The organism is Proteus sp. G2675 (assembly GCF_963886535.1).
In the GTDB taxonomy this organism is placed as follows: domain Bacteria; phylum Pseudomonadota; class Gammaproteobacteria; order Enterobacterales; family Enterobacteriaceae; genus Proteus; species Proteus mirabilis.
On sequence record NZ_CAWPCB010000035.1, the window covers coordinates 343723 to 401393 of the forward strand.

The following is a 57671-nucleotide window of genomic DNA, read 5'->3' on the forward strand; positions in this document are numbered from 1 at the left end:
TTAACAGTAGCAATTAAAGTGCGATGTGACAAAGAAATGATCATTCACTAGTAAACACAATAAGTAGAATAGAATATAGTGAAAATAATTATCATTTAGAATAACAAGTTACCAAAAGGCCATCATCTGTTGCAAAAGAGCAGATGATCTTTTTTACTCATTAACTTTATAGTTAGCAAAAAATGCTTAACTCATTAATTTAATGGATAAAAATAAGGCAATATCTAAATAGATATTGCCTTGACATTATTTATGACAAAAAAGTAATTATTTTTTAGCCGCTTGCAGATATAGCATATCAAGTGCAATGGTTGCTCCGGCAAGGGCAGTAATATCTGATTGATCATACGCTGGCGATACTTCAACTAAATCCATGCCTACAATATTTAACGGCTGTAGAGCACGCAGCATTTTCAGCGCCTTATCCGTGGTTAATCCACCCACAACCGGTGTTCCTGTACCCGGTGCAAATGCGGGATCAAGGCAATCAATATCAAAAGTCAAATAAACAGGAAGTGAACCCACAATCTCTTTAATTTGCGCGACTAAATCATCAACGCCACGATCATTAACTTGTGCAGCATCCAAGACAGTAAAGCCGTTATTAGTGTCATGCTCGGTACGAATACCAATTTGCACTGAATGCTGTGGATCAATCAAACCTTCATTAGGAGCATGATAGAACATCGTACCGTGATCAAACTTACTGCCATTAGCGTAAGTATCGGTATGAGCATCAAAATGCACCAAAGCCATTTTGCCAAAGTGTTTAGCGTGAGCACGTAATAGAGGTAATGTCACAAAGTGATCACCACCAAAGGTTAAACATCTTTTACCTGCTGCTAGCAATTTTTCCGTATGAGTTTGTAGCTTATCACTCATATCTTGCGCATCACCGAAGTTAAATACTAAATCACCACAATCAACAACTTTGAGGCGTTCACGCATATCGAAGTGCCAAGGCCAGCGATGTCCTTCCCACGCTAAGTTAGTCGAAATCTGGCGAATAGCGCCGGGCCCATGGCGAGTACCTGCACGACCTGAAGTTGCCATATCAAAAGGCACCCCAGTGATCACCCAATCAGCATCACTGCTATAAGGTTGAAAATTCAGTGGAAAACGTAAAAAACCAAATGCATTTGAGATCAAAGAATTATCAGTCTCATTACCTAACGTACAATTTTTCATGCCATTACCTCTGTTACTTATTTTAACAAGCAACATATAAATCAATATGATAGATAAAGAGTGATGTATCAACACCACTCTGCATTAGGAAGTAAGCATTACTCCTCTTCTTCCAGATAGGTATAACCGTATAAGCCACTTTCAAATTCAGTTAGGAACTGCTCTTGGAGTGCTTTATCTAACTGTGCATTTTTCACTTGAGTACGGAAGCGCTCCAACAATACCGCTGGATTAAGTTTTACATATTGAAGCATATCCGCAACGGTATCACCCTCTTCACTCAACTGATAAGTAAGATTGCCTTTCTCATCAAGATAAACATCAACGGCTGCTGTATCACCAAATAAGTTATGCATATTACCAAGGATTTCCTGATACGCCCCCACCATAAAGAAGCCAATCATTGGTGGATATTCAGGATCATAAGCTGGCATTGGCATCGTGGTTTCGACCCCATCACCATCGACATAATGATCGATAATACCATCTGAATCACAAGTGATATCTAGCAATACAGCACGACGATCGAGCGGTTTATCTAAACCTTCAATTGGCAATACAGGGAATAATTGATCAATTCCCCAAGCATCAGGCAATGACTGGAACAGTGAAAAGTTGACATAGAACTTATCTGACATACGCTCTTGCAGTTCATCAATAATCGGGCGATGGGCTCGATTACTTGGATCTAAATCATATTGAATATGACGACAGATATTCAGATATAACTCTTCCGCCCATGCACGTTCTGTCAGACTTAACATACCGTGTACATATTGAGTATGGACATCATGTAAATCTAGTTGACTATCATGCAGCCATTCACGCAATGAACGGCTATTCCCTTTGGTTTGCATCTCTTCCCATGTTTCCCAAAGGCTTGCGATAGGTCTTGGTGCATCTTCAGCCGGTGGTGTGATTGCAGTAAATTCGTTACGTTCAACACCAATAACATTGGAAATAAGCACCGTATGATGCGCAGTTAATGCTCGACCTGATTCTGTAATAACGGTTGGATGAGGTAATTCATTTTCATCACAAGCATCACCAATCGCCCAAATCACGTTATTAGCGTATTCATTAAGACCATAGTTAACGGAGCAATCAGATTGTGAGCGCGTACCTTCATAATCAACGCCCAAGCCACCACCAACATCAAAATACTGAATATTGACCCCTAATTTATGTAACTCAACATAAAAACGGGCTGATTCACGCACACCTGTCGCAATATCACGGATATTAGCCATCTGTGATCCAAGGTGAAAATGCAATAACTGCAAACTATCTAAACGACCAGCTTGGCGTAGCGTATCAATCAGTTGTAGTACTTGTGTTGCAGCTAGGCCGAATTTAGATTTTTCACCCCCACTGGCTTGCCATTTACCTGAGCCTTGAGAAGCAAGGCGAGCACGAACCCCTAAGCGGGGGATCACTTCTAAACGTTCGGCTTCTTCAAGTACCATTTTTATCTCAGACATTTTTTCAATGACCAAGAACACTTTATGACCGAGCTTTTCCCCTGTAAGGGCTAAACGAATATATTCGCGATCTTTGTAACCATTACAAACAATCACCGAACTGGTCATATTGGCATGAGCAAGCACTGCCATTAATTCAGCTTTAGAGCCAGCTTCTAATCCTAATGGCTCTCCAGCATTAATTAGCGATTCAATCACACGACGCTGTTGATTGACTTTAATTGGATAAACTAAAAAGTAATCCCCTTTGTAGCCATAAGACTCACGTGCACGATGAAAAGCGGCATTAATTGAGCGCAAACGGTGCTGTAAAATTTGTGGAAAACAAAACAGCGCAGGAAGGCGTAAATGTGAATGCTCTTCTTGTACTTGCTTAACTAATTCTGTTAAATCCAGCGTTGCTTCAGGCACATCAGGATTTGGGCAAACACTAATATTGCCGCGATTATTCGCGCAGTAGTATCCTCCCCCCCAATATGTGATGTTATAAGTCTGTTGCATCTTACGAGCGATGTTATCATTCATGACATTCTCCTTAGGGAGTATGAGTTTATACCTTGCCTGTCACTATAGTAGTCAATAATTTCATGGCTAGCTGAAATGACCGATAAATAACAGTTAGAAGTAATGACTCACTATATATTTTTGTATGATTATCCAGCCTAATGCAGGATATAGTAGTAGAAAGCGATGAAGTTAACCGACTAATAGTTAACACAATCACCTATTGGCAAGTAACAGACAACTTCGCTCTAAAGAAAAAGAGCTCAAAGAGGAAATCACTCTAGACATACTACGGGTATAGTATTGGCGAGTACTGTTTTGGTTTTTGAAAAGAATAACCAGTAGACAATGGATCATTACCCATTCACTCCACACATGGCTTAACCTTATAAGCCATTTCCCTAACAGAGAAACAGGATCAGCAATCCTGCGGTTTACACTGTGATTCAGTTTTCACAGTAACGGCGAGGTTATACCTGTAGTTGAATCAAAATGCAAAAACAAAATAGATAAATCGCTTTTTTTTATTATTTTTCTTTTTGCTCACTTGAAAAATTGTGTCACACAAAAAATGATATCAACTATTGGATGCGAGTTTATCCCTATATTTGATTAAAAAAAGCTGGAATTAAAGAGAAAACAGTCCTAAAATGGACGTCTAGATGTTAAAACATCCATCCTTAGACCATCTGTATTAAGGTAACGAGATATAATGACTACACACCTTTTTACTTCTGAATCAGTATCAGAAGGTCATCCAGACAAAATTGCGGATCAAATTTCTGATGCCGTATTGGATGCAATTTTAGAACAAGATCCAAAAGCACGTGTTGCCTGTGAAACTTACGTTAAAACAGGCATGGTGATGGTAGGCGGAGAAATTACCACCAAAGCTTGGGTTGATATCGAAGAGATCACACGTAAAACAGTACGTGAAATCGGTTATACCAGTTCAGATATGGGCTTTGATGCTAATTCCTGCGCCGTTATCAGTGCGATTGGTAAACAATCCCCAGATATCAACCAAGGTGTTGACCGCGCAGATCCCCTTGAACAAGGTGCCGGTGACCAAGGCTTAATGTTTGGTTATGCCACTAATGAAACCGACGTTCTGATGCCAGCGCCTATTACTTATGCTCACCGCTTAGTCCAGCGCCAAGCTCAAGTACGTAAAAATGGCACACTACCATGGTTACGTCCAGATGCTAAAAGTCAGATCACTTTCCAATACGACAATAACAACATTGTTGGTATTGATGCCGTGGTTTTATCAACTCAGCATGCTGAAGATATTTCACAAAAAGACTTACATGAAGCGGTAATGGAAGAGATCATTAAACCTATTCTGCCAACAGAATGGTTAAATGAACAAACCAAATATTTCATTAACCCAACAGGTCGTTTTGTTATCGGTGGCCCAATGGGCGACTGTGGATTAACAGGTCGTAAGATCATTGTTGATACTTATGGTGGTATGGCACGCCACGGCGGTGGGGCATTCTCTGGTAAAGATCCTTCCAAAGTTGACCGTTCTGCGGCTTATGCTGCACGTTATGTTGCAAAAAATATTGTTGCTGCGGGCTTAGCAGATCGCTGTGAAATTCAAGTGTCTTACGCTATCGGTGTTGCAGAGCCAACATCTATTATGGTCGAAACATTTGGCACTGAAAAAATCCCTACTTCACAACTGATCTTATTAGTACGTGAATTCTTTGATTTACGCCCTTATGGCTTAATTCAAATGCTGGATTTACTGCATCCGATCTACCAAAAAACAGCAGCATACGGTCATTTTGGTCGTGCTGAATTCCCTTGGGAAGCAACAGATAAAGCTGAGATTTTACGTGAAGCTGCGGGTTTAAAATAAATTTCCCTTGTTTCATAGCAAACTCATTAAACCACATCTTTTAGGTGTGGTTTTTTTATTCCTGAAATTTATCTGTTTGTTAACCATAAAAAAACCCCGCAATATTAACGGGGAACTCAAAGTCAGTAAGAGAACAGGGAGTGATGATGAAATAAACAAATCAATCAGGGTAGTCTATCCACTCTCCTTCATTTAATTTGATATAAGATTTCCCTTGATAATCAACCACAATGGTATTTTGATTTTCTGATACTGTCGCGGTTTGTGGTAATTCACGGGTTAAAGCATTCCAATCTATGGTGGATTGATTAAAGATATCGCCATTCACATTACGGAGAATAAAATCGGATAACGCTAAATAACTGCTTGGTTTATCGATCATCATAGGCGTATGAGGTAAACGTTGATTTTTAAGTCCAGTAAAACGAATACCGACAGGAACCGTAGTAATACTTTGGCTTGGAATATCTCGCAAACCAGACATCTGAGTTATATCACCTTGTAATGCGGCTCCATGTTCAGGAACAATCACTACCATCACTCTTCTGCCACGTTTATCAAGGGTATTAATAAAAGCATTTAAGTTATCAAGTAGTGCTGAGGCTCTTTTGCCATAATCAGCCGTTGTATTTTCGCCAACGAACCTATTACCATCATGAAGTGACACTAAATTGACAAAGGTCACCGTCCGTTTTTCATCTGATTTTTCTCGTGCTTTTAACCAACGCTCTAAGGTCTCTTTATCGTTATAGATTTTAGAGCCATCAAAAGCGGTAATTTGATGAGAGAGTCCGCTTTGATCTTGCAACGGCACATTAAGATTACCTAACTCCCTAATTTCTTGAAGATAATGACCAAACTCGCCATTATGATCGAGCACCAATTTCTTCTCAAAACCTAAAGCAGCCAGATTATCCATCAATAAGCATTGCATATCGGCAGGATCATACAAATCAGCGTGTTGTGTTTGCCCACAACTGGCTCTTAATAAACGTAATGAAGCGGGACCACTATAAGAAGCAACACTATTAAAGCGATTAAATAACACATCAAAGTTACCCCAAATAGGATGTTGCTGTAATCCGACGGCTGCCGCATCAGCGGTAGAGAGTGAACAAATATTAATAATTAAAATATCAAAGGGTTGTGCATGAGAAGAGAGCTGAGCGGGAGCCGGTGTGCTGCGTTTATTTTCGTAACGATAAAACTGAGCAAGCCATTCATCTAACACTTTGTTATTAGCTGGCTGTTTTTGTGGCGGGTAAGGTGAACTCAGTACGTTATTATTTTGCGCTCTAGTCTGCGCTGTCGATAATATTTCTGTATTTTGCGGTTGTGGCTGATCGATAGATGTGTTGGTTTGCTGAGTAAAGCTATTGGCAGAAACAGCAGAAACCATAGCGCCTGAAAAATGGGTAAAACCACTAATATTAAGCCACACTACACCCGCGATAATAAACACCGACACTCTTACCCACTGTTCAATAAAGAGATACCCTACCAGTAAAATAAATGCCACCCCGATCATCTTTAAGTTAATAAAATTAACAGCTAATTCAATGAGGTAAGAGAATGAAAAATTTTTTAACTGCCCTCCTTGTTCTAATACCGTTGAAAAACTAGGTAGCCAAGTGTCGTGGTAGAAAAGCATAACCCCTATAGGGATCGCTATCCAATTACGTAATTTATGCCAAAATGTTTTCGGTAATGGAAATAATAAAAATGCTAGAAAGAGTAAATTGCTAAATGCATCAAATTTTAAATAACCATACCAAAGCAAAACAAACTTTAGCAAAAAATAAAAATTCCAGGCGCCCAACCCATGCCAGTAATGTAAAAAACTGAACCGAGTTGTTTTAGTCTTGTTCATTTTAATTACCTACTTATTCGTATCTATATAATATCCGACATTGATATGAATATTCATATTTGCCTTTTTATACTTCTTATTTTTATAAATAACTATAAAGTTAATTCTTAATAGAATATTCCCCCATTAATTAGTAAAACTACTTATATGCAAAAAGAAAGAGTACATAAAAATAAATTACTGACAAATAAATATAAGCAATCAACTTAAAAATAATTAAGTTGATTAATAAACAAAACGCCACTTTATATTTATATAATAGACATAAATTTTATAGTTGTGTTGTTATTTTAAAAAATAAATAGCAACACAGAGTTATCTTATTTTCCCATATCCAAAACCAAACAAAATAATCACAAATAGATCAATTAAATTAACATAAACATTACAAAACAAACACCATAAGAACATAAAGCTAAAAAATAAAATGAAAACAACAATAAACAGATGATTTAACTAATTTAATGGTATTCTACTTGATAAAAATCAAATCTTTTTTGATCATCTAAAAAAGACTATCTTAGAATTTGTTATAAATAGGTAATTTACAATTATCTTATATTTCGTTTTTTTGACTAACAATGGTTTAGTTATTATTTAAATGAATTTATTGAGAATATTATCATTGTCAAAGAGGGTTATTATTCATTCCCAATGAAATTTAAATTCGTATATTTAATTTATGTATTTATACGTAATTGAAATAACTATTTTTAAGGCATATCCTTAAATAAAGAATATTAATATTTTATTTAACACTTACCCCTTTTCTGACTAAGAAAAATAAAATTACAGGTTAAGAATTTATTTTTATATGAGGGTTCAAAAATGGAAAATAAAAAATTTATTCGCTCGGAGATAAAAAGAGAAAAAGAGAGTACAAACCAAGATATAAATAAATTAAAGAAATTATTTTCAATAAACAACTATCACTATAGAGATATTAATAACGAAGAAAATCAACATAGCCTTATTTATCGTTGGCCATTACTCAACACATTTAATTCAATAACTAAATGAGAAAAACTATGCCACTAATTGTATTAAAAGGGCTCAGAGGTGGAGTAGGAACCACCTCAATAACCATTGCATTGGCTCGCCAATTTCATCACCATAAATACAATGTCATTGTTATCGATAACTGTGTGAATAATATCTTACATTTCTATTTTCCAGAAAAATCACAAGTCACCACATTAGGACAAGCACTACTCGCGCATACCCCAATAGAACAAGCGATTTGTGATTATCAAAACGGTTATCAGATTTTACCTTTTGGAGTCGTTAATTCAGAAGATAAATTGCACTTGCAAGCATCTGCCGCTGCCAATCAACATCTGCAGCATTTTTTTACCACTTTTACTCAACAATACCCAGACACTTTAATTTTTCTCGATTTACAACCAGAGCACGATACCCTTTTTAAATCATGGGTTGCGAAAGCCAATATCGTATTAACCGTTACCACACCTGAAAGTAACTGTCATATTCGGCTTAACCAACATACCTTTGCTGCCAATGAGTATATTCTGGTGAATCAATTTTGTGCCACTAGCCAAATCCATCAAGATTTTTATCAATTTTGGCAAACCAGTCAGTTTCCTTTCTGCCCAATAAAACTTCATCGCGATGAAGCATTATTAGAAGCCTGTGCTTCACGCTTACCTTTATATGATTACCGCGCTAATTGCATGTTAGTTGAAGAAATTAATCAACTTCTACAATGGTGCTTGCCTTTATTGTTAAGCAAAAAAGGATAGCCACAATGTCAACTATCGATTATCCAGAGAAAAAAGCGTCCCGCTCGATAAGGCAACAGGCTACTATGCAGTCGCATATCTTAACCCGTTATTACAAATTTTATCGTCATAATGGGGCTTCATTCAGTGCGGCTATCGTGAATGAGCTTTTCTGGGTATTAATGTGGCTCTTTTTGCGTATGGAATCCCCTTTTTGGCAGAAAATAGCACAAAAACAACAACAACTATTTCCTCATATTAATCCGCGTCGCCCTAAATTATGCGATCCGATCCGATACTTATTACAAAGTATTTGGCTTATTTGCCATTATTTGATGCTCACCTTGGTGAAAAAACCGATTCAATTTATTGTCTATATTAGACAGTATTATCAAAATCTCTTTGCTCGCTTATCTCCTGTTGCGCGAGATATGATCCATCATAAGAAAACAAACACGCCACTATGGCAATACGCTCTATTATCGCTCGTTGCTGTTTTTGCCATTTTTATTATCTTATTAAGTATTACTCAACCTTTTGATTTAAAACTACAATTCGTTTTTGTTCTCGTGATTTGGCTGATAGCTTTAGCTATCCGTGATATCCCTGGCCGACTGTCTTCTATTACCATTATTATTTTATCGCTGACTATTGCTTGCCGATATATTTGGTGGCGCTATCAATACACACTCTACTGGGTGGATAATCTGAGCCTTTTCTTTGGGATCTTACTATTACTGGCTGAAACCTATGCATGGATTGTGTTATTTCTTAGTTTTATGCAATGTATTTGGCCACTCCATCGACAACCTATTTCAATGTCTCAAGATACAACACAATGGCCTACTGTCGATATTTTTATTCCCACATATAACGAAGCGCTACAAGTTGTAAAACCAACACTTTATGCCTGTTTAAACATTGATTGGCCTAAAGATAAATTAACTATCTATTTATTAGATGATGGCTCTCGCCCTGAGTTTGCGGCTTTTGCTAAAGAAATTGGTATTCAATATATCACTCGTGAAAAACATGATTTTGCTAAAGCCGGTAATATCAACCATGCATTGAGCAAAGCCTGCGGAGAATATGTGGCTATTTTTGACTGTGACCATATTCCGACACGCTCATTCTTACAATTTACTATGGGCTGGTTCCTAAAAGACGAAAAAATGGCATTGGTACAAACACCACACCATTTTTTCTCTCCTGATCCCTTTGAACGTAATTTAGGCAATTTCCGCGAAACACCGAATGAAGGCACGCTTTTTTATGGATTAGTGCAAGATGGTAATGATACTTGGAATGCGGCTTTTTTCTGTGGCTCCTGTGCTGTATTACGTCGTTGTGCTTTGGATGAAATTGGCGGGCTGGCAGTTGAAACTGTGACCGAAGACGCACATACCTCATTACGCTTACATCGCCATGGTTGGACTTCCGCTTATATTCGTATCCCTCTTGCCGCAGGATTAGCAACAGGATCACTTTCAGCACATATTGGCCAACGCATACGTTGGGCAAAAGGAATGATACAAATATTTCGTTTAGATAATCCACTCTTTGGCAAAGGGCTGACACTGCCACAGCGCTTTTGTTACCTCAATGCCATGTTGCACTTTTTATCAGGCATACCAAGGATGATCTTCTTATTAGCACCACTAACGTTCCTTATCTTTCATGCCTATATTATTTACGCACCCGCCATCGCTATCGCTTTGTATGTCGTGCCTTATTTATTACACATTTGGTTAGCCGCGACCAAATTACAAGGTCCTTATCGCCACTCATTTTGGGGAGAAATTTATGAAACGATTTTAGCTTGGTACACCACTCGCCCCGTATTAAGCACCCTATTCTCACCTTATAAAGGTAAATTTAATGTCACAGAGAAAGGGGCAATTATGAAGAAAAGTTTTGTCGATTGGCAAATTAATCGCCCCTATATTCTGTTTCTTAATCTTAATTTGCTAGGAATTCTATTTGCTTTCTGGCGTATCGCAACAGGCGATCCCGATGAAAGGTTAGCCGTACTCATGTGCTTAGTTTGGGTATGCTATAACTTAGTATTACTAGGTGTTGCCATTGCTGTTTCTGTAGAAGCAAAGCAAGAGCGTCAGTTCCCACGGGTACGTCTAAAAGTGCCCGCAATACTATTACTCCAAGACGGTTCGCTTTATTCTTGTCAGCTCAATGACTTCTCTGATAATGGCTGTGCCATTGTATTACCAGATAATTTTACAGTTCCCTTATCTTGTCACCAAGAGATCACCGTTATTCTCAAACAAAATCAACGTGAATATGCTTTTGAAGCACGTATTTTACGGATTGATAATCGCATTATTGGCTTACAACTGCTTAATATGGATACACAAAAATCCATTGATTTTACCGCCTGTACTTTTGAACGAGCCGACACTTGGGCTAATTGGCAACACGCTCTCCCTGCCGATAATCCACTGAATAGTTTAAGAAATATCATTTATATCAGTATGCGTGGCTATAACACCTTACTTAAACGCGCCCCGTATCTTGTTTACCTCTTATTTCGTTTATTAGGGCAGTGTTTATTGTGGCTATTATCGCTACTTCCACGACGTGTCAATGTTTCACAAATATTTCATTAATCTTAACGGTAAAACTCAGCTTTTTGGGAATTTATTAATGAACAATAAGATCTATGGGTAATAATAATGAAAAAATATTTTCTACTATTCGCCTTACTTATGCTTTCCGGTTTAGCTTATAGTGATGACGAAAAAGAAGTGCCAGCGGTTATAACGGAACAACCTTTCATAACGGTTGAAGAAGAGAAAATCACTTTAACATCACCGGATCAGATAATCCCATCTCGCCAAGAAACACGACTATTTTCAACAACAGCACCTACTTATGGTGCTCTAAAATTACAAGGCGCTAGCCCTGATGGTTATCTAGAATTTGGTGTTCGTAGTGATGAATATGTTTCACAGGCAATATTAGATCTAGAGTTTACCCCCTCACCTTCATTACTGCCTATAGAATCACATCTCAATATCTATTTAAATGATGAAATCATGGGCGTGATCCCCCTGAAAAAAGAAGATCTCGGCCATAAAAACCACATTACATTACCGCTCGATCCACGGTTTATTCAAGATTTTAATCATTTAAAATTTACTTTTATCGGCCATTACCGAGAAATTTGTGAAAACCAAGCCAATACCACCTTATGGCTTGATATCAGCAAAAATAGCCAACTGCATCTCACCTATCAATCATTGAAATTGAGTAACGAATTAGCCAATTTCCCCGAGCCTTTCTTTGATAGTCGCGATTTTGGTACTTTTACCTTACCTATGGTGTTTAGCCAATCCCCTAATCTTACCCAACAAAAAGCGGCGGGAATACTCGCTTCTTGGTTTGGTACACAAGTCGATTGGCGCCAGCAACACTATCCTGTGTATTACAATCAGTTGCCCAATCAACACAGCATTGTATTTGCCACTAATAAACAGCGCCCCGACTTTCTTAATACACATGCCAATGTCAATGCTCCCACCATTGAATTAGTCTCACACCCAACGGATCCTTATGTAAAACTGCTGTTAGTAATGGGTCGCGATGACAATGACTTAATTACCGCCGTCAATGGTATTGCCCGGGGACAAGTTATTTTTAGAGGGGATACCGTCACCATTAATGATGTCAATCTATTGGCACCACGTGAGCCTTATGATGCACCTAAGTGGGTACAATTAAATAAACCAATCTACTTTAATACCTTGCAAGATTATCAAGGTCAGTTGCAATCTCGTGGACTAGAGCCTGCTCCCATCACACTCAATATGACCTTACCTCCTGATTTATTTATGTTTAATAATACAGGACTACAGATGCAATTGCGTTATCGTTATACCGCTCCGGCATTTCAAGATGATTCTCGTATGTCGATTTCAGTCAACGATCACTTTATCAAAGCCTACCCTTTAGAGAGAGATAAAAAAGAGAACTTTATTGTGGCTTATCTACCGTTAATTCAAGGTTGGATCGAAAACAAAAATCTCCTCAATATCCCCGCGGTAAAATTAGGTGAACGTAATCAGATCCGTTTCTCTTTTGACTATACAAATCCGATCCCCGGAGGCTCCGTTGATCAATGTATTACTTATCACCCAGTCCCTAACACGATAGCATTAGATGAATTATCAAGCTTTAATTTTACTGGTAACTATCGCCACTATATTGCTCTACCTGATTTGCGTGTTTATAGCCATGCTGGGTTCCCATTTAGCCGTTATGCCGATTTGTCAGAAACCCTTATTTATGTCAACCAATCCCCTTCACCTGAGCAATTAACAACGTTATTGATATCATTAGGTAATATTGGTGCACAAACTGGCTATCCCGCGTTAAATGTCTCTTTAACTGCATCATTAGAGGAATTATCAAAACAAGAAGCTGATTTATTATTAATCGGGACAATTCCCCCAGCACTCAATAATGATAAACAGATGAATGTCTTGATTGATAAAGCACGTAGCGAAATTACACTGCCATCACGTGAAATCACCATTTTTAGTCATACCAATTATCAAGATCTAGATAAGCGTCCAGATAGCAGAACATCTTTAACATCAACCGGATCACTCGGCACTATTATTGGTTTTCAATCTCCGTTCTTTTCACAGCGTAGTGTCGTGGCGCTATTAGCCGATAGTCCCCAAGGTTATCGATTATTAAATGAAGCGATAAGTGATAGTGGTAAACGTGATGCAATGCATGGCTCTGTAGTATTAGTCAGAGAGTCTGGTGTCCATAGTTTACGTGTTGGTGACACCTATTTCGTCGGTTATTTACCTTGGTGGGAAGAGGTTTGGTATGTTTTTGCTTCACACCCTATTTGGCTGGGGTTAGCTGCCATTGTCGGTATTGTGCTTATTTCTCTTCTTATTTGGCGAGCAATGAAAATAAGAAGCCAACGTCGTCTTGCGGATAAGGAGTAAGTTATGATGTGGCGCATTTGTTATCAATATCGCCAATATCTCCTTGCTCTTGGTTTGCTGGCAGGCATATTGCCTGTCACGCAAGCCGCAGATGATCCGACTGAAACTTTTTTATATGAGCAAGTTAGACTAGGCAACTCGAAAAGTAACGATGTTTTAGTTTCTCAATCACTGTATCGTTTATCACTTATAAAACCGAACGATCCTAGTGTGTTGTTAATGCGTATCCAATTTGCTGTAAAACAAAAAGAAACAGCAAAAGCACAACAACTGGTTGAGCAATTACGTATGCATGGCGAAAATACTGAACAATATCAACGTGCGATTAAGCTACTATCATTAACCCATGAAGATAACCGCCAAATCCTACAAAAAGCCTACCTTTATCAGACTGCGGGTCGTTATGATGAAGCCTTGCAATTATATGATGATATTTACCAAGGCACGCCCCCCGATGAAGGGTTAGCCCTTGAGTATCTCAATGTATTAATTGCTGCAAACCATGCCAACAAAATGGCACGTATTAAGCAGATTTATCACACTTACCCCAATAACCAACAGATAGTTAATATCTATCAGCAATATCATCTTGCCCCAGCATTATCTACTCCCTCAGCGACCTCTGCCCCCAATAACACAATATCTATTCGTGCATTAAAACAGCAGTTACGCCAGCAGCCTGATAATGCAGATATAATCGGAACATTAGGCGTGCGCTATTCGCGCGCAAATCAACGAGCACCCGCGATTTATTATCTTTCTCAAGCACTCACATTGGCTCCCAAACACAACGATAGTGATTTGTGGCGTACGCTGTTGCAATCAAATCAATATTGGCATTTACTTGCCAAGGCTGATGAAGCGTTATTAAATCAAGAGTACTCTACCGCTAAGCGCTATTTTACCCAAGTACGTCAACTCAGCCCCTATAAAAGTGAAGCTTATATTGGTTTAGGGGATATCGAGTTAGCGCAACATCAATTAGAGCAAGCTGAACGTTATTATCAACAAGCGCTACAATATCAGCCTAATGATGCGGCGACTTTGCATAGCCTGACCAAGCTCTATCGTCAACAATCGCATCAAAAAGCCGCCCAATTTATGGCTAACTTAACATCACAGCAATACAAAAATTTAGCCCAAGACTATGGGTATATCATTTCAGGTATACAACAAGACTTAGCTGCTGATGATGAACAGCAACAACACTATCTCAGTGCGATTGAGAAACGTAAGGCTATCGCTAAAGCGTATCCCGATGAAGTCTGGAATATTTATCGTCTGGCGGATGATTTGCTTATCACTCAACAACCCCAACTTGCTGAGGATTACTTTAATCAACTTAATCAACGACGACCTAATGATCCCTCTCGACGATATGCCTATGCGTTATATCTCAATAAAACAGGGCGAGCACAACAAGCACTTAACACCTTAAAGACGATCCCTTTATCGCAGCGCAGTGAAAGTATGAACGCCTTAGATAGCCAATTACGTTTTGGTCAAATTATGGCGCATGCACAATCACTAAGAGAACATAACCAACAACAGCAAGCTGTCGAATATCTTTTCACCCATATTCCTCCTGAGCAAAAAATAGAAAGCTATCTGTTATTAGCGCAATGGGCCGAAGAAGATGACCAACTCAATCAAGCATTAAATTATTATCATACAGTATTAAATTTAGCGCCTAATAATGAAACAGCACTATTAGGTGCAACAGAGATATCTTTAGCGCAACATCAAATAGATCAAGCTCGTTATTACTTAGCTCAGATAGAACAATTATCTCCTGAAAAATTTAACCACTATTCACTAAGACGTTTAGCAAACGCTGAAAAAACGGCGGGAAATATTGATAAAGCCAAACACTATTTTATCTATTTAGCTCGCCAAGTTGACAAGGAGCCAGATAGTGCTGATGGATTAATTTTACGTGATATTGGTCGTTTTTATCGTGATAGCCAACAAGTTCAATCCGCTCATCACTATTATCAACAAGCGATGCTAAAAGAGGGTATCACGCATACACTGCCAAAAAACAATATTGAATACACCACACTTATGCGTAACAACCCAAATGATAATTGGCTATCACGTAGTGTACGTGATGATGCAAGTACCCTTTATCGTCAACAAGAGTGGCGTTTTACCCTAGAGCATGATTATTGGGGATCAAATGGCAGTGAGGGATACTCTAAATTACGCGCTCATACCACCATGTTACAACTGGATCATCCTATTTATCATGGCCGTTTCTTTTGGCGTACTGATTTTGTGCACTTAAATAGTGGCACATTAGGTACAGCGCCATACGATGCTAAATTTGGTAGTTGTTATCGCACAGGTTGTTTCCCTCTAAAGCAAAAAGCCTTTGGTGTTAGTCCTGCTATCGGTTGGGAAAATGAGCAATGGCAATGGGATTTAGGTACCACGCCACTCGGTTTTAATGTGACTGATTGGGTAGGTAAAATTGCTTATAACGATAGTTTTTATCATCTCGGTTGGAGTGTAGATTTTCACCGTCGCCCGGTAAATAGCTCACTACTTGCCTTTGCAGGCCAACGTGATAGTTGGACCAATCAAGTTTGGGGGGGAGTAAGAAAAACGGGGCTTCGTTTAAGTGGCAGTTATGATCTGGGAGGCAAGGATGGGTATTGGGGAGAAATATCGTTTGATAGATTAACAGGAAAAAATGTTAAAAATAACAGCAGTGTGAAAGCCATGGGTGGTTATTACTATAAGTTAATCAATGAAAATGATCGCCGCATTTCTGTTGGCTTAAATAGCATGCTTTGGCATTACAATAAAGATCTTAGTGGCTATACCTTGGGGCAAGGGGGTTATTATAGCCCACAACAATATCTCTCATTCTCACTGCCCGTTAATTACCGTCAACGTACTGAAAATTGGTCATGGGAAGTATCTGGCTCTCTCTCTTGGTCTTATTCAAAAACCGATGATAGCAGACGTTATCCATTACAAAATCTCGTTTCAAGCGATAAATTTAATTCTGATCCCATAAAAGAAATATTTAAGCATGAGAGAAATATCATTGATAAGGGGGATTCGGGTCATGGTTTTGGTTATACAGCAAGAGCATTAATTGAACATCGAATAACACCACATTGGTTTATAGGTGCCGCTATCGATATTCAGCAAGCGAAAAACTATACGCCAAGCCATGCACTAATGTATTTACGCTATTCATTTGATGGATGGAATGGTGATTTAGATCTTCCGCCTAACCCGCTTATTCCTTACGCAGATTTTAAATAATCCCGTAACAAGATTAAACAACAAACAGACAGCTAATGCGGTCCGTTTGTTGTTTTTTATCGCGCGTGATTAAAATAGTGATGATTATTGTGGTTTGCGAATTAACCCAATAATTAGCCACCCAACAATCATAGCTGACACAAATAATACACCTTGGGTAAAACCACCCCCCGCTAATACCAAACCGGGTCCAGGGCAAATACCCGCAAGCCCCCATCCTAAACCAAATAAGATACTGCCGAAGACGAGAGGTTTATCAATCACTGTTTTAGTTGGAATGGCCAGAGGACAGGCTAATAAACTTTGTTGACGATGACGTGCAATTTGGTAACTAATAGCACTGACGATAAGACCCGCCCCCATAATAAATAACAATGACGGATCCCAATCTCCACGAATATCTAAAAATGCCAAGATCTTTTGTGGGTTGCTCATACCACCGATGATCAATCCAGCACTAAATAATAGGCCACTAATAAAAGCAATTAATTTGGTCATTATCTTAGCCTCCGATGACATGGCGTTGAATATACACAGTCACAAATGCCGTCACCATAAAGACAAGAACTGCAACAATAGAACGACGCGATAATCGTGCTAATCCGCAAATTCCATGCCCACTGGTACAGCCATTCCCCAGACGTGTACCTGCTCCCACCAGTACACCGGCAATGATCAACTGCCAAGGTGAAACGTCGATAATAGGTGTTAACGGTTTATCAAATAGATAAAATAGTGTCGGTGTAATCAACATACCGAGTAAAAATGCCCATCGCCACCCATTACCTTGTTGGTTAGTGGTTAATACTCCTCCTAAAATCCCACTAATACCTGCAATACGACCATTAAACAGTAATAAAATAGCCGCTGCTAAACCTATTAATAGCCCACCCAATGCCGAGCTCCAAGGCGTAAAGTGAACCCAATCTATATTCATAAGTTAACCTGCTATAGGACAATATAGCTGATAAAGTGTATTTAATAGCACCAATACTTTTTCATCAGCAATAGAATAAAAAATACGTTTTCCATCACGACGAGTATTCACAAGCCCTTCATTTCTTAACACAGTAAGTTGTTGAGAAAGCGTAGGCTGGCGGATCCCTAAACTTTCTTCCAATTCACTGACACTTTTTTCGCCCTGACTTAATTGGCACAATAAGAGTAGTCGATCACCATTGCCTAGCGTTTTCAGCATACTAGAGGCTTCATTAGCCGCTAATTTCATGGCTTCCAATAAATCAGGTTGAACTCGTTGTGTCATGGTAAACTCCATAATCAATATACTTTTTAATAATATGTTAATTTATATATTGTGCAAGTTTTCTTTTATTGCGTGTTTTAATAAGGCGCTATATGCTCTCTAATATGAAAACAGTAAGAGTCCCTATCGCCTTAGTGCAAAGTGTTATGCGTACACTGCGTGAAAAACTGCAACAGGCCAATAAATATCTTAATACAGATTACCCAGAACCCACTCTACAATATAACCAGAGAGGAACTATTGCAGGCAGTGCCTATTATGCAAATTGGGAGATCCGTCTTAATCCTACATTATTGATTGAAAATAAACAGAATTTTATTGAAGAAGTTATTCCTCATGAATTAGCACATCTGCTAGTTAGTCGCCATTTTGGTCGTGTGGCACCTCATGGCAAGGAGTGGAAATGGATGATGGAAACTGTGTTACAGGTTAATGCGAAACGGACCCACCATTTTGATATCAGCAATGTAACAGCAAAAACGTTTAGCTATGCTTGTCGCTGCCAAGAAATACACCAGTTAACTCTTCGCCGACACAATAAAGTACAACGAGGAGAAACCCAGTATCGTTGTCGTCATTGTCAGGCGATTTTACAATTAATTAAAGAGTAAAAAAAAGTAAGCTAGCAAACAAAAAATAAAGCCGATAACTTGTTAGTTTATCGGCTTTATTCGGTATAAATAGGGGAGAATTGATATATTAAGCAAACACACTCATAGTATGAGATGCTATTTCAAAGTAGATAATAAGCCCAGTGCCATCAATAAACGTTGCAATAAAAGGTGCAGACACCACCGCTGGATCAACACCAATACGCTTTAATACCATTGGAATAATAGAAGAGACAATAGCACTCCAAACCGTAATTGAAATTAGCGTTAATCCCACCACTATCATCACTTCCATGCCAACCCCTAAGGTCCAAGCACGAATAAATCCTGCTATTCCCATGGTTAAAGCCACCATTATCGAGGTCGTGATCTCTTTTCTTAATACTGACCATACATTACGCAAACTCACCTCACCTAATGCCATGGCACGTACTAATGTTGAGGTAATTTGTGTACCGCTATTGCCACCAGTACCAATTAATAATGGAATAAAGAAAGCTAAAGAGATAGCAGCTTCAAGTCTGTCTTCAAAAGCATGTAACACCGTACTGGTATAAGCTTCAGCAATAAACAGCATTAATAGCCAGACAACACGTTTACGCCACAAAGTGACCGGACTTGTCTCTAAATAAGGTTGTTCTAATGGCGACGTTGCCCCCTGCATTTGTGCATCTAGCGTATTTTCATCTTCAATTAAATCAGCAATATCTTGAGGTCGTAATACACCAACTAACTTACCAAAATGCATCACAGGTACACTGTCTAAACCACTTTGGCTAATTAACTGATAAACATCATGTCGGCTTTGCTCCGGTGAAACTGAGAAAAATGTTTGGCGCATAATATCCGAAACAAAAAGCCCATTATCAGCAAGTAGTAATGATTTAACCGGCAAAATACCGTTAAGATAATTATCTTTATCTACGACATACAGATAAGTCGGAATTAATTCATCTTTTAAATCATTAACCAGCTGTGCTTTTACATGTTCAACCGAATCTGCGACAGAAACAGAAATATAATTCTGGCTCATATAAGCACTAACGGTAGCATCATCTTTTAAACGATGATGTTGCTCTTGTATTGAATGATTATTGGGTGTGTTTAAGGATGCGCCTGCCATTAATGCAGCATCCATTTTATGTTGAGGAGTAAATTTCATTTTTTTGGTTCCCTATGACTGTTTGTGTTTAGCAAATCAGTTCTCAATAGGGGCGAAACCAGATGCGAGAATGCAAAAGCTATCTACACGTCTCGGTTTTAGCACTATACAACGTATCCGATGAATACTGGAAGTTACATGGAGATATACCTTCGGTCGATATATCTTGTCCTAATCTTGGGCGTCTCTCGACGTCGTCAGATCAGTAACCTGTGTTTGTATAGGAGCCTCGCCTAACGAGATACTGCACTTTTCTTGCGAATGCGGCGCGCATTATAACCACTCACATTATAATGAAAAGTCTCATCGTAGTTTTGTTTAAGTTCTATTGATAAATCTTAAATCGCTTATTTTTTACATCATTAATTAAATACTCACCTCAAATAGAGATGAATAAAATAGTTTTAAATAAATTGGTTATTAATTGATTATTTTAATGCTAATTTTTGTACTTTTATTTCTTCAGCTTGTGAGAAGATCTCATTGACTGTTTTACCATCTAACGATTGACACATTTTTCGCGTGATCATATCAGCATTTTTATTGCGCCCAGCAATGACTAAATCATTAAAATTAATATCATTTAGCATGGCTAATTCTATTGCTTCATCAAAGCGTTGCTGCTCTTCAAGCGGTAATGAATTGCGCATTTCTACAATCGATATTCGTAATGACTCAACATTAGAGCCATCTAGGGTTTGATTTTTTTCGCAACCAGAAAGTATGACAGTAAATAAACAAATAAATAACAATTTTCTCATATATCCCCCCTTTCCCTATCATAAATTAAATAATAGCAGAATGTGTATCAGTAAACTGCTAATTAAGTAAAATAAATATTTAATTCATTATAGCTTTACGTGTTATATATTATATTGAATAAATAAACTCTCTTTTTAAAAATAATAACAAAAAACCCCGCTAATAAATTAGCGGGGTAAAATAGAAGGATAGATAAAGAATAGATAATAAAATGAATGATTAGGCTAGTTCAACATCACCTGTTAATCGACAACTACAAGCTAAAACATAACCTTGTGCTATCTCATCAGCAGTTAAAGTACTGGTGCTGGTGACCTCATAATCACCTTTCACAATGCGTGTTTTACAGCTACCACACACTCCAGCACGACAAGCAGCCAAAACAGGAACACTGTTTTCTTCCATCGCTGTTAATAATGTCATCCCCACCGGTACGTTAATTTGCTTTAACGGATGACGAATAGTCATAGTAAGTTGTTGTGCTTCATCAACACACATTGGCTCATCACCAAAACGTTCCATAAAAATATTCTCTGCACAAACACCAAGATTTTTGGCAAAACGCGCAGTATCTTCCATATAACTATTAGGCCCACAACACATAACAGTACGACTGGCAATATCAGGCACTAAAGCGGCTAGTTTTTCTTGAGAAATACGTCCACTAAAAATTCCCTTATCATCCGGCAACTTAGGCATCATAATAAAATTGAGATTATAGGGATAAGCATTAGCTAACTCTAACCACTCTTTTTCAAAAATAAATTGGCTCTGTTCGCGAATATTAAAGATGACCGTGATATCCGCTTTAGGTTGATTATTTAACAACCAACGCGTCATCGACATAATAGGGGTCACACCGCACCCCGCAGCGAGCATTAAATAACGCGTTCCTTCTCTATCTGCACAGGTGAACTCTCCTTGTGCATCTGATAACCAGAGATAATCACCCGGCTTAACTTGAGATGTTAACCACGTTGACCCCACCCCATTGTCGATACGACGAACCGTTAAAGAGACAAAAGGACTTAATCCCGGAGAAGACGAGAGCGTATAAGCTCGCATTGTTTCATCGCTATTATTAATACTGACTAGTGCAAATTGGCCGGGTTTATAACGATAAAAATCATGGTTAATTAAATTCAGTGTCCACACTTCCGGGGTTTCCTGATGGATAGAGTGAACTTGCATACGATTAGGACAAAGAGCTGTTGGCATCGTCATGGATATTGCTTCCTTACCGAAGCCTTTAGGCTTCGGCAATGATGATGAATAAATAAATTAAGCAGAAAGAATTTCTTGAAGATCTTGTTCTGGCGTGGTGATCGCACGCATACCAAATTTTTCATTAAGTATTGCGAGCAAATTATCGGTTAAAAATGCAGGCGCAGTCGGCCCAGTATAAATATTTTTTACCCCTAATGAGAGTAGGGTTAATAAAATAACAATCGCTTTTTGTTCAAACCACGACAAAATCAAGGACAGGGGTAAATCATTTACACCACAACCTAATTTTTCTGCAAGATTAACCGCTAGCATAATCGCAGAGTAGGCATCGTTACACTGACCCACATCAAGTAAGCGCGGTAAGCCCTCTAATGTGCCAAAATCAAGTTTATTAAAGCGATATTTACCACAAGCTAATGTCATAATTAAGCAATCTTGGGGAATGGCACGAGCAAGATCGGTATAGTAGCTACGTTCACCACGACTACCATCACATCCCCCAACTAAGAAGACATGACGAAGTTTTTTCTGTGAAACTAAATCAATCACTGTATCAGCCGCATTTAAGAGTGTTTGACGACCAAATCCAACAGTAATTAAGTGTTCAATTTCACTGTACGGAAATCCCTCTAAAGAGAGCGCTTGCTCAATCATTTCAGAGAAATCATCACCTTTAATGTGTTTCACACCCGGCCAACCAACAATACTACGCGTCCAAATACGATCGCCATAGTTCCCCACATTAGGATCAATAATACAGTTAGATGTCATTAACACAGGGCCAGGAAATTTGGCAAATTCACTTTGTTGATTCTGCCAACCACTTCCGTAGTTACCGACTAAGTGTTTATATTTTTTCAGCTCTGGATAACCATGGGCGGGTAACATTTCACCGTGCGTATAAACATTAATGCCTTTACCTTCGGTCTGTTCAAGTAGCATCTGTAAATCTTTCAGATCATGGCCTGAAATTAAAATAGCTTTACCTGCTACTGGGCGTACATTAACGGAAACAGGGGTTGGATCACCATAAGCTTGAGTTTCACCTTTATCCAATAACGCCATAATACGAAAGTTCATTTGACCAATGCCCATTGCATTGTCTAGCAACTCATTCATATCCGCAGGATCGGTACCTAACCATGCCATGTAACGATGATATTCAGCATAAATTTCATCATCGTACTGGCCTAAAACATGAGCATGCTCCATATAAGCAGCAGCACCTTTTAAGCCATACAAGCAAAGCATACGTAAACCATGCAGATCATCCCCCACTTGCGCTTTATCATTATTTAATGCAAAGCGTTGGGCTTGTTTCTGTAGACTGGCTAAGTCGTTACCTTCTAATTGAATTTCGGCTTTAGGATGAGCGACTTGGATGGCTGCATTTTTGGCTAACGTACGTGATTTTAAGCTTTCACGTAAATAAATAGCCTCTTTGGCATATCCAACAATACGTTCAGAATCAAAATTAACATTGGTTAACGTCGAGAAGAAAGCCCGTGGCGCAAAGCTGTCTATATCGTGATCAATAATATCAACACTACGCGCAGCTAATGCCCATGCTGACAGCCCTTCTAATACTGCCACCAATAAGTCTTGTAGATCAGAGGTTTCTGCTGTTTTACCGCACATACCTTGTGCATAGGCACAACCATTACCAACAGGTGTTCTCATTGTTTGTTCACATTGCACACAATACATATCGAATTCCTTCTATAAGATGACGCTTTATTTTTATAAGTTGCATTAAATATGCAACATAAGAATACGCCATTTTTATAGTAGGAAAAGTGTCAGATGAAATAATCTGCGCCATGTTTGATCTAACGCAATTTATTGCTGTGCTTAAGAGCTTGCTTTTTTTTCTGTTGATTTGGCTTCACACCTCGTAAGAGGGTGAGTAAACAAAGTAAAGGGCTTTTCTTATAAGGGAAATTGAGAAGAAATGTTGCAGTGTCGCACGGGATGATTTTGTTATATCTCAGCTAAAAAAGAGTGAGGTGAATCGATTAAATTAATTAGTTCTCATTGTATACATAATATCTATTTATTATTTTTGATAGTTAATATTACCTATTGCATCAATAGCTAATAAAATTACTACAATTGATATATTTTAATAGTACGAGTATTACGAAATGAAACTATAGAATTTGACGATACTCCCCCTACACTGGAGATTAAAAATGATTAAATTAAATAATGTTCCATCCGAATTTCGTCCCTTAGAAAGCTACAAAATGTTAATCGGCGGCGAATGGGTATCCAGTACATCGCAACAAACGACCAAAACCTATAGTCCCGCAACCGGTGAGTTATTAAGTGAATATCCATCAGGTACAGCTGAAGACGTTGATCTTGCTGTAAAAGCGGCTCGTAAAGCTTTTGATCATTGGCGTAAAACCTCTCCTGCTCAACGCCAAGCGCTATTATTAAAAATTGCTGACCGTTTAGAACAAGAGCAAGAACGTTTTGCTTGGATTGAGTCTCTTGATAACGGTAAACCACTCAATGAATCGAAAAACATCGATTTACCCGCCTCTATTGACCATTTTCGATATTTTGCAGGCGTGATACGCTCTCATACCGATGAAAGTGCTGTCTTAGACGAAAATACCCTGAGTCTTGTTATTCGTGAGCCCATTGGTGTCGTTGGACAAATTATTCCATGGAATTTTCCATTATTAATGGCTGCTTGGAAATTAGCCCCTGCCATCGCCGCTGGAGATACCGTTGTTATTAATCCAGCCACACTCACCTCACTTTCATTATTAGAGCTAGGTCGTATTTTAAATGAAATATTACCAGCCGGTGTTATAAATATTGTTACTGGTCGTGGATCTGTTGCTGGACAAGCTATTCTAGAACACCAAGACATTGATAAACTAGCATTTACCGGTTCAACCAATGTAGGTTATACCGTTGCAGCTGCGGCGGCGAAAAAAATGGTACCAGCCACTTTAGAATTGGGGGGTAAGTCAGCCAATATCGTCTTCCCTGATGCGAATATGAAAAAAGCCGTTAAATATTCCGCACTAGCGATATTGATGAACCAAGGACAGGCCTGTGAATCTGGCTCCCGTTTATTCTTACATAGAGATATTCATGACGCATTCTTAAAAGAGTTAAAAGCAGAATTTGAGCGTATCCGTGTTGGTGATCCACTTGATCCTAATACACAAATGGGTACTCAAGTCAGCCAAGCGCAAATGGATACCATTTTAGGGTATGTTGAGCTGGCCAAAAAAGAAGGTGCAACCATACTCACAGGAGGTGAGCGTATTACGGGTGAAGGGTTTGATGATGGCTTTTTTGTTCGCCCAACCATTATTATCAATGCCACAAACCAAATGCGTGTCGCACGTGAAGAAATTTTTGGCCCTGTATTATGTGTGATCCCATTTGATAATGAAGAAGATGTTATTGAAATGGCTAATGACTCTGAATATGGCCTTGGTGGTGGTGTCTGGACTCAAGATATTAACCGCGCACTACGAGTTGCAAAAGCCGTTAGAACTGGCCGTATGTGGGTAAATACTTATCATGAACTTCCTGCTCATGCACCATTTGGCGGTTATAAAAAATCAGGCTTAGGTCGTGAAACGCATAAAATGATGTTAGATGCCTACAGCCAAGTGAAAAACATCTTCATTAGTACCAAAGAATAATTAACCTCTAGTTAAGCATATTCTTATAAATATAATTATCTATACTCATCTCTTAGCCTTCTCCCCAGAAGGCTTTTTATTTGCTGTAAGCAACAAAAAACCGTATGCGCTTTTCCTAATATCTAATATTAACTGCTCACATACGGTTATTCGTTTAGATGGTCATTTAGCCTTAGATAAACAAACGCGTTTATTCCGCTTCTGCTTCTTTTTTGCTTACAGAATTCACTTGTTCATTTAGATCAATATCAACCGCATTAACATCTTTTATATAGTCTTTTGTTAGACGATAAACGATGGGGCTAAGCAGTGCTAATGCAATTAAGTTAGGAATAGCCATCATCGCATTTAATGTATCAGCAAGTAACCAAACAAATTCTAAGGATTGAGTCGCTCCAATTGGCAAGGCAATTAACCATGCAATACGAAAAGGCATAATGGCTTTCGGTCCAAATAGATATTGCACACATTTCTCACCGTAATAGCTCCAACCTAAAATAGTGGTAAAAGCAAAAACAGCCAATGCGATCGCAACAATATAGTTACCTCCAGGGATAGCCATAGAGAACGAACTTGCAGTAAGTGTTGCCCCACTTTGCCCTGTCAGCCACTGTCCGGTGATCACAATCGTTAATCCGGTGACAGAACAGACAATAATGGTATCAATGAAAGTCCCCAACATGGCAATTAAGCCTTGACGGATCGGGTTTTGTGTTTTGGCTGTCGCATGAGCAATGGGTGCACTACCTAATCCTGCTTCATTGGAGAATACACCTCGTGCAACACCAAAACGTATTGCCGCCCAAACAGCCGCACCAGCAAACCCACCTTGCGCAGCAACCGGTGTGAAAGCAGATTTTACAATCAACATAAATGCATCAGGAATAGCAGTAATATTCAGTGCGAGTACGACAATCCCTGCCCCAAAATACCCTACTGTCATAATGGGCACTAATTTACCGGCAACATCAGCAATACGCTTAATTCCACCAATTAATACAGCACCGACTAAAATAACTAATGCAATTGCTGTCACTGTGGTAGAAATACCAAAATTACTTTGCAAAACATCCGCCACTGAGTTTGCCTGTACCGTATTACCTATACCGAAGCCAGCAAAACTACCAAAAATAGCAAATAGCGTTCCTAACCAAAGCCATTTTTTACCTAAACCGTTTTTAATATAATACATCGGTCCGCCAACGTAGTTGCCGTATTTATCAACCTCACGAAAACGTACCGCTAACACAGCTTCTGAATATTTAGTCGCCATACCGACTAAAGCAGTCATCCACATCCAAAATAGCGCTCCCGGTCCACCTAATACAACCGCTGTAGCGACTCCAGCAATATTGCCCGTACCGATAGTGGCAGAAAGCGCCGTCATTAATGCATTAAAAGGTGAGATTTGCCCCTCACCTCTTTTATCATTTTTCTCAAATAAAAGTTTAAATCCTGTACCTAATTTTCTAATTGGCAGAAAAGAGAGTCTAAACTGCATAAATAGACCGATGCCTAGAATACCGACTAACATCGGTACTCCCCACACCACGCCATTAATAGCGCTTAATATATTTGTGATGAAATCCATACGTTACCCTTTTTATCCAAATGTTATGTAAATATATATTTTTTGTTATCAGATACACTAAAGATGAAAAAAAGGAAATATGCTAGAAAAAAAACCGACTAATTATGAAATTGATTACATTATGTGAGAAATATCACTTGATGATTAAATTACGCTATTATTAGATACATTGTTATTTATATATAAAACATAAATTATGTATCAGCGAAACACGAGCAAAAAATCGCAAAATCAACAACGCTTTAATTGGTTTAGAAAAGCGAAAGAAACTAACCTTGCCCCGGTGAAAACGCTTATTCTTTCCGCCATTATCGGTACGTTAGCCGGATTAATTGGGGTACTATTTGAAAAAGCCGTTGGCTGGGTCATTCATTTAAGACAAGATAAATTAGCCGAGGCATTAACCAACCCTTATCTTTTGGCTATTGGCACGTTACTTGTTTCCTCTCTTTTAGCCATGAGTGGCTACTACTTAGTGAAGAAGTTTTCACCGGAATCTGGTGGTTCAGGTATACCGGAAATTGAAGGAGCAATGATAGATATTCGGCCAGTTCGTTGGTGGCGGGTATTGCCAGTAAAATTTATAGCCAGTATCGGTACTTTAGGCTCAGGTATGGTACTTGGTCGTGAAGGCCCCACCGTGCAACTAGGGGCTAATATTGGTCAACTCGTTAATGATGTCTCTCGCGTTAAAGATAAAGGAACACGCCAAACACTATTAGCCACAGGTGCTGCTGCCGGTTTAACGGCTGCCTTTAATGCTCCCTTGGCAGGCATTCTATTTATTATTGAAGAGATGAGACCACAATTTAAATATAATTTAATCTCTATTAAATCCGTCTTCATTGGCGTGATCATGTCTTGTATTGTATTTCGCCTAATTAATGGTGAAGGAGGCGTCATACAGATAGGTAAATTTTCTTCAGCGCCGATGAATACACTGTGGCTCTATTTAGTGTTAGGAATGTTATTTGGTGTTGTTGGGGTTATTTTTAGTAAATTACTGTTTTATGTTCAAACACAATTCCAACATTTTTATCAAGATAAAACCTCACGTTTTGTTTTAGCCGGTGGCGTGATTGGTGGTGCATGTGGTTTACTTGCATTGATTATTCCTGAAATAACCGGAGGCGGTTTTAGTATTATTCCTGCATTAAGTGCCGGAGGATATTCGTTAACTGCACTGCTAATATTTTTTGTGTTACGTACCATCACCACCATTATCAGCTTCTCCTCCGGTGCACCAGGAGGAATTTTTGCCCCCACATTAGCCTTAGGCACACTCTTTGGTAGCGCTTTTGGATTAATGGCAACCTATCTTTTCCCTGATTATCAAATTCAAATTGGCACTTTTGCTATTGCTGGAATGGGTGCTTTATTTGCCGCAACGGTGAGAGCACCACTAACTGGGATTGTGTTAGTTCTAGAAATGACCGATAACTATCAACTTATTTTGCCGATGATAATTACCTGTCTTGGCGCAACCATGCTGGCGCAATTATTAGGCGGGCGACCTATTTATACGGTTCTACTCGAAAGAATACTACAACGCTCAGAAGCCAAAGAAAAAACAGAGGCTACCAAAGAGCCCCTATAGTTTTCAAATACTAAAATACCCTCGCTGTGATCTAACGAGGGTATTTTTCTCACCATCTATTTATTATTTTTTACGCGCAATTAATGTCGCAAAATTAAGTTGAATACGATTACCATTAGCATCAGTTTTATGTAGATGCCCTGAATTTTCATTATATTTAATAATATCCCAGCCTTGGTAATAATCTGCTAACTCACCTTGGCGCAAGAAGGTTTTGAAAGGAACTTCAGCAGACCCACTATTTGCTGTTTCAACAGGGCAAACAATGACATTAATCCCCTCTGGATTTGTACACTCCTGCATATTTTTAATAATATCTGCGATACGTTGACGCTGGCAAAACATCAAAACCACAGTAGAAATAATAATATCGTATTTCTCATTTAATGCTGCTTCATTTATATCATATAAGCCGCTTTTGATCGCTAAACCGGTTTTAGCTTTGACGGCTTCAATTGCATCAATATGAGCGGCATTAATATCTAATGCGGTCACATCATAACCTTGTAATGCTAAATAGAAGCTATTACGACCACGTCCTGCGCCTAAATCAAGCACTTTACATGGGGTAGTCAATGTTGCCATATAACGCACTTCTGAATGAGGTAATGACAAATCATTTTCTTTAAAAAATTTATCTTCGGGAGTGCATAAAAAAGAGAGCTGGCAAAGTACATCATCACTCGCTTTATCGATTTTATGCCATTGCTGAGGTTGAATAAGCGGAGGCTGATTTTCGCTATCACACTCTAAGAACACTTGTTCTCCATCATCCTTAAATAGCACAAATGTCATACTCCCTTGTAATATCCGCATTTGCGCATAAGTGCCTTCTTTTGTGTTATGACGCTCTAATAATGCTAAAGGGATCGCTGTTAAGTGCCATTCAGGTAGCGTTTTATACGTAACAAGTTCCATAATTCAACCTCTCTTAAGATGCATTTTAAATACATCTTATTGCAATCACTCTCTTAGGTAAAGGGTGATTTTTGACATACATTATTTTAAATATTTATTGATTAATAAATCAGTAACATCAGACGAATTAATAGATTCACCACAAAGGACTTTCATCATAATTTCTTTGCCTAACGAAGCTAAAGACAACAGCATATCTGGACGTAATCGACTTATTTTTTCTCTATTCTCATCTTTATTAATGATAGTGATTAATTTCGCTTGAAGGTCTGGACACTCTTGAATAGTTAATAAAATAAAGGTATTTTCCGCATCACTTTCAGATAACGTCGCCACCCAACTCGCTTGGCGAATATTTGCCGTTTGTAATGTTTTTACATTGGTTGGATCACCTTCAATAATATTGGCTTCTTTATCATACATGGCTTGCTTTTTATCCGAACAAATCGCAATAACCGGTTTACCTTGCTCTCTAAGCCCTTTCTCTAATTGTGCTGCCAACATTGAAGAGCCAATAATAATAAAATGATCATGCATTTTAGCGATCCTTTTCTTCACTATATCGCGAGTACCACGAGCCAAAAATCCCATCACATAAACAATAGAAGTCGTAAAAACAGTGATCCCCAAAATAACCACTGTTAGGGTAAACATTCTCGCATTACTTGAGATAGGAACGATATCGCCAAAACCAAGTGTTGTCATACAGACAATGGAAAAGTAGAAAGCATCCATTAACGTTGTGATATGTGGTTTAAATTCATCACCAATATAGAGGCTGCCTAACATAGAGAAACACAGTAGCGAAATCGTACAGATAAAAGCAACAAAACCGGCACTGGTTAAGCTATGATGAGGAAAAGCACGCCGGCTGATAACCAATACAATGGCTAATACTAATGAAGTATAGGCTTGAGTACCAGCTTGGTGATAAACCGCGACATCTAAAAAAACGATCGTCACTAATAATATTAATGAAACGCACCACGCAATCCGCGCCCCCATATACATAAAGAAAGAGAGCAAAATAAGTGCACTCGCTAACATCACTTTAGGAATATCAAGTAATTTCAATATACCTAACGATTTTAGCCAGTCAGCAAAACCGTGTATTTCCCAATCAAGATAAACACCACGAGAAAGTAATATCGAGTAAATAATAAAAAGACTATTCAAGATCAATAAGAAAGACATCGTCTTTCTGCTAAAAGACGATGTCTCCATAAAATTAACGACTGCCGATAACTTCATTTTTATCTAATTTCTATTAATTTTGTATTGGTATATTTTCTAACCCTTTAAATTTAAAAGGTTTCGCTGGCTTAAACTGAGAGCTTGCATCTCCTGAATAAATCGTTGACTGCTCTTGGCCTAACGCTAACATCATCACTTTTCCTGTTTCTTTTGAAAAATCAATTTGTTTCAAATCAACCCAAAAAGTATTTGGTGATAATGCAGATTCAAAAAAGTAGAGCTGATTTTTATGATCAGCGACAGTTCTCCAACGAGTCGATGATATTTCTGGAGATTCTACGGTACTTAATCCATAAGGCACCGAAACATTGCGGATCACCCCGAATACACTGGCAAGTGATTTTTTGCTCGATTGCGATTTAGGAATAGCATTAATATAAAAAGAGGCTCTTGCAAAACGATCCGATGCTCTATTAGTACCCGGTAACATTACCGTACCACCAATCTGCTGCCAATAGCTATTTAATGCTAACTGTTCAGAAAATATAGGGGAGTTAGTCATCACTTGATATTTTCGGCTATGGTGGATCACCTGTTTACCATCAATATATTCAATAATTGCGCTATCACCAGAACTGTCAGACAATGATAAATGTAACGTTGCGACTCTATCCTGTCCGGGTACTTTGTCTGTTAAGACAATAAAAGGCTCATCTTTTAAAGCAGTTACCGCCTCTTCAACAGTAGCAAAATTATCTAATACATATTGTGCCCATGCAGAAATAGCCATTGCAGGCTTATCTTTGGAATAACTTGGGTAATCTGATTCAGCAAGCCATAATAAATTAGCCACTAATCCTTTTTCATTAATACCATCAGTAGTAGAAATATCATAACCTGATGCAATCACACTACCATATTTTGATTGCCATTGAACTGAATTATCACCAGCCTCACCAGAACGTTGCATTCCTTGAGGGAATATCCATAAATTAGTACCAATTTCGTATTTCCAGTCCATAGAACGAGCGGTAATTATTTGGTTATTTTCACCTAAATAAACAACTCGGGTACAAGCTTGCGCCGTAGTTATACTACTTAAAAAGGTACCTGAAATAATTAATGTACTTAATAAAGTATGTCGTAATTTTTTTAGCATAATTTTTCACCTTTAAATTATTAGATAAGCTTAATCTTATTTTCCTCATTTTGACCACTTTCTTATCACTTATAAAAAATAAACTCTCTAATAATTAATAACGATTTATCTATCTTACAGAAATTTTCTTAAGTAAGTATAAGACAAGTTACGTATCTTAAGTAAAAAAAACTGATGCTAAAAGCATCAGTTTTTAATCTATTAGGTGATATCGCAAATTATTGCTTACCAATATTCGCTACGTTTAATTTTTTTTCACACCTTCAACAGAGATGATTAATTCTGCTTCTTGCGATTTTGGTCCTAAATCTGATTTAAAGTTAAACTCTTTCAGATTAACTTTACCTGTTGCTTCAAAACCAGCGCGATACCCTTTCCACGGATCAGTACCTTCACCAATTAATTTTGCATTTAGTGAAATTGGTTTTGTAACGCCATTAAGTGTTAAATCACCCGTCACCGTATAATTTTCACCATCACGAGTCACTTTGGTTGAGACAAACTTAGCTTCAGGATATTTACTGACGTTAAAGAAATCAGCACTACGTAAGTGTTTGTCACGTTCAGCGTGATTAGTATCTAAACTACCCGTTTTAATCACAACATCGACTTTATCTTTTGAAGGATCTTCTTTATCGTAAGTGAAGCTTCCATCAAAATCTTTAAATGTGCCGTATAACCAGCTATAACCTAAGTGTTGGATACGAAATTGCACAAAAGCATGTTGCCCTTGTTTATCAATTTGATAATCAGCCGCTAATGCTGAACTAGCATTAAATAATAATGCACCTGCAGTTAAACTCAATAACGCCTTCTTAAACATTGTTCTCTCCATAATATTGTTATTAACAGGGTAATATAAATTTAATTATTGTGTTTTTATGCCAAGCATACGTTTCAATGTAATATCTTTATCTATAAAGTGATGTTTTAATGCACCCGCGGCATGTAATAGCGATAACACAACAACCGCCCAGGCTAAATAAAGATGTACATCACCGGCTAAATCAGCTTGTTCCCCTTCCCCTGTGAAAACAGCAGGTACTGAGAACCAATCGAATACAGATATTGGCTGACCATCAGCAGTAGAAATTAAATAGCCACTTATAATGATGGCAAATAAAATTAGATATAACAGCATATGAGCCACATGGGCACTAATGCGAGTAAGTCGGCTATAGCTGGATAATGCTGTTGGTGGAGGAGAAATCCAACGCCAAATTGCTCGGAAAAGAAGAACAATAAATAGAATTATCCCTATACTTTTATGTATTTCAGGGGCTGAATGATACCAGCTATCGTAATAGCCTAAATTTACCATCCACAATCCTAGGGCAAACATGCCATAGACGGTTAATGCTGTCCCCCAATGTAAAAGAAGCGACAAGTGCCCATAGCGAGTAGATGTATTCCGCCACTGCATAATGATCCTCAATCGATATTTTATTAACAAGCCGTTAACTATATTAGTAGATTAAATATAAAATGTTAGTCTAAAATTCAACAAATTATTTGTTTATCTTTTTCAATAATAATCAATGAGTCATTATCGCTTATTAGTTGCCTCATTGATTAATTTATCAATATAATTATTGATTATAATATATACAAAAAACAGTATATAGGCGATTTATGTAACAGTAAAGTCGAAGGTGTAACAAAAAATTAACTTAATATTGTTACTGTATTAATATTGTTACGATAAAAGAAAAGTAGCGAATGAAGTGAGAATAAATAGGCGAGTCAGTTAATTTTAATATCGAAAAAATTTACAAAGCTATATATGATTTACTTAACATCGCCTAAACTCAAGAATTAGAAAAAATGAGTCCAACCACAAAAATTAACAGCGGTAGTGTAAAAAAAACAGATAGCCAGCGCATTTCATGAATAATACCCCAAATAATTCCAATAAAGCTAATAATAAAAATAACTGAAATAAGTTCAGAATAGTGTTCATGAAAATAACACATCAAGAAATAAAACCAAACATCCTCACTATCCATACAACAATCTAAGCCTTCAAAATAATTTAAAATAAAGATAGCAATAAATTACTATTATTATCTAATAAGGCAAGTAACCTATTATAAATATTAGCCATTGCGCACAAAAACACTAATCTATTTTAAATTAGTAATAAACACCAACAAAACAACTTAAAATATGGCAATAAATTAAATTTAAAATGAATTAAAAAACACAATCACAAATAAAAAATAGCCCACCATAAGACTTAAAATAATATAATGGGTTTTACTTTAGACTTGAAATAATTATTTCACCCAAAGTTAAACTCAAAAAAATAGTTTCACATTATGATAATAAACCATCTTACTTTTAACACGAATAGAGATTTTAACATTGAATAATTACCTTTAGGTTATTTATTTAATTAAAATTAACTCATGATTTCATTTTAATAGTTATTAACTAAAAACATTCAATTTGACTTGAAAAAACACTACAATTGTAGCCGTATTTTTATTGAGGGCACTATGTCTACTGCAACAAATCTGAATGAACTACAGGAACAAGTTCGCTCCCGCTATAATGGATTAAGTAAAAGGCTACAGCAGGTTGCACATTATCTTTTGGATAATAAAAACAGTGTAGCATTTGATACAATCGCGATCCTTGCAGATAAAGCAAATGTTCCTCCATCAACATTAATCCGTTTTGCCAATGCATTTCATTTCAAAGGATTTAATGAAATGAAACTTTTATTTCAACGTCATTTAATGGGTGAAATGGACAATGAAAAATTAACCTATAAGCAGCAATACAAAAAGGAACCACCAAACTTAAATGAGCCAGATTATATTCTGCAAGAGTTTGCACAAGCCAATAGCCACGCTTTGCAACAGTTAGCTCATCAAACCCATAAGGATATGTTAAATAAAACTATACAACTACTTGAGTATGCAGAAACTATCTATATAGGTGGTTTTCACCATTCTTTTAGTGCTGCGAGCTATTTTTTTCACGCGCTTTCTCATATCCCTTGTGAAACCGTCTTTGTTAATTGCCTAGGGGGAATGTATAAAGAACAACTTAGGAATATTACACATAGAGATGTGCTGTTTGGCATCCATTTCCACCCTTATTCAGAAGAAATGCAAAAAATGTGTGAGATTGCAGCTTATAAAGAGGCTAAACAAATTATTGTAACAGATAGCCCCATAAGCCCATTAGCAAGTCTAAGTGATGTTTGTTTAACTGTAAAAGAAGCACAAATAAAAATGTTTCGTTCTCAAACCTCAACATTATGTTTACTACAAGCACTTTCAGTTGCATTCGCTTTTAGAAAAAAGAGCCATTAACATATTATTTAAAACTGCATCTTATATAAGGTGCGGTTTTATTAAAAATAGAATAAATAATAATTAATAAAAATAAATTAAATAGCATGCTATATTAAACAAAATTAATTTTAAGAGTGATTTCATTTATTCTAGATTGTGATGAGAAAAAGAATCATTTAGCATTTATTGGCAACTCTGTTATCCATTACAGGACGAATAACATGCTATTAAAAAAAATATTTTTAGTGTCTTTTTTATTCCCTACTCTCTCTTACGCTAATACCTTACCAACATCAAATATAGATAATTCACTAACTCCCAACCATGATAATCTTGCCCGTTTTTCACTCGGTGACAATAGTCAAGCATCCGGTAGCGGTGCCACAGCTATAGGTATCAATAGCCAAGCCACCAATACTCGTGCGGTTGCTATTGGTTATGGTGCATTAGCCAATGAGGAAAATACGGTTTCATTTGGCAATAATGAAGAGAAACAAACAGCACGACTCACCAATGTCAGTGAAGGTAAAAATAATACTGATGCAGTCAATCTGGCACAAACAAAAGCACTACTTAGTAAAAATAAAAGGTTAACTGATAGCCAAATAAATGTTTTTAGAAATCAAACTAATAATAACTTAAACACCATCAAAAAAACCATCCATGAGTTTGATGATTATTATCGAAGACGCCAAGCATCAATTACCGATGCAATTGAAGCACTGGATAAAAAAGTTATTTCATTAGAAAAAAAAGTCTATGCAGGTATTGCTTCCTCAATTGCCATGAGCAATATTCCTTATCTTACTCATCATACTTTTAGTGGTGGCCTCGGTATTAGTAATTATCGTACTGGCATAGCACTTGCTGGAGGTATCCAATATCAGCCAAATAATGATATAGCATTTCGATTTAACTCATCAATTAATAGTGAACAAGAGCTTATTTTTGGCGGCGGATTAGCTTATGGCTGGTGATCTTATTAATTAACCTCACCTCTTAATAAGAAAGTTTTTTATTATTTAAGCAGTAGTATCCTTATTGCTGCTTAACAATATTTTTCTAAATAAAATAAATGCATAACACTTATTAAAAAGATAAGCTTATCTTCTGTTTTTATTCCCTTTTGTGATAGTGACATTTTTCCTATAATGACATAATTCTCCATAACTGAAAGAGACACAACATGAGTTATCCATTACGAAAAATGACCCTCGCTGATATCAAAGCAGTGACTTCATTACTACAAGAAAACTCACAGTCACAGCAAGGTGGATTATATGGTGATTATCCACACGATAAAGTTGAAGCTATGTACCAAAGTAGTACCAATGCCATAGTCGCAACTGACCAAGAACAGATTATAGCAGTTGTTTTCAGCTTTCCGGTCAGTTCTTTTTCTCTTCCACCTATTGCTCAAGAAATTAACCGACGTTTTCCTAGCCTTACATACCATAATTGGTTTTACGGTCCTGTATGTATTGATAAATCATACCGCGGAAAATCGCTATTAACCGAGCTTTACCAATATATTGGTGCGTTACAAGGTGGTCGCCCGATTGCATTTATTAATAGTGAAAACATCCGCTCGCTAAAAGCACATCAAAAATTAGGTATGAATATTGTTGAAAATTTTCAATTTCAAGGAAAAGCATGGTGGGTAATTAGTGGATAATGAAAACAAATGAAAGAAAAAGTACGCATATGTATTCTTCAATGAGTTACGATATCGAACAGTGATAATGAGTATTATTTATAACAAAAATCAATTTATATATAAAACCAATTAAAAATCAATAGGTTACTAATATTTTATAAATTAACTCATAATTATTAACAATATTTGAACCCGACTTTTCTCTATCAAATTGCTTACAATTTGACACCATTCTGTGATCTCTCCTTCAATTCTAGATCTTTCGTTAACTTACTTTTTGATCTTACATAAAAGTATAAATAAGATAAATACCACCAATTCGAAAGCAAACGTAAAATAGGAGGAAGCAATGACTGTTTCCCGTAGAACTTTTATCAAAGGTCTTGCCGCCAGTGGGGCAGCAATCTCTGTTTCTACACCTGCTCTTGCTACTTCAGGTGACTTTACAGCAAGCAAACGCACTCGACCAGAAAATGCACCTAACTTATTAATTGTTTTTCCTGATGAAATGCGAGCCCATGCTCTACAGTTTATGGGGGAAGATCCATCGATTACACCAAATCTTAATAAATTTGCCAAACAAGCCAAAGTAATGACACAAATGGCATCAAATTACCCTCTATGCTCCCCTTTTCGAGGCATGTTTATGACAGGTCAGTACCCTGTGCGTAATGGTATCACAGGTAATGCCCATGATTACGGTGGAAAAGTAGGTATTGACTTGTCTCCTTACGCAAAATGCTGGTCTGACGTACTTAAATCCTTAGATTATAGCACTGGGTATATTGGCAAATGGCACCTTGATGCTCCCTATGAGCCTTTTATTGAAAGTTACAATAATCCAATGGAAGGTCGTTATTGGAATGAATGGGCTGCTCCAGATAGGCGTCATGGTTTTGATTTTTGGTATTCTTATGGTACTTATGACTTACACTTGAAACCGATGTATTGGGCAAACGATACACCTCGTGATAAACCGATTTATATCGATCAATGGGGGCCTGAACATGAAGCCGATATGGCAATCAAGTTCCTCAAAAATGAAAATAATCAATTTAGAGATAATTCAAAACCATTTGCATTAGTGGTTTCAATGAACCCACCTCACTCTCCTTATGATCAAGTACCGAAAAAATACCTCGATGCTTATCAAGGTAAGACATCAAAAGAGTTAAATACACGCCCTAATGTACAGTGGGACAGTGAATATCAAGAAGGTTATGGGCCTCAATATTTCAAAGAATATATGGCAATGGTCAACGGTGTTGATGAGCAATTTGGTCGCATTGTCGATGAATTAGAAAAACAGGGCCTTGCAGATAATACTCTCGTCGTTTTCTTCTCTGATCATGGCAGTTGCTTAGGATCAAATGGACAAGCAACAAAAAATAATCCGTATGAAGAATCGATGCGTGTCCCTATGATGTTTCGCTTACCGGGTAAAATCAAACCAGGTTTTGATGATGCATTAATGTCAGCACCTGATATTTACCCAACTATTTTAGGGTTACTTGGTTTATCAGAATGGATCCCTGATTCAGTAGAAGGCACAGATCTTGCAGATAGAGTCATCACAGGCAAAGGCGACACAGCAAACTCTCAGCTTTATCTTTTTATTCCTTATGGTGAACCTTCATTCGGTAAACGAGGTGTAAGAACAAAAACTCATACTTTGGTGATAGATAGGCAAGATGGGCAACCATTAAAATATACTTTATATGACAATGTGAACGATCCATATCAAATGAAAAATATTGCCAAAGATAATATGCCTTTAATTGATAAATTAATTAAAGAAGAATTAACCCCTTGGTTAGAAAAAACAGGAGATTCTTGGAGAGCGACTGAGTTTATTACAGCGACAACGAATAAATTAAATAAAAAAATATCAATATGTGAAGAAAAATAATAAAAACATCTGCGCCATAACCTTATGGCGCTATATATAAACCTAATTCGCTAATATAAAAATCCTTTTAATAAAATAAAAGGAAGACGTCCTACATCTAAAAATAGATATAAATAAAAGCGAATAAAGAATTGGATATAGACCATGAACAAACTTCGTATTGTGCTTTTCTTACCTCTTTTTGGCTTAGCTTTAACTTCTTTTCATTCTCACGCAGCAACAGTTAATGCGATGTTCTCGTGGGAATCTGCTGATTATGATACATCGAATAACTATTCTGGTTATCGTGTTGATTTTAATATTAATCCAGACAAATCGAACTGGTATTTTGACGTCGGTTTTCGTCAGCGTGAACATGACAATAAAAATCGTTATCAGCGTTATGATTTACAAGGTAGTTATCGTTTTAAATTAAATAATGGTTGGATACAACCAGGATTAAAAATACGTCAAGATTTAACTAACTATGATAATGGTAGCCGTTTAACTATCGACTTTTATGAATCAAAAACAAATTATCAATTTCCTATTAATAAAGACTGGGTTTTAACCGGTAGTGTTTTGTTTGGATTACAAAAAAAAGAGGACAAACGAAGTAATGGCGTCACTAATACGGATTATTTAGGTTGGGAAATTGAACCCGGTATTCGCTACTTTATCACCCCGAATCTCAATACAACAGTGGCTTATTTTGATGGTGGAAAACAAGCAATAAGACATGAAGAGTATGATACAAAAGAAACAAATCACAACCAGCAATTACGTATGTATGTAAACTGGACGACACCTATCGGTGTTATTATTTCTCCCTCAATGCGTAAGTCTATTTTTGGAAAAATAGAAGACAGAACAAATAAAGGTGAATATATCGATAAAGATATGACTCGTTATACCTTACAAATGGCTTACCAAATATCTCCTCAATGGCGTGTTATGACAGAATATTATAATGAGCGTGTTGAGAATAAAAATAACGGCAGCAAGTCAACTCAAGATTATTTTAAAGTATCAGTAAGAGCAACTTTCTAATAATTAAAACCATATAATAGTCATAAGGTTATATCTCATGAAAAATAAAAATTTGTTATTTTTAAGTGCTGCTGTCCTTTCAGCTATATATGGCTCAGCCGTAGCGTCTGATTGCGATAGTACTTTAAACATTTGTGAAACCGTAAACATTAATAATGGCGATACAGCGCAAATAAATAAAGATGTTAATGTATCACAAGGTGACGGTGTAGTATTTAATGGCTCATCAACAGAATATAAAGCTCAAGCAATTACAAAAAATATTACTGTTACTGGTAATGGAGCAAATGCAATTAAAATAAATCAGGGAGCTACTTTTAGTAGTAATATTAATTTAAATGGCGCTAACGTTACTAGTGAAAATGGTACAGCAATATTAGTTGAAGGTAACTTTCCTAAACGAGGAACAGGTGTTTATATCCGAGATGGTGCTATTATCAGAGGAAAAACCGCAGCGATTGATTTTAGCACTTTAAAAACAGGCTTTAGAAGTGATGTTAATGGCGAGATCCACGGTGATATTTTAGGGAATAATCATGTGGATACCAAAATCAATTTTGCTTATCAGGGAGGAGCACAAAATGCATTATTTGACGGCTATAAAATTACCGGTGTTCCTTTAATTGAAAACCATGGCAATTTAACTATCCAAGGTAAAGATAAAACCATTCAATGGGAAGGTAACTTCATGAATAAGGAAAATAGCCAGCTTATTTTCCGCCTTGATGATAATACCAATACTGATGAAACTATCTTACATGTTACCGGCGATGTCACCTTTAAAAAAGGTAGCCAAGCAAAACTTGATTTTAAAGGCACCAGTGTTGATAACATCATTAATAAAGATATTGTATTAATTGCTTCAGACTCGGCAATTAAAGATGAAGCGGGCATTACAGTGACTGATGCAAATGCCATAGCGCCAGATATTTCACCTTTATTAGAAAAAACAGATTCATGGTTAGAAACGACACCACCAAATATTAGCGGTGGTGTCAGTGGTAATCAATTAATTGCGCGTTATGGTATTAGCTACGAAGGGGGGGATAATTTTATTAGCGCTGCTGAACGTGGCAATGTCACAGAGAATGGATTAGCAGCAGCTAAATTTATTATTCCAACAGTATTAAATGAATTTAATAATACACGTAGCCAGATTTCAGATGAAGCATTAAGTTTATTAGTCGCCGCTGGTAATAATGATAATAATATTGCTGCACTATCAAATGATCTGGCGCCCATTGCTGACGGTAGTGATATTCAAGCAGGATTAATCATGGTTGAAGATATGCGCAACAATATTGCTCATCGCTACTTACGCTATGATAATCAGCTCCCCATTGAAGAAAGAGAAATAGGTTGGAATAGCTGGGCAAATATTCTGTACGGTTATGGTACGCAAAGTCAACAAGGTGGAATTAACGGCTACAATACTTATCGCACTGGTATTCAAATCGGTACTGATTATGAAATAAATCAAGATGCGCTAATTGGCGTTTCTTTAGCATATAACTACGCTAAAGCCGATGCTAAACAACGTAATGCAAGCAAAGAAATTAGCCATTTTGAATTTATGCCTTATGCCGGTTGGTATAGTGATACATTATTCTTAAACGGTAATTTAAATATTGGTTATTACACTGTCGATAGTGAGAGGGATATCGGTGGTAATACGGGATGGCAAGGAAATACCAAAGCAAAAGGTGACTACTCTGGTGTGCAATTAGGCTATCAGATTAACGCTGGCACCTATTTGGATTTTGATTTTATCCATATTAAACCGATGCTAACTTACCAATATCAATGGCTCAATATTGATTCTTGGGAAGAAACAGGCTCTACATTATCTATGCGTACTTATGGCCAACGCTACGCAGTTAATCAATTAGGTGGCTCTGTTGCTTTATGGAATGACTACCAAACCTCTTATGGCAAATTAACCCCTTCTCTTAACCTTCGTTATATCAAAGATATTGCAGGTAATAACGATATTAATCAACGCCACAGCCTTACCTATTTTAATACTGGAGGAAGCACCTTCGATATTAAAGGAAATACCGTTGGTGGTGACATCATTAGTGCTGAATTAGGTGCAAACCTTGATATTACCCAATCGTTAAATTTAGGTACAACAATGGGATATCAGCGTTATGACAAATTCAATGAAGGGCGTATCGGCTTTACTGTTAGCCAGCGTTTCTAAGGAGAAAATATAATGCCGATATTTCGTTTTACTGCGCTTGCAATGACATTGGGGTTATTATCAACCCCCTATCATGTTATTGCTGCCACCAGCAATCCTGCATTTGATCCCAATCATCTTATGCAATCAGAAATCTATCATTTTGCACAAAGTGATCCATTAGCTGATTTTTCATCAGATAAAAATTCAACACTAACTTTATCTGATAAACGTAGCATTATGGGAAACCAATCCCTTTTATGGCAATGGAAAGGTGGCAGTAGTTTTACTTTACATAAAAAGCTTATAGTTCCCACAGATAAAGAAGCCTCTAAAGCATGGGGACGCGCTTCTACACCTGTTTTATCATTTTGGCTTTACAACGAAAAACCTATTGATGGTTATCTCACTGTTGATTTAGGGGAAAAGCTCAATGCCACCAGCGAAGCCCAAGCTGGCTTTAAAGTAAAACTAAATTTCACTGGCTGGCGTGCTATTGGTATCTCTTTAAATAACGATCTTGAAAATCGTGAGATGACTTTAAATGCAACAAATACATCATCCGATGGTACTCAAGATAGTATTGGTCGCTCTTTAGGTGCAAATGTCGACAGCATTCGTTTTAAAGCCCCTTCTAATATCAATCAGGGTGAAATCTATATCGACCGTATTATGTTTTCTATTGATGACGCCCGTTACCAATGGTCTGATTATCAAATAAAAACACGATTATCAGAGCCGGAAATTGAATTTCACACTGTACAACCTCAATTACCTGTAACACCAGAAAATTTAGCTGCGATAGATCTTATTCGCCAACGTCTTATCAATGAATTTGTTGGTGGTGAAAAAGAGACGAATCTTGCTTTAGAAGAGAATATCAGCAAGCTAAAAACGGATTTTGAGGCACTGAATATTCGCCCTCTTTCGGATGGAGGAATGCAAGGTCGACATCTTATCACCGATAAACAAACTATCATCTATCAGCCAGAACAGCTTAATTCTCAAGACAAGCAACTTTTTGATAATTACGTCATTCTTGGTAACTACACCACATTAATGTTTAATATTAGCCGTGCTTATGTGCTCGAAAAAGATCCAACACAAAAAGAACAGCTAAAACAGATGTACCTCTTGATGACCAAGCATCTATTAGATCAAGGATTTGTCAAAGGTAGTGCCCTAGTAACCACTCACCACTGGGGATATAGTTCACGTTGGTGGTATATCTCTACATTATTAATGGCTGATGCACTAAAAGAAGCTAATCTACAGACAGATGTCTATGATTCTCTACTTTGGTATTCACGAGAATTTAAAAGTAGTTTTGATATGAAAGTTGGCGCAAATAGCTCTGATTTAGACTATTTTAATACCTTATCTCGTCAACATTTAGCGCTATTATTACTTGAACCCGATGATCAAAAACGTATTAACTTAGTCAATTCTTTTAGTCATTATATCACTGGTGCCTTAACTCAAGTACCACCGGGGAGTAAAGACGGTTTGCGTCCTGATGGTACGGCATGGCGACATGAAGGTAATTATCCCGGCTACTCTTTCCCAGCATTTAAAAATGCCTCACAGCTGATTTATTTATTACGAGAAACACCTTTTGCTGTAGGTGAAAGTGGCTGGAATAACCTAAAAAAGGCAATGATTTCAGCATGGATCTATAGTAATCCTGAAGTTGGCTTACCTTTAGCGGGAAGACACCCCTTTAACTCACCTTCCCTACAATCTATAGCACAAGGTTACTATTGGCTCGCGATGTCTGCCCAACCAGCGCCAGATAAACAGTTAGCATCTATTTATTTAGCAATTAGTGGTAAATCGCGAAATGAATCTCCCACTATTTTTGGTGAAGAGATAACGCCAGCGTCCCTTCCTCAAGGGTTCTATGCCTTTAACGGTGGTGCCTTTGGTATTCACCGTTGGCAAGACAAAATGGTGACATTAAAAGCCTATAATACCAATGTATGGTCATCTGAAATTTACAATAAAGATAACCGTTATGGCCGTTATCAAAGTCATGGTGTTGCTCAAATCGTTCGCAATGGATCTCAACTTTCACAAGGCTATCAGCAAGAAGGCTGGGATTGGAATAGAATGCCTGGCGCCACAACCATTCATCTTCCGCTTAAAGAACTTGATAGCCCTAACCCACACACCTTGATGCAACGAGGTGAGCGAGGATTTAGCGGCACATCAGCCCTTGAAGGAAAATATGGCATGATGGCGTTTGATCTTCTTTATCCCGCTAATCTTGCGCGTTTTGATGCTAACTTTACCGCTAAAAAAACCGTCTTAGCGGCGGATAACCATTTAATTTTTGTCGGTAGCAATATTAATAGCAGCGATAAAGATCACCCTGTGGAAACAACGTTATTCCAACATGCTATTACGCCTGAGTTAAACACTATTTGGATTAATGGCCAAAAAATAGAAGGTTTTCCTTATCAAACTACGCTAAAACAAGGAGATTGGATAATCGATAGTAATGGTAACGGTTATTTAATTACTCAAGCAGAAAAAGTGAATGTCAGCCGCCAACACCAGACTTCGGCTGAAAATAAAAATCGTCAACCCACGCAAGGAAATTTTAGCTCCGCATGGATCGACCACGGTATTCAACCCAAAGATCATAGTTATGAGTACATGGTTTTCTTAGATGCAACACCGGAAAAAATGGCGCAATTAGCCGAGAAATTCCGTGCTAACAATGGGTTATACCAAGTTATTCGTAAAGATAACGATGTACATATTATTTACGATAAACTCAGTCAAATAACAGGTTATGCATTTTATCAACCAGCAGTCATTGACGATAAATGGATCAAAAAAGTCGATAAGCCGTCCATCGTTATGACACATCAGGAAGGAAATATACTGACGGTGAGTGCTGTAACACCTGATTTAAATATGACTCGCCAAAAAGCGGCAACCCCCGTCACCATTAATGTGACAGTGAAAGGGAAATGGCAACCCACAGCTCAAGACAGTGAGGTAAAATATAACGTTTCTGGGGATAATACCGAACTTATTTTCACCAGTTACTTTGGCATTCCACAAGAAATTAAACTCTCTCCTCTCTCTTGATTAAACCTTTAAAGGAGCGCATTCGCGTTCCTTTTTTATTTTGCAGGAAATCTGATTATGCTAATAAAAAATTCTTTAGCTTATGCGATTACACTAAGTTTCTGCTTATCCTTACCCGCACAAGCATTACCTTCTCTTTCTCATGAACCTTTTGGCGATCTTTATCTTTTTGAAGATGAAATGCCAAATACCTTGAGCACCTCAAATGACCATCAGCTATCACTAAGTAAAGAGCATGCTAAAGATGGCGTACAGTCACTCAAATGGCAGTATCAACCCCAATCAACATTAACACTTAATAATGAAGTTAATTATCAAGATGATAAAAATACAGCAACACCACTCACTTTTATGATGTGGATTTACAATGAAAAACCACAGTCAACGCCCCTTACATTACAATTTAAACAAAATAATCAAGTAGCATTAAGTTTTAAAACGGAACTGAATTTCACAGGTTGGCGAGGTATTGCAGTTCCTTTTCGTGATATGAAAGGCTCAGCAACAGGCAAATTAGATAAATTAGTCATTACTGCACCAGATCAAGCAGGTACGCTTTTTTTTGATCAAATAATTATGAGCGTACCTTTAGATAATCGTTGGCCTATTCCTGACTATCAAATTCCATATGTTAATAATGCAGTAAATACAATGGTGAGTAAAAATTGGAGTGCATTATTGATGTACGATCAAATGTTCACAGCGCATTATCCTACATTAAATTTTGCGACTGAGTTTCGCGATGATCAGCCTGAAGTGGCATCTATTTATCAACGTTTTGAATACTATCAAGGTGTCAGTCGTGATAAAAAAATCACCGCTGAAATGATCGACAAAAATTTAGCATTATGGAAAAAATTAGCCTTAGAACAACATGCTGATGGCTCAATAACCGCAAAAGCCCTTGATCATCCTAATCGCCAGAATTTTATCAAAGTCGAGGGGGTCTTTAGTGAAGAAACCCAAAAAGCATTACTTGATGCCAACATGCTAAGAGATGTAGGCAAAACGCTTCTTCAAACAGCGATTTACTTGCGTAGTCACTCCTTATCAGCAATCGATAGAAAAAAATTAGAAACGCTCTATTTATTAGGCACTCGTTACGTTCTTGAACAAGGTTTCACACGGGGGAGTGGTTACCAAATTATTACTCACGTAGGTTATCAAACAAGAGAGCTTTTTGATGCATGGTTTATTGGTCGCCATATTCTAGCAAAACATAATCTGTTAGCACCGACACAACAAGCCATGATGTGGTATAACGCAACAGGGCGCATATTTGAAAAAGATAATGAAATCGTTGATGCAAATGTCGATATTCTCAATACCCAATTACAGTGGATGATAAAAAGTTTATTGATGTTGCCAGATTATCAACAGCGCCAACAAGCCTTAGCACAATTGCAAAGTTGGCTAAACAAAACCATTCTTAGTTCTAAAGGTGTCGCCGGTGGCTTTAAATCTGATGGCTCTATTTTTCACCATTCACAACATTATCCAGCTTATGCCAAAGATGCATTTGGTGGCTTAGCGCCTAGTGTTTATGCCTTAAGTTATTCCCCTTTTCGTCTTTCATCACCAGCACATGCACGCTTAAAAGATGTATTATTAAAAATGCGTATCTATACCAAAGAAACACAAATTCCTCTGGTATTAAGTGGCAGACATCCTACGGGGTTACATAAAATAAGTATTGATCCCTTCAAATGGATGGCTCTTGCAGGTACGCCCGATGGTAAACAAGAGCTAGATACTACATTAGCAGCCGCTTATGCAAAATTAGCAAACAAAGATAGCTTTGAAGGTATTAAAGCAGAAAATGAACCGGTAGGTGCATGGGCAATGAATTATGCTTCAATGGCAATCCAGCGTAGAGCATCAATAACAGCGCCACAGCAAAGCTGGCTTGCTATCGCTCGTGGTTTTAGTCGTTATTTAGTGGGTAATGAAAGTTATGAGAATAACAACCGTTATGGTCGTTACTTGCAATATGGGCAACTTGAAATTATTCCTGCGGATTTAACTAAATCTGGTTTTAGTCATGCAGGTTGGGATTGGAATCGATATCCAGGAACGACTACGATCCACCTTCCTTATGATGAACTAGAAGCAAAACTAAGCCAATTGCCAAGTGCAGGCATAGAAGAAATGTTGCTTTCAACACAACGTTATTCTGGTGCCAATACACTAAATAATAACAGTATGTTTGCCATGAAATTACATGGTCACAGTAAATATCAACAACAAAGTCTAAGAGCGAATAAATCCTATTTCTTATTTGATAATAGAGTGATCGCATTAGGCTCTGGTATTGAAAATAATGATAAACAACATACAACAGAAACGACACTGTTCCAGTTTGCTGTTCCTAAGTTACAATCAATTATAATTAATGGTAAAAAAGTGAACCAACTTGGTACTCAATTAACCTTAAATAATGCCGATACATTAATTGATCCGGCGGGTAACTTGTATAAATTAGCTAAAGGGCAAACGGTAGAATTTAGTTATCAAAAACAATACTCTGTTGATGACAGAAATTCACAGCAAACAGAACAATTGTTTGCAACAGCCGTTATCTCTCACGGTAAAGCCCCTAAAAATGCAAATTATGAATATGCAATAGCCATAGAAGCACAAGATAATAAAGCGCCTGAATACACCGTATTGCAGCATAATAATCAACTTCATGCAGTAAAAGATAAAATCACGCAAGAAGAGGGATATGCTTTTTTTAATGCCACCGAAGTCAATTCATCTCAAGCTTTATTATTATCAAGTGATTCCCCCACTATGGTAATGGTAAAAAAACAAAAACAACAATTAACGCTAAGTATTGTTAATCCTGATTTAAATTTATATCAGGGTATTGAAGCTGACCAAATTGATAATAAGGGTAACCAGGTTGAAGTGAGTGTTTATTCTCGCCAATGGCTTACAGCCGATCCTCAACCAATAAGTAGTACAGTTACTGTAAAAGGGATTTGGAAATTAGCCACACCACAATTAGGTGTTAATATTAGATATCAAAATAGTAATACGCTAATTACAACAACGACTATACAAGCAATACCAATAACAGTTTATTTAATTAAGTAAAAGTCGTAACTTTTAAATTAAAGAGTCTCGATATAAAACATCGAGACTCTTTTTATTTATAAATCAATTTAGCGAATCAATTATTTTATTTAAATAATAAGAAATCATATCTTCATTTATTATTGATAATAAATCTGTTGTCTCATTTTAATAATTTGTTATGCTCTGCGCCGGGTGCTTGGATCAATCTGGTTCAAGCATTATGCCAATACCAGAAAGAGAAAAGCCCCGGAAAATATACAGTATATTAACCGAGGCGGACTCAAACATAGACAATTTGATTCTGCCTCCATTCTTATCGGAGCGCAAGAGGAAATGAAAAAATATTCTTTAATCGGGCTAATAATGGTCGCCATGATAACACCGAGCAATCTATTATTAGAGCAGAAGCCTGTTGTTTATTCCCCGCTAATAAGGAGTATTTAATGGTTCAGGTTAATACTTCACTAATTGAGTATTAATCTTGTGGGGGAGTTATCCCCCACAATTTCCTAATTCGATTGTTGTGTTTTAATCTAAGCACCCTAATTTATAAGAAGAGGTAACAAATTAATGTTACCTCTTCTTTTATTTATAACTCAACTTAGCGAATCAATTATTTTATTTAAATAATAAGAAATCATATCTTCATTTATTATTGATAATAAATCTGTTGTCTCATTTTAATAATTTGTTATGCTCTGCGCCGGGTGCTTGGATCAATCTGGTTCAAGCATTATGCCAATACCAGAAAGAGAAAAGCCCCGGAAAATATACAGTATATTAACCGAGGCGGACTCAAAACCAAACAGTTTGATTCTGCCTCCATTTTTATCGGAGCGCAAGAGGAAATGAAAAAGTCGACTTTTATTTTAGCCAATATATTAGTTAGAAACAAATTAAAAGGAATAGGTATTAAATTACCAATTATTAATATAAAGAGCTAATTATTTAACGTCATTTTTAATACTTCACTACCCGCTAATAAGTATGCTCCAGCGCCATAATCCATATTATGCTCAAATTTTACCTCTCGCGGATTAAATGCCGGAAGTTGTACCCAACCAATCATGCCATTATCATGAATACAGGATTGTAATGCTGACCACGCTCTATGTAATGCGGGAAAATATTCTTCTTTATTTAATTCACCCTGATTTATTCCCCATGCAAGTCCATAACAAAAAAGCGCGGTAGCTGAACTTTCAGGTGCAGGGAAATTATCAGGATCTAATAAACTGGTGCGCCAAAAACCATCTTCATGTTGGTAATCTAGGATAGAACGCGCTAATTGTTTAAACAGTGTTATATAACGATCGCGCTCATGATAATCATCAGGCATATATTGAAGAATGCGAGGAATAGAAGCCAAAACCCAACCAATACCGCGACTCCAAAATACTTTTTCACCATTAGCTTCACGCATTTCATTTCCCTGACCATCAGGAATATAGCGGTGATCGCGGAAAATAAGTCCAGTTTCAGCATCACGTAAATGTTCAATAGCATCCCAATAAGCGGTATGCATATAATCCAAATAACGTCGTTCGCTAATAATTTCAGCCAAAGCAGCAAAACCAGGAGGTGCCATAAAAAGTGCATCGCACCACCACCAGTCTTCACGCCCTGGTTTTGGATCATTTAGCATGATATCAAACGCTTTAATCGTCGGTTCAAGAATTTCAGATTGTTCAAACAAAGGACTTATCGCCAAATAAGCTTGAGCGCAAACATGATCATCCGCAAAACGTGCATTAGGACCTGTTCTAAATCCAGTATGTAAGGTGTAATTTAACACACCATTAAGGTACTCTTTATCTTGTGTCGCTTGCCATGCCGCACTTACACAGGTCCATAAAACACCGCGTTCCCAATCTGTATCTTTAATAAAACGAGTTTTACCACTACGGCGACGAACACTACGAACTTGATGAGCCGATTGATAACGATAAACCCGTTTCATATTTTGTAACACGAGATCTCTTTGTAAAGCCTCTGTATTAGCGTGTTCCATCCTAGTTCTCCATAAGATTATCGAGCTAACCAACCACCATCAACCGCAATGGTATATCCATTGATATAATCACTAGCTTTAGAGGCTAAAAATATGGCAGGACCTGCGACATCTTCAGGTGTTCCCCAACGCCCCGCAGGAATACGCTCTAAAATAGCAGCATTACGCGCTTCATCAGCACGAAGTGCAGCGGTGTTATCGGTTGCCATATAGCCAGGAGCAATTGCATTTACATTAATATTATATTGTGATAATTCCGTCGCTAATGCTCGTGTTAATCCCATTACCGCGGATTTACTTGCCGTATAAGAAGGAACTCGGATACCTCCTTGATAAGAAAGCATTGACGCGATGTTGATTATCTTGCCACCTTCGCCTTGTTTGACAAACTGGCGAGCCACTTTTTGCGATAAGAAAAACAGTGTCTTTTGGTTAATATTAATCACATCATCCCAATCTTTTTCACTAAATTGCAAAAGATCTTCACGGCGAATAATACCGGCATTATTCACTAAAATATCAATACGTCCCATCACCTTAACAGCCTCATCCACTAAAGCATCTAATCCATCTTGTTGGATTAAATTTTGCGTGATGTAATGAAAACGACGGCCTAACGCTTCGACTTTTTGACGCGTTTCAGGAGCATCTTGAATACCCACGCCAACAATATCCGCACCGGCTTGTGCTAAACCTATTGCCATTCCTTGCCCTAAGCCTGTATTACACCCAGTAACAATGGCAACTTTGCCTGTTAAATCAAATAAATTCATGATTAAAACCTCTAGAAGTGTGGCAATAATTGCCACACTTTTTTTTGTAGGAATAAAGAATAAAATGTAATTAATTATCTGTTATTTCAGATCTTTCATAGCAACATGATCCATATCGTGGAATACCTGGTTTTCACCCACCATTCCCCAAATAAAGGTATAAGATGCGCTTCCTACGCCAGAATGAATTGACCAACTAGGACTAATGACAGCTTGTTCGTTGCGTACCACTAAATGACGAGTTTCAGTTGGCTCTCCCATATAATGGAAAACCACATTGTCATCTTTCATATCGAAATAAAGATATACTTCCATACGACGTTCATGAGTATGACATGGCATTGTGTTCCACAAGCTACCCGGCTCAAGCACTGTCATCCCCATGGATAATTGACATGTTGGTAACACTGAAGGATGTAAAAACTTATAAATCGTACGAACGTTACAATTTTCTGCATTACCTAACTTTTCAGGTGAGGCCTGCTGTTGAGTAATTTTGCGAGTAGGATAGGTGTGATGTGCTGGTGCACAGTTAATATAAAAACGCGCCGGTGTCTCTACAGAATCACTGGTGAATTCAACAGATTTGGCTCCCATACCAATATAAATGGCTTCACGAGGGCCAATTTCAAATACCTCACCGTCTATAATAACTTTACCCGCACCACCAATATTAATAGCACCTAATTCACGTCTTTCTAAGAAGAAATCAACACCAAGTGCTTTACCCGCCATTAATGCTAAAGGTTGAGTTGTTGGGACAACTCCCCCAACAATAATCCGATCTATATGGCTATAAGTGAGATTCATTTCCCCTTCACAGAATAGGTTCTCAATCAGGAACTCTTTACGAAGTCCTTCTGTATCAAGCCTTTTAGCATGTTCACTATGAATTGGCTGACGAATTTCCATTATAAATACCTCATTTTTACTGATGGGAGCATAACGAAAAGGTTATGCATTATCCCCGGATACAGAGTAAATATGATTTCCTCTGATGAATGTATCGGTAAGATGAAAACACTCATCCACCACGGCAAAGCTGGCTTGTTGACCTGCTTTGATATAACCCAATTTATCCCCTATGCCGAGATACTCAGCGGGGATCGCCGATGCCATTTGAACCGCTTCCCACTCAGGAATATGTGCAAGTTGCACCATGTTTCTTAACGCACTATCAAGACTGCAAGTGCTGCCAGCTAGCGACCCATCGGCAGTTTTTGCCTGTCCATTGGTGACGGTGACCGTTTGAGCACCTAATGTGTAATCACCATCAGCTAAACCTCCCGCCCGCATACAATCTGTAATTAGGGCAATCTGTTGATACCCTTTCATGCGATATGCCAGCTGCATCATTACAGGGTGAACATGGATACCATCAGCAATAAGTTCAGCTAATACGCTGTGATATAACACTGCACCACAACATCCCGGCTCACGGTGATGAAGCCCGGTCATGCCGTTATACAGATGCACACCACAATCAGCACCGTGTGAAAAAGCTCGTGAAGCTTGTTCATAAGTTGCTGCTGTATGTGCCACACTTGGTTTAATTCCTCGGCTGACCAACCAATCAATCGCATTCATCGCACCTTCAGCTTCAGGTGCAACAGCAACACGCAATAGCGATCCCCCAGCACTGTCGAGTAATGTTTCTAATTCACAGATGGTCGGCGCTTTGAGATATTTCACAGGGTGTGAACCACGATGGCGTTCTGTAAAATAAGGGCCTTCTAAAAAGCTACCGAGTAACAACGCACCTGTTGCTTGAGGTTTTGATACAAACTCACGGACTTGTAATAGCGCATGACGGATATCCTCCATCGGTGCTGTGACAGTCGTTGCAACCCAAGCCACAACCCCTGTTTTAACTAGCGCATCGGCTATAGTTTGTAGCCCTTGTTGCGTTGCATCCATCACATCAGCCCCTTCACGACCATGAATATGGATATCCACAAAACCGGGTAATAATGATTTTCCTTTTAAGCGAATAACTGGGCAATCTGTTGGTGCTTGTGTGGTGATTGATTCAATATTTTCACCATTAACATGGACATAGCAGAGATAACGGATACCTTCAGGTGTAAAGGTTCTATCTGCTAAAATGGCATATCGCTGATTCATAAGCCGTCTTCTTCTTCAACATCATGACTATCTATTTGTGCCAATTGCTCTCGAATATCTTGAATGCTGTCTTGACCAATTTCGCGTAGCGTTTGCACCAATTCCGTCGTTGAACACCCTTCCCGTTCAAATGCCGCATTAACAATCATGGGTAAATTAACCCCAGCTAACACCTCAACAGAGGGATTTTGCATCATGATTGCCATTGCGCGATTACAGGGGGTACCACCAGGTAAATCTGTTAAGAAGAGATATTGCTGGCATGACATAGCGTTAATCGCTTCACGCATTTTTTGTTCAAGCTCATCCGGAGAAATTGACTCAATAAAATCAATAAACGCGATATTTTCTTGCTCACCAGCAATCGCCTTTACAGCGGATGCCATACCTGTAGCAAAATTAAGATGTCCTGAGACAATAAGACCTATCATGAGTAACTCCTTGCGAGTAGCAGATAGTTCTACTACCCGTTTGTAGCAAGTTAATAATGTATTTCGATTAACAGTGTCGACAATTAGGGCATCTCTTTTTTATAAGAATCCTAATACATGCCCAATAACGCCAAATGCTAGGGTTGAAAAAATCAATACCGGTGGCTTACCCCAAAAACCGGTACTTTTCACCATTTTGTACATTAAGAAAACTAAGCACAGTGGCAGTAAATTCGGCATAATTTTGTCGAAGAGGGCTGTTTGTAATTCAACGACTTTTCCACCAAGTTCCAGCGAGGCGGTGGTTTGCACTTTGATAAAGGTCGCCGAGAGCGCACCAATCACAAAGATCCCCATAATATTTGCCGCTTTCGCTAATTTTTCAGTGGCATCGCTCATATTGACCATTGCCGCAGTACCTGCGCGATAGCCCATAAACATCAGTCCGAAATACACTAAAAAATGCACAATTTGATACAAGAAGAAGAAAACGAAAGGTCCTGCAATCGAGCCTTCCATTGCAATAGAAGCACCTAATGCTAAGGTCAAAGGCATTAAGGTCATATGGTCGATAGCATCGCCAATACCCCCAGTCGGCCCCATTCCTGCCACTTTCATCACATTAACAGTCGATGGCTTTTCTTTGTTCTCTTCCATTGCCACCGCCGTTCCTAATAAAAAGGTAAACAGCTTTGGACTGGCATTAAAAAATTGCAGATGGTTTTTCAACGATGTTGCATAATCGCGTTTATTATTGCCGTGAATTTTCTTCAATGCTGGAATAATTGAGAAAGCAAATCCACCACCTTGCATACGTTCAAAGTTGAAGTTACCTTCCATAAATAAGCCACGGAATGCACACTTCCAAAGTATGCCTTTAGTAATAACTTTTCTGACAGCAGTATCTTGATACTCATCAATGCCATCAATCAAAGAACCTGTTTCTGGTTTATCCTGCGTTTTCAATGCGGTGCTGTTATCAGATACCATCTTCGAAATCCTCATTCTGCTGACTTGAATTTTTATTGTTACCACTAAAGAAGAAGTAGAGTGCGGCGGCTGATGCGCCTAAAATAGCGACGGCCATAATTGGGAGTTTGAGATAGGTTGTCATCACGAAACCAATAAAGAACACACCGGCCACTTCTTTTGACCACATAATTTTTAGAAGCATTGCAAAACCAATTGCGGGTACCATTTTCGCCCCAATACCTAATCCTTCTAATAAGACTTTTGGCGTGTTCTCATCAATCCATTGAGCAGCATGTTCACCAAAATAAACAGTAACAAAAGCGACTAAAGCATAAAGGAGTGAACGGACAATAAGTGTAATAATCAGCAAGCGAGAGATCCCCGCCCCGTCAGCCTTTTCTGCATATCGATCCGCTTTACCCATGGTAAATGCAGTCATAGCAAAGAAACCAATCACCAACATCTGCATTAAAACAGCAATAGGCATACCTATTCCCATTGCAACTTCCGGTGATTGTTTTGTCATTACCGCAAAAGCAACTGCTGCAATGGTGCCTAAAGTCACATCTGGTGGCTGAGCTCCGGCATTAGGTACAAGCCCTAACCATGCAAGTTCTAAGGTAGCACCTGCAATTAATCCTACTTGCATATCTCCCATAATCAGGCCGACAACGGGCCCTGTAATTAATGGTCGATGGATATTTAATGCCACGTCGTACTTATCGATACCGCAAAAGAAGGCCCATAAAGCCACTAAAGAAGCTTCAAAAATCATAAATTATCCTCAAACCTGCCTATAGCAGGTTTTCTTGATCAGGAAATAATCAGGCTGATGCGAGTGTTAGTACATCAACAGGAGTTTGATCTGGTGTGTTTTGGACTGTGCAAGTAACCCCTTTTTCGATAAGACGCTTAAAAGCACTAAGATCTTTTTCATCGATAGAGACTGTTTTCGCAATTTGACGTTTACCTTCATGAAAATGCATATTGCCAACATTACAATGAGTAATAGGCACGCCACCTTCAACTAAACGGGCTACATCAGTTGGGTTATTACACAGAACAAAAATTTTCTGACGAGGAGATGCTTTGCTAATAACATCAATAGTTTTTTGAATAGAGAAAAAGCGAACCGCATATTCGCCGCCAGCAGATGCTTTCATTCCCGCCTGCATAAATGCAGCATTGGGACCTTCAGCAGCATCATCATTAGCGACTAAAATTAGGTTTGCTTCCGTATGTTTACCCCATGTAATGCGGATTTGTCCATGAAGTAAACGTTCATCAATGCGGGTCCAGACAATATTAGGTGTGTTCATAACTAGCTCTCTTATTATATTTTATTAATTTAAAGCAGACTGTGTGTCTTCTGTTTTAAGTGAGAACGGATAAATTGTGACGCCTTGTACAACTCGATTGATTTCTCCGGTTGGAGATGGATTATCAGGCGTATTCCCTAGTGCAATAGAACTGTGAAATGCAAATGATTGCGCCAACATCAAATAAGGGAACAATAGCGCCACATCTGAACAGTTCTCTAACGCTGGAATATAAACAAAACTCTCTGGTGAAAAAGTTTTATCATTTCGTGCGGTGATCGCGATCACCTTGCCTGATGCATTATCGTGAATAACCTCTCGTAATAAATCTGTCTCGTATTGACGTGTATAAGGATCATTAGAGAAAAACATCACCACAAGGGTTTCTTTATTTACGATGGATTTAGGCCCGTGTCGAAAGCCTAATGGGGTATCAAAATTGGCTACGACTTTACCCGCCGTCAGCTCTAACATTTTTAATGCGGCTTCTTGTGCTAGCCCTTGTAATCCTCCGCTACCAAGATAAATAACGCGTTTGAATTTTCCTGCGTATTGATGGCGGATAATTTTATTTGCTTTGTCAAATTGCGCTTTGTAATCACTAAAAAACGGCGCAATAGCATCAGTAAATACACTATCGCCTAAAAAGATAGTGACCGCCGCCATCATCATTGAAGAAAAACTTGATGTCATTGCTAATGAGCGATCGTTTGACTCTTCCGGCATTAATAACGCCAATGCCTTATGACTATTTTGGCAATATTGATAAAGCTGGCCCTGAGGGTTACAGGTTAAAACTAAGTGGTAACATTGCGATAAGCACTTCTTTGCAATATCTAACGCAGCCACACTTTCGGGGCTATTCCCTGAACGAGCAAAAGAAATCAGTAATGTAGGGATATCTTCGGCTAAATATTCTTGAGGATCAGCGACTAAATCCGTTGTGGCAATAGCATCAACACGACGTTTTATAGCTCCCGTCAAAATAGGTGCTAACGCTCTACCGGCAAACGCGGATGTTCCAGCTCCCGTAAGAATTATTCTGCTATTTGATGCCTCCAATGCTTTTTCTAAAAAAGACTCAATATCAGCACGTTTTTCTCGAATTGATAGCCATGTTTTTTTCCAGCACTCTGGTTGCTGGTCAATTTCTTTCGCTGTCCAAAATGCGTTTAACTGCTCAAGTTCAGCGGTTTGATAGCTTAAATATTCCATGGTTTCCCTCAATTAATGGACATTGCACGCATCGGCATAAACCGACAACACATCACGAATTTTCGCAATAACAAATGACTCAGGCGTACCCGCAATTTTCCCCTCTCTAAACTGGGTAAATTGATAAGGCAAATATTGGCTAAGTAAGGGAAGTGGAATAGGCTTAACAGATAAATTATCCATTAATGTGTCAATAGCAGTATTAATCTCGGCATCAGGCCAATAATAACGAATACGATCACTAAAACTATAAACACGAGCAAAGGCGAGTTGACGTTCATCACCGTGATAATATTTTTGCCAAAAATTAGGCTCACGGCACATCAATTGTTCCATTTTTTCACGTAATCGAGAGCACTTTTCAAGAGGAAATAATGTTTCTTCAATGGCGCAAAGAGCATATAAACCTTCACGCATAGCAAATGTTAGCGCCGGCCCAACTTTTAAAATAGCAAAGTGATCATGGACGAGTTGCTGATAAGCTTGATTGGTTTG

43 protein-coding genes and 1 riboswitch (1 of these 44 running past the window's edge) are annotated in these 57671 nt (G+C 37.9%); of the genes, 17 read left to right on the forward strand and 26 right to left on the reverse strand.

Annotation, left to right across the window (positions count from 1 at the left end; translation table 11 throughout):
- Positions 1–267: 267 nt before the first annotated feature.
- Together speB and speA are read right to left on the reverse strand one after the other, a co-directional pair.
- Entirely contained in the window at positions 268–1188 is a 921-nt protein-coding gene (gene speB, locus AACQ49_RS10720) for an agmatinase (protein WP_049219233.1), read from the reverse strand.
- 98 nt (positions 1189–1286) lie between these two features.
- Positions 1287–3194, reverse strand: a complete 1908-nt coding sequence (gene speA, locus AACQ49_RS10725; RefSeq protein ID WP_004244147.1) for a biosynthetic arginine decarboxylase — start codon at positions 3192–3194, stop codon at positions 1287–1289.
- A 691-nt stretch (positions 3195–3885) separates the two neighbouring features.
- On the opposite strand from speA, the gene metK reads away from it, so the two are divergent.
- On the forward strand, positions 3886–5040 hold the full coding sequence (gene metK, locus AACQ49_RS10730) for a methionine adenosyltransferase (RefSeq protein WP_004244148.1): 1155 nt from the start codon (positions 3886–3888) through the stop codon (positions 5038–5040).
- A gap of 160 nt (positions 5041–5200) precedes the next feature.
- Here the strand turns inward: metK and bcsG are convergent, their stop codons facing one another.
- On the reverse strand, positions 5201–6910 hold the full coding sequence (gene bcsG / locus AACQ49_RS10735; RefSeq protein ID WP_004244149.1) for a cellulose biosynthesis protein BcsG: 1710 nt from the start codon (positions 6908–6910) through the stop codon (positions 5201–5203).
- 828 nt (positions 6911–7738) lie between these two features.
- Here bcsG and bcsR point away from each other — a divergent pair.
- The 5 genes from bcsR to bcsC all read left to right on the forward strand — a co-directional run bounded on the left by bcsR (position 7739) and on the right by bcsC (position 16910).
- Positions 7739–7930 carry a BcsR/BcsP family cellulose biosynthesis protein gene (gene bcsR / locus AACQ49_RS10740; protein ID WP_004244150.1) on the forward strand — a complete coding sequence of 64 codons (192 nt, stop codon included), beginning with the start codon at positions 7739–7741 and terminating at the stop codon, positions 7928–7930.
- A gap of 8 nt (positions 7931–7938) precedes the next feature.
- A complete protein-coding gene (locus AACQ49_RS10745) occupies positions 7939–8670 on the forward strand; it encodes a cellulose synthase operon protein YhjQ/BcsQ (protein WP_004248576.1) in 732 nt (243 codons plus the stop codon).
- 5 nt (positions 8671–8675) lie between these two features.
- Positions 8676–11273 carry a UDP-forming cellulose synthase catalytic subunit gene (gene bcsA, locus AACQ49_RS10750; RefSeq protein WP_161779041.1) on the forward strand — a complete coding sequence of 866 codons (2598 nt, stop codon included), beginning with the start codon at positions 8676–8678 and terminating at the stop codon, positions 11271–11273.
- Positions 11274–11339: 66 nt separating this feature from the next.
- On the forward strand, positions 11340–13631 hold the full coding sequence (gene bcsB, locus AACQ49_RS10755) for a cellulose biosynthesis cyclic di-GMP-binding regulatory protein BcsB (protein ID WP_036907567.1): 2292 nt from the start codon (positions 11340–11342) through the stop codon (positions 13629–13631).
- A 3-nt stretch (positions 13632–13634) separates the two neighbouring features.
- A complete protein-coding gene (gene bcsC / locus AACQ49_RS10760; RefSeq protein WP_161779042.1) occupies positions 13635–16910 on the forward strand; it encodes a cellulose synthase complex outer membrane protein BcsC in 3276 nt (1091 codons plus the stop codon).
- Between the two features lie 84 nt (positions 16911–16994).
- On the opposite strand, the gene AACQ49_RS10765 is transcribed toward bcsC, so the two are convergent.
- From AACQ49_RS10765 to AACQ49_RS10775, 3 genes are read right to left on the reverse strand one after another with little or no spacing between them, the layout of a single operon-like run.
- Positions 16995–17408: a DUF6691 family protein gene (locus tag AACQ49_RS10765; protein ID WP_004248580.1), complete on the reverse strand. Its 414-nt coding sequence runs from the start codon at positions 17406–17408 to the stop codon at positions 16995–16997.
- Positions 17409–17412: 4 nt separating this feature from the next.
- Positions 17413–17847, reverse strand: coding sequence for a YeeE/YedE family protein (locus AACQ49_RS10770; protein ID WP_004244158.1), 435 nt, complete (start codon positions 17845–17847; stop codon positions 17413–17415).
- Positions 17848–17850: 3 nt separating this feature from the next.
- Positions 17851–18174 (reverse strand): ArsR/SmtB family transcription factor, encoded by a 324-nt coding sequence (locus tag AACQ49_RS10775; RefSeq protein ID WP_004248583.1) that lies wholly within the window; start codon positions 18172–18174, stop codon positions 17851–17853.
- 104 nt (positions 18175–18278) lie between these two features.
- On the opposite strand from AACQ49_RS10775, the gene AACQ49_RS10780 reads away from it, so the two are divergent.
- Positions 18279–18785 (forward strand): SprT family zinc-dependent metalloprotease, encoded by a 507-nt coding sequence (locus tag AACQ49_RS10780; protein ID WP_139218836.1) that lies wholly within the window; start codon positions 18279–18281, stop codon positions 18783–18785.
- 88 nt (positions 18786–18873) lie between these two features.
- Here the strand turns inward: AACQ49_RS10780 and AACQ49_RS10785 are convergent, their stop codons facing one another.
- From AACQ49_RS10785 to hcp, 4 genes are all read right to left on the reverse strand, one after another.
- Positions 18874–19947, reverse strand: a complete 1074-nt coding sequence (locus AACQ49_RS10785; protein ID WP_004244168.1) for a magnesium transporter — start codon at positions 19945–19947, stop codon at positions 18874–18876.
- 76 nt (positions 19948–20023) lie between these two features.
- Positions 20024–20195: riboswitch (M-box (ykoK) riboswitch) on the reverse strand.
- 180 nt (positions 20196–20375) lie between these two features.
- The gene (locus AACQ49_RS10790) at positions 20376–20708 is read right to left on the reverse strand and encodes a DUF6694 family lipoprotein (RefSeq protein WP_004244170.1); all 333 of its coding nucleotides are present in this window, start codon (positions 20706–20708) and stop codon (positions 20376–20378) included.
- Positions 20709–20928: 220 nt separating this feature from the next.
- Positions 20929–21933 carry an NADH oxidoreductase gene (gene hcr, locus AACQ49_RS10795; RefSeq protein ID WP_004248592.1) on the reverse strand — a complete coding sequence of 335 codons (1005 nt, stop codon included), beginning with the start codon at positions 21931–21933 and terminating at the stop codon, positions 20929–20931.
- A gap of 57 nt (positions 21934–21990) precedes the next feature.
- Entirely contained in the window at positions 21991–23643 is a 1653-nt protein-coding gene (hcp, locus tag AACQ49_RS10800; RefSeq protein ID WP_004244173.1) for a hydroxylamine reductase, read from the reverse strand.
- 485 nt (positions 23644–24128) lie between these two features.
- On the opposite strand from hcp, the gene AACQ49_RS10805 reads away from it, so the two are divergent.
- Positions 24129–25610: an aldehyde dehydrogenase family protein gene (locus AACQ49_RS10805; RefSeq protein WP_004244174.1), complete on the forward strand. Its 1482-nt coding sequence runs from the start codon at positions 24129–24131 to the stop codon at positions 25608–25610.
- Between the two features lie 190 nt (positions 25611–25800).
- On the opposite strand, the gene AACQ49_RS10810 is transcribed toward AACQ49_RS10805, so the two are convergent.
- Positions 25801–27201, reverse strand: coding sequence for an alanine/glycine:cation symporter family protein (locus AACQ49_RS10810; protein ID WP_004244176.1), 1401 nt, complete (start codon positions 27199–27201; stop codon positions 25801–25803).
- A gap of 196 nt (positions 27202–27397) precedes the next feature.
- On the opposite strand from AACQ49_RS10810, the gene clcA reads away from it, so the two are divergent.
- Positions 27398–28798, forward strand: coding sequence for a H(+)/Cl(-) exchange transporter ClcA (clcA, locus tag AACQ49_RS10815; RefSeq protein WP_088207111.1), 1401 nt, complete (start codon positions 27398–27400; stop codon positions 28796–28798).
- 63 nt (positions 28799–28861) lie between these two features.
- On the opposite strand, the gene tehB is transcribed toward clcA, so the two are convergent.
- The 5 genes from tehB to AACQ49_RS10840 form a co-directional block, all read right to left on the reverse strand.
- On the reverse strand, positions 28862–29716 hold the full coding sequence (tehB, locus tag AACQ49_RS10820; protein WP_004250324.1) for an SAM-dependent methyltransferase TehB: 855 nt from the start codon (positions 29714–29716) through the stop codon (positions 28862–28864).
- 81 nt (positions 29717–29797) lie between these two features.
- Complete coding sequence (locus AACQ49_RS10825) at positions 29798–30910, reverse strand: NAD-binding protein (RefSeq protein WP_226895327.1); 1113 nt, start codon at positions 30908–30910, stop codon at positions 29798–29800.
- Positions 30911–30983: 73 nt separating this feature from the next.
- Positions 30984–32069 carry a linear amide C-N hydrolase gene (locus AACQ49_RS10830; RefSeq protein ID WP_004244182.1) on the reverse strand — a complete coding sequence of 362 codons (1086 nt, stop codon included), beginning with the start codon at positions 32067–32069 and terminating at the stop codon, positions 30984–30986.
- Between the two features lie 244 nt (positions 32070–32313).
- Positions 32314–32892 (reverse strand): YceI family protein, encoded by a 579-nt coding sequence (locus AACQ49_RS10835; protein ID WP_004248606.1) that lies wholly within the window; start codon positions 32890–32892, stop codon positions 32314–32316.
- A gap of 45 nt (positions 32893–32937) precedes the next feature.
- Entirely contained in the window at positions 32938–33492 is a 555-nt protein-coding gene (locus AACQ49_RS10840; RefSeq protein WP_004244184.1) for a cytochrome b, read from the reverse strand.
- A gap of 1075 nt (positions 33493–34567) precedes the next feature.
- Here AACQ49_RS10840 and AACQ49_RS10845 point away from each other — a divergent pair.
- The 8 genes from AACQ49_RS10845 (at position 34568) to AACQ49_RS10880 (ending at position 48349) form a co-directional block, all read left to right on the forward strand.
- On the forward strand, positions 34568–35392 hold the full coding sequence (locus AACQ49_RS10845) for a MurR/RpiR family transcriptional regulator (protein ID WP_004244186.1): 825 nt from the start codon (positions 34568–34570) through the stop codon (positions 35390–35392).
- Between the two features lie 203 nt (positions 35393–35595).
- Positions 35596–36351, forward strand: a complete 756-nt coding sequence (gene aipA / locus AACQ49_RS10850; RefSeq protein WP_161779043.1) for a trimeric autotransporter adhesin AipA — start codon at positions 35596–35598, stop codon at positions 36349–36351.
- Between the two features lie 209 nt (positions 36352–36560).
- Positions 36561–37049, forward strand: coding sequence for a GNAT family N-acetyltransferase (locus tag AACQ49_RS10855; protein WP_155289995.1), 489 nt, complete (start codon positions 36561–36563; stop codon positions 37047–37049).
- A gap of 331 nt (positions 37050–37380) precedes the next feature.
- Positions 37381–38940 (forward strand): sulfatase-like hydrolase/transferase, encoded by a 1560-nt coding sequence (locus AACQ49_RS10860; RefSeq protein WP_004244191.1) that lies wholly within the window; start codon positions 37381–37383, stop codon positions 38938–38940.
- A gap of 144 nt (positions 38941–39084) precedes the next feature.
- Positions 39085–39969, forward strand: a complete 885-nt coding sequence (locus AACQ49_RS10865; RefSeq protein WP_004244192.1) for an OmpG porin family protein — start codon at positions 39085–39087, stop codon at positions 39967–39969.
- Between the two features lie 37 nt (positions 39970–40006).
- Positions 40007–42172, forward strand: coding sequence for an autotransporter family protein (locus tag AACQ49_RS10870; RefSeq protein WP_135091723.1), 2166 nt, complete (start codon positions 40007–40009; stop codon positions 42170–42172).
- A 12-nt stretch (positions 42173–42184) separates the two neighbouring features.
- Positions 42185–45250: a chondroitinase family polysaccharide lyase gene (locus AACQ49_RS10875; RefSeq protein ID WP_088207107.1), complete on the forward strand. Its 3066-nt coding sequence runs from the start codon at positions 42185–42187 to the stop codon at positions 45248–45250.
- A 57-nt stretch (positions 45251–45307) separates the two neighbouring features.
- The gene (locus AACQ49_RS10880; RefSeq protein ID WP_088207106.1) at positions 45308–48349 is read left to right on the forward strand and encodes a chondroitinase family polysaccharide lyase; all 3042 of its coding nucleotides are present in this window, start codon (positions 45308–45310) and stop codon (positions 48347–48349) included.
- Between the two features lie 922 nt (positions 48350–49271).
- Here AACQ49_RS10880 and AACQ49_RS10885 read toward each other — a convergent pair.
- The 10 genes from AACQ49_RS10885 to kbaZ all read right to left on the reverse strand — a co-directional run.
- On the reverse strand, positions 49272–50342 hold the full coding sequence (locus AACQ49_RS10885; RefSeq protein WP_004244200.1) for a glycoside hydrolase family 88/105 protein: 1071 nt from the start codon (positions 50340–50342) through the stop codon (positions 49272–49274).
- 17 nt (positions 50343–50359) lie between these two features.
- Positions 50360–51115, reverse strand: coding sequence for a 2-dehydro-3-deoxy-D-gluconate 5-dehydrogenase KduD (kduD, locus tag AACQ49_RS10890; protein ID WP_004248613.1), 756 nt, complete (start codon positions 51113–51115; stop codon positions 50360–50362).
- 81 nt (positions 51116–51196) lie between these two features.
- Positions 51197–52027: a 5-dehydro-4-deoxy-D-glucuronate isomerase gene (kduI, locus tag AACQ49_RS10895; protein WP_004244203.1), complete on the reverse strand. Its 831-nt coding sequence runs from the start codon at positions 52025–52027 to the stop codon at positions 51197–51199.
- Between the two features lie 42 nt (positions 52028–52069).
- Positions 52070–53239 carry an N-acetylglucosamine-6-phosphate deacetylase gene (gene nagA, locus AACQ49_RS10900; RefSeq protein WP_004248614.1) on the reverse strand — a complete coding sequence of 390 codons (1170 nt, stop codon included), beginning with the start codon at positions 53237–53239 and terminating at the stop codon, positions 52070–52072.
- Positions 53236–53670, reverse strand: coding sequence for a PTS galactosamine/N-acetylgalactosamine transporter subunit IIA (gene agaF / locus AACQ49_RS10905; protein WP_004244205.1), 435 nt, complete (start codon positions 53668–53670; stop codon positions 53236–53238). The genes nagA and agaF overlap by 4 nt, the downstream gene beginning before the upstream one ends.
- 99 nt (positions 53671–53769) lie before the next feature.
- Positions 53770–54660 (reverse strand): PTS system mannose/fructose/sorbose family transporter subunit IID, encoded by an 891-nt coding sequence (locus tag AACQ49_RS10910; protein ID WP_004244207.1) that lies wholly within the window; start codon positions 54658–54660, stop codon positions 53770–53772.
- The gene (gene agaW, locus AACQ49_RS10915; protein WP_004244210.1) at positions 54650–55417 is read right to left on the reverse strand and encodes a PTS N-acetylgalactosamine transporter subunit IIC; all 768 of its coding nucleotides are present in this window, start codon (positions 55415–55417) and stop codon (positions 54650–54652) included. The genes AACQ49_RS10910 and agaW overlap by 11 nt, the downstream gene beginning before the upstream one ends.
- A gap of 49 nt (positions 55418–55466) precedes the next feature.
- The gene (gene agaV, locus AACQ49_RS10920; protein ID WP_004244211.1) at positions 55467–55961 is read right to left on the reverse strand and encodes a PTS N-acetylgalactosamine transporter subunit IIB; all 495 of its coding nucleotides are present in this window, start codon (positions 55959–55961) and stop codon (positions 55467–55469) included.
- 24 nt (positions 55962–55985) lie between these two features.
- Positions 55986–57176 (reverse strand): SIS domain-containing protein, encoded by a 1191-nt coding sequence (locus tag AACQ49_RS10925; RefSeq protein ID WP_004244212.1) that lies wholly within the window; start codon positions 57174–57176, stop codon positions 55986–55988.
- A gap of 12 nt (positions 57177–57188) precedes the next feature.
- Positions 57189–57671, reverse strand: the end of a protein-coding gene (kbaZ, locus tag AACQ49_RS10930) for a tagatose-bisphosphate aldolase subunit KbaZ (protein WP_004248615.1). Its footprint extends 798 nt past the window's final position; only the last 483 of its 1281 coding nucleotides appear in the window; its start codon lies beyond the right edge, outside the window — the gene reads right to left on this strand; the stop codon is at positions 57189–57191.

Coding starts and splice junctions, on each gene's coding strand:
- bcsA (WP_161779041.1), top strand. CDS start 8,676: ATGTCAACTATCGATTATCCAGAGAAAAAAGCGTCCCGCTCGATAAGG.
- AACQ49_RS10765 (WP_004248580.1), bottom strand. CDS start 17,408: ATGACCAAATTAATTGCTTTTATTAGTGGCCTATTATTTAGTGCTGGA.
- AACQ49_RS10840 (WP_004244184.1), bottom strand. CDS start 33,492: ATGCAGTGGCGGAATACATCTACTCGCTATGGGCACTTGTCGCTTCTT.
- AACQ49_RS10770 (WP_004244158.1), bottom strand. CDS start 17,847: ATGAATATAGATTGGGTTCACTTTACGCCTTGGAGCTCGGCATTGGGT.
- hcr (WP_004248592.1), bottom strand. CDS start 21,933: ATGACGATGCCAACAGCTCTTTGTCCTAATCGTATGCAAGTTCACTCT.
- AACQ49_RS10865 (WP_004244192.1), top strand. CDS start 39,085: ATGAACAAACTTCGTATTGTGCTTTTCTTACCTCTTTTTGGCTTAGCT.
- AACQ49_RS10845 (WP_004244186.1), top strand. CDS start 34,568: ATGTCTACTGCAACAAATCTGAATGAACTACAGGAACAAGTTCGCTCC.
- bcsC (WP_161779042.1), top strand. CDS start 13,635: ATGATGTGGCGCATTTGTTATCAATATCGCCAATATCTCCTTGCTCTT.
- AACQ49_RS10830 (WP_004244182.1), bottom strand. CDS start 32,069: ATGCTAAAAAAATTACGACATACTTTATTAAGTACATTAATTATTTCA.
- metK (WP_004244148.1), top strand. CDS start 3,886: ATGACTACACACCTTTTTACTTCTGAATCAGTATCAGAAGGTCATCCA.
- agaV (WP_004244211.1), bottom strand. CDS start 55,961: ATGAACACACCTAATATTGTCTGGACCCGCATTGATGAACGTTTACTT.
- speA (WP_004244147.1), bottom strand. CDS start 3,194: ATGAATGATAACATCGCTCGTAAGATGCAACAGACTTATAACATCACA.
- AACQ49_RS10745 (WP_004248576.1), top strand. CDS start 7,939: ATGCCACTAATTGTATTAAAAGGGCTCAGAGGTGGAGTAGGAACCACC.
- kduD (WP_004248613.1), bottom strand. CDS start 51,115: ATGAATTTATTTGATTTAACAGGCAAAGTTGCCATTGTTACTGGGTGT.
- AACQ49_RS10835 (WP_004248606.1), bottom strand. CDS start 32,892: ATGTTTAAGAAGGCGTTATTGAGTTTAACTGCAGGTGCATTATTATTT.
- AACQ49_RS10885 (WP_004244200.1), bottom strand. CDS start 50,342: ATGGAACACGCTAATACAGAGGCTTTACAAAGAGATCTCGTGTTACAA.
- AACQ49_RS10825 (WP_226895327.1), bottom strand. CDS start 30,910: ATGTCTTTCTTATTGATCTTGAATAGTCTTTTTATTATTTACTCGATA.
- AACQ49_RS10855 (WP_155289995.1), top strand. CDS start 36,561: ATGAGTTATCCATTACGAAAAATGACCCTCGCTGATATCAAAGCAGTG.
- aipA (WP_161779043.1), top strand. CDS start 35,596: ATGCTATTAAAAAAAATATTTTTAGTGTCTTTTTTATTCCCTACTCTC.
- tehB (WP_004250324.1), bottom strand. CDS start 29,716: ATGGAACTTGTTACGTATAAAACGCTACCTGAATGGCACTTAACAGCG.
- bcsR (WP_004244150.1), top strand. CDS start 7,739: ATGGAAAATAAAAAATTTATTCGCTCGGAGATAAAAAGAGAAAAAGAG.
- AACQ49_RS10875 (WP_088207107.1), top strand. CDS start 42,185: ATGCCGATATTTCGTTTTACTGCGCTTGCAATGACATTGGGGTTATTA.
- bcsG (WP_004244149.1), bottom strand. CDS start 6,910: ATGAACAAGACTAAAACAACTCGGTTCAGTTTTTTACATTACTGGCAT.
- bcsB (WP_036907567.1), top strand. CDS start 11,340: ATGAAAAAATATTTTCTACTATTCGCCTTACTTATGCTTTCCGGTTTA.
- AACQ49_RS10775 (WP_004248583.1), bottom strand. CDS start 18,174: ATGACACAACGAGTTCAACCTGATTTATTGGAAGCCATGAAATTAGCG.
- AACQ49_RS10780 (WP_139218836.1), top strand. CDS start 18,279: ATGAAAACAGTAAGAGTCCCTATCGCCTTAGTGCAAAGTGTTATGCGT.
- kduI (WP_004244203.1), bottom strand. CDS start 52,027: ATGGAAATTCGTCAGCCAATTCATAGTGAACATGCTAAAAGGCTTGAT.
- AACQ49_RS10805 (WP_004244174.1), top strand. CDS start 24,129: ATGATTAAATTAAATAATGTTCCATCCGAATTTCGTCCCTTAGAAAGC.
- AACQ49_RS10870 (WP_135091723.1), top strand. CDS start 40,007: ATGAAAAATAAAAATTTGTTATTTTTAAGTGCTGCTGTCCTTTCAGCT.
- AACQ49_RS10810 (WP_004244176.1), bottom strand. CDS start 27,201: ATGGATTTCATCACAAATATATTAAGCGCTATTAATGGCGTGGTGTGG.
- hcp (WP_004244173.1), bottom strand. CDS start 23,643: ATGTATTGTGTGCAATGTGAACAAACAATGAGAACACCTGTTGGTAAT.
- AACQ49_RS10790 (WP_004244170.1), bottom strand. CDS start 20,708: ATGAGAAAATTGTTATTTATTTGTTTATTTACTGTCATACTTTCTGGT.
- AACQ49_RS10785 (WP_004244168.1), bottom strand. CDS start 19,947: ATGAAATTTACTCCTCAACATAAAATGGATGCTGCATTAATGGCAGGC.
- AACQ49_RS10880 (WP_088207106.1), top strand. CDS start 45,308: ATGCTAATAAAAAATTCTTTAGCTTATGCGATTACACTAAGTTTCTGC.
- AACQ49_RS10910 (WP_004244207.1), bottom strand. CDS start 54,660: ATGGTATCTGATAACAGCACCGCATTGAAAACGCAGGATAAACCAGAA.
- AACQ49_RS10925 (WP_004244212.1), bottom strand. CDS start 57,176: ATGGAATATTTAAGCTATCAAACCGCTGAACTTGAGCAGTTAAACGCA.
- nagA (WP_004248614.1), bottom strand. CDS start 53,239: ATGAATCAGCGATATGCCATTTTAGCAGATAGAACCTTTACACCTGAA.
- AACQ49_RS10860 (WP_004244191.1), top strand. CDS start 37,381: ATGACTGTTTCCCGTAGAACTTTTATCAAAGGTCTTGCCGCCAGTGGG.
- agaW (WP_004244210.1), bottom strand. CDS start 55,417: ATGATTTTTGAAGCTTCTTTAGTGGCTTTATGGGCCTTCTTTTGCGGT.
- speB (WP_049219233.1), bottom strand. CDS start 1,188: ATGAAAAATTGTACGTTAGGTAATGAGACTGATAATTCTTTGATCTCA.
- clcA (WP_088207111.1), top strand. CDS start 27,398: ATGTATCAGCGAAACACGAGCAAAAAATCGCAAAATCAACAACGCTTT.
- agaF (WP_004244205.1), bottom strand. CDS start 53,670: ATGATAGGTCTTATTGTCTCAGGACATCTTAATTTTGCTACAGGTATG.